The sequence below is a fragment of the Aquabacterium lacunae genome, assembly GCF_004310865.1.
Lineage (GTDB): Bacteria > Pseudomonadota > Gammaproteobacteria > Burkholderiales > Burkholderiaceae_C > Aquabacterium > Aquabacterium lacunae.
The window spans coordinates 1-55,324 of sequence record NZ_SIXI01000005.1 but is presented as its reverse complement, the minus strand read 5'-3'; the positions used below and the strand labels follow the sequence as shown (position 1 = coordinate 55,324).

At 66.9% G+C, this 55,324-nt stretch carries 57 protein-coding genes; 16 read left to right on the top strand and 41 right to left on the bottom strand.

All coding sequences use genetic code 11. The features are described from left to right. Window positions 1-249: 249 nt before the first annotated feature. From EYS42_RS12560 to argS, 7 genes are all read right to left on the bottom strand, one after another. Window positions 250-1,047, bottom strand: a complete 798-nt coding sequence (locus EYS42_RS12560; protein ID WP_130968536.1) for a DUF599 domain-containing protein — start codon at window positions 1,045-1,047, stop codon at window positions 250-252. Between the two features lies 1 nt (window position 1,048). Beyond that, on the bottom strand, window positions 1,049-2,611 hold the full coding sequence (locus EYS42_RS12555) for an RNA polymerase factor sigma-54 (RefSeq protein ID WP_130968535.1): 1,563 nt from the start codon (window positions 2,609-2,611) through the stop codon (window positions 1,049-1,051). A 28-nt stretch (window positions 2,612-2,639) separates the two neighbouring features. Further along, window positions 2,640-3,401: an LPS export ABC transporter ATP-binding protein gene (gene lptB, locus EYS42_RS12550; protein WP_245503634.1), complete on the bottom strand. Its 762-nt coding sequence runs from the start codon at window positions 3,399-3,401 to the stop codon at window positions 2,640-2,642. A 5-nt stretch (window positions 3,402-3,406) separates the two neighbouring features. Next, entirely contained in the window at window positions 3,407-4,135 is a 729-nt protein-coding gene (gene lptA, locus EYS42_RS12545; protein ID WP_245503633.1) for a lipopolysaccharide transport periplasmic protein LptA, read from the bottom strand. Window positions 4,136-4,294: 159 nt separating this feature from the next. Beyond that, window positions 4,295-4,954 carry a thiol:disulfide interchange protein DsbA/DsbL gene (locus EYS42_RS12540; RefSeq protein WP_130968532.1) on the bottom strand — a complete coding sequence of 220 codons (660 nt, stop codon included), beginning with the start codon at window positions 4,952-4,954 and terminating at the stop codon, window positions 4,295-4,297. Window positions 4,955-4,985: 31 nt separating this feature from the next. Continuing rightward, a complete protein-coding gene (locus EYS42_RS12535) occupies window positions 4,986-5,696 on the bottom strand; it encodes an SPOR domain-containing protein (protein WP_130968531.1) in 711 nt (236 codons plus the stop codon). Window positions 5,697-5,705: 9 nt separating this feature from the next. After that, the gene (gene argS, locus EYS42_RS12530; RefSeq protein WP_130968530.1) at window positions 5,706-7,397 is read right to left on the bottom strand and encodes an arginine--tRNA ligase; all 1,692 of its coding nucleotides are present in this window, start codon (window positions 7,395-7,397) and stop codon (window positions 5,706-5,708) included. A 111-nt stretch (window positions 7,398-7,508) separates the two neighbouring features. On the opposite strand from argS, the gene EYS42_RS12525 reads away from it, so the two are divergent. Together EYS42_RS12525 and EYS42_RS12520 are read left to right on the top strand one after the other, a co-directional pair. Beyond that, window positions 7,509-8,858, top strand: coding sequence for a protein kinase domain-containing protein (locus tag EYS42_RS12525; protein ID WP_130968529.1), 1,350 nt, complete (start codon window positions 7,509-7,511; stop codon window positions 8,856-8,858). 129 nt (window positions 8,859-8,987) lie between these two features. Further along, entirely contained in the window at window positions 8,988-9,251 is a 264-nt protein-coding gene (locus EYS42_RS12520; protein ID WP_130968528.1) for a hypothetical protein, read from the top strand. 6 nt (window positions 9,252-9,257) lie between these two features. Here EYS42_RS12520 and EYS42_RS12515 read toward each other — a convergent pair whose 3' ends face one another. Continuing rightward, complete coding sequence (locus EYS42_RS12515; RefSeq protein ID WP_130968527.1) at window positions 9,258-10,190, bottom strand: LysR family transcriptional regulator; 933 nt, start codon at window positions 10,188-10,190, stop codon at window positions 9,258-9,260. A gap of 40 nt (window positions 10,191-10,230) precedes the next feature. Further along, window positions 10,231-11,499 carry a hypothetical protein gene (locus EYS42_RS12510; protein ID WP_130968526.1) on the bottom strand — a complete coding sequence of 423 codons (1,269 nt, stop codon included), beginning with the start codon at window positions 11,497-11,499 and terminating at the stop codon, window positions 10,231-10,233. A gap of 273 nt (window positions 11,500-11,772) precedes the next feature. Here EYS42_RS12510 and EYS42_RS12505 point away from each other — a divergent pair, with 273 nt between their 5' ends. From EYS42_RS12505 to EYS42_RS12470, 8 genes are all read left to right on the top strand, one after another. Next, a complete protein-coding gene (locus tag EYS42_RS12505) occupies window positions 11,773-13,968 on the top strand; it encodes a malate synthase G (protein ID WP_130968525.1) in 2,196 nt (731 codons plus the stop codon). A gap of 292 nt (window positions 13,969-14,260) precedes the next feature. After that, complete coding sequence (locus tag EYS42_RS12500) at window positions 14,261-15,904, top strand: DUF4331 domain-containing protein (RefSeq protein WP_130968524.1); 1,644 nt, start codon at window positions 14,261-14,263, stop codon at window positions 15,902-15,904. Window positions 15,905-15,924: 20 nt separating this feature from the next. After that, window positions 15,925-16,230: a hypothetical protein gene (locus tag EYS42_RS12495; protein ID WP_130968523.1), complete on the top strand. Its 306-nt coding sequence runs from the start codon at window positions 15,925-15,927 to the stop codon at window positions 16,228-16,230. A gap of 90 nt (window positions 16,231-16,320) precedes the next feature. Beyond that, window positions 16,321-17,511, top strand: a complete 1,191-nt coding sequence (locus tag EYS42_RS12490; RefSeq protein ID WP_130968522.1) for a tetratricopeptide repeat protein — start codon at window positions 16,321-16,323, stop codon at window positions 17,509-17,511. Beyond that, a complete protein-coding gene (locus tag EYS42_RS12485) occupies window positions 17,508-18,128 on the top strand; it encodes a hypothetical protein (protein ID WP_130968521.1) in 621 nt (206 codons plus the stop codon). Before EYS42_RS12490 ends, EYS42_RS12485 begins: the two co-directional genes overlap by 4 nt. A gap of 99 nt (window positions 18,129-18,227) precedes the next feature. Further along, the gene (locus EYS42_RS12480; RefSeq protein ID WP_130968520.1) at window positions 18,228-19,103 is read left to right on the top strand and encodes a DUF6502 family protein; all 876 of its coding nucleotides are present in this window, start codon (window positions 18,228-18,230) and stop codon (window positions 19,101-19,103) included. 7 nt (window positions 19,104-19,110) lie between these two features. Beyond that, on the top strand, window positions 19,111-20,367 hold the full coding sequence (locus tag EYS42_RS12475) for a DUF5666 domain-containing protein (RefSeq protein ID WP_130968519.1): 1,257 nt from the start codon (window positions 19,111-19,113) through the stop codon (window positions 20,365-20,367). Then, entirely contained in the window at window positions 20,364-22,409 is a 2,046-nt protein-coding gene (locus tag EYS42_RS12470) for an NADPH-dependent 2,4-dienoyl-CoA reductase (protein WP_130968518.1), read from the top strand. The genes EYS42_RS12475 and EYS42_RS12470 overlap by 4 nt, the downstream gene beginning before the upstream one ends. Window positions 22,410-22,417: 8 nt before the next feature. Here the strand turns inward: EYS42_RS12470 and EYS42_RS12465 are convergent, their stop codons facing one another. The 4 genes from EYS42_RS12465 to EYS42_RS12450 are packed head-to-tail and all read right to left on the bottom strand — an operon-like array spanning window position 22,418 to window position 26,387. Then, window positions 22,418-23,422 carry an alpha/beta fold hydrolase gene (locus EYS42_RS12465; protein ID WP_130968517.1) on the bottom strand — a complete coding sequence of 335 codons (1,005 nt, stop codon included), beginning with the start codon at window positions 23,420-23,422 and terminating at the stop codon, window positions 22,418-22,420. A 13-nt stretch (window positions 23,423-23,435) separates the two neighbouring features. Then, on the bottom strand, window positions 23,436-24,389 hold the full coding sequence (locus EYS42_RS12460; protein WP_130968516.1) for an alpha/beta fold hydrolase: 954 nt from the start codon (window positions 24,387-24,389) through the stop codon (window positions 23,436-23,438). A 54-nt stretch (window positions 24,390-24,443) separates the two neighbouring features. Then, a complete protein-coding gene (locus EYS42_RS12455; RefSeq protein WP_130968515.1) occupies window positions 24,444-25,139 on the bottom strand; it encodes a histidine phosphatase family protein in 696 nt (231 codons plus the stop codon). An 18-nt stretch (window positions 25,140-25,157) separates the two neighbouring features. After that, window positions 25,158-26,387, bottom strand: a complete 1,230-nt coding sequence (locus tag EYS42_RS12450; protein WP_130968514.1) for an acyl-CoA dehydrogenase family protein — start codon at window positions 26,385-26,387, stop codon at window positions 25,158-25,160. A gap of 117 nt (window positions 26,388-26,504) precedes the next feature. Here EYS42_RS12450 and EYS42_RS12445 point away from each other — a divergent pair, with 117 nt between their 5' ends. The 3 genes from EYS42_RS12445 to EYS42_RS12435 all read left to right on the top strand — a co-directional run bounded on the left by EYS42_RS12445 (window position 26,505) and on the right by EYS42_RS12435 (window position 29,669). After that, the gene (locus EYS42_RS12445) at window positions 26,505-27,230 is read left to right on the top strand and encodes a glycosyltransferase family 2 protein (RefSeq protein ID WP_165456763.1); all 726 of its coding nucleotides are present in this window, start codon (window positions 26,505-26,507) and stop codon (window positions 27,228-27,230) included. Window positions 27,231-27,540: 310 nt separating this feature from the next. Then, a complete protein-coding gene (corA, locus tag EYS42_RS12440; protein WP_130968512.1) occupies window positions 27,541-28,500 on the top strand; it encodes a magnesium/cobalt transporter CorA in 960 nt (319 codons plus the stop codon). 50 nt (window positions 28,501-28,550) lie between these two features. Continuing rightward, on the top strand, window positions 28,551-29,669 hold the full coding sequence (locus tag EYS42_RS12435; protein WP_130968511.1) for an MFS transporter: 1,119 nt from the start codon (window positions 28,551-28,553) through the stop codon (window positions 29,667-29,669). On the opposite strand, the gene EYS42_RS12430 is transcribed toward EYS42_RS12435, so the two are convergent. From EYS42_RS12430 to EYS42_RS12380, 11 genes are all read right to left on the bottom strand, one after another. Continuing rightward, window positions 29,626-31,485, bottom strand: a complete 1,860-nt coding sequence (locus tag EYS42_RS12430; protein ID WP_130968510.1) for an ATP-binding response regulator — start codon at window positions 31,483-31,485, stop codon at window positions 29,626-29,628. The genes EYS42_RS12435 and EYS42_RS12430 overlap by 44 nt on opposite strands. Continuing rightward, entirely contained in the window at window positions 31,482-32,150 is a 669-nt protein-coding gene (locus EYS42_RS12425) for a response regulator (protein WP_130968509.1), read from the bottom strand. Before EYS42_RS12425 ends, EYS42_RS12430 begins: the two co-directional genes overlap by 4 nt. Window positions 32,151-32,218: 68 nt before the next feature. Then, window positions 32,219-33,424, bottom strand: coding sequence for an AbrB family transcriptional regulator (locus EYS42_RS12420; protein ID WP_130968508.1), 1,206 nt, complete (start codon window positions 33,422-33,424; stop codon window positions 32,219-32,221). Between the two features lie 41 nt (window positions 33,425-33,465). Beyond that, on the bottom strand, window positions 33,466-34,494 hold the full coding sequence (locus EYS42_RS12415; protein ID WP_130968507.1) for a porin: 1,029 nt from the start codon (window positions 34,492-34,494) through the stop codon (window positions 33,466-33,468). 166 nt (window positions 34,495-34,660) lie between these two features. After that, complete coding sequence (locus tag EYS42_RS12410; protein ID WP_130968506.1) at window positions 34,661-36,214, bottom strand: tripartite tricarboxylate transporter permease; 1,554 nt, start codon at window positions 36,212-36,214, stop codon at window positions 34,661-34,663. A gap of 19 nt (window positions 36,215-36,233) precedes the next feature. After that, complete coding sequence (locus EYS42_RS12405) at window positions 36,234-36,686, bottom strand: tripartite tricarboxylate transporter TctB family protein (protein ID WP_130968505.1); 453 nt, start codon at window positions 36,684-36,686, stop codon at window positions 36,234-36,236. Between the two features lie 13 nt (window positions 36,687-36,699). Then, on the bottom strand, window positions 36,700-37,695 hold the full coding sequence (locus EYS42_RS12400) for a Bug family tripartite tricarboxylate transporter substrate binding protein (protein ID WP_130968504.1): 996 nt from the start codon (window positions 37,693-37,695) through the stop codon (window positions 36,700-36,702). Window positions 37,696-37,875: 180 nt separating this feature from the next. Continuing rightward, the gene (locus EYS42_RS12395; protein ID WP_130968503.1) at window positions 37,876-39,324 is read right to left on the bottom strand and encodes a sensor histidine kinase; all 1,449 of its coding nucleotides are present in this window, start codon (window positions 39,322-39,324) and stop codon (window positions 37,876-37,878) included. A gap of 55 nt (window positions 39,325-39,379) precedes the next feature. Beyond that, a complete protein-coding gene (locus EYS42_RS12390) occupies window positions 39,380-40,048 on the bottom strand; it encodes a response regulator (RefSeq protein WP_130968502.1) in 669 nt (222 codons plus the stop codon). Window positions 40,049-40,081: 33 nt separating this feature from the next. Further along, window positions 40,082-41,197 (bottom strand): 3-deoxy-7-phosphoheptulonate synthase, encoded by a 1,116-nt coding sequence (locus EYS42_RS12385; RefSeq protein WP_130968501.1) that lies wholly within the window; start codon window positions 41,195-41,197, stop codon window positions 40,082-40,084. 241 nt (window positions 41,198-41,438) lie between these two features. Next, the gene (locus tag EYS42_RS12380; RefSeq protein ID WP_130968500.1) at window positions 41,439-41,630 is read right to left on the bottom strand and encodes a 2TM domain-containing protein; all 192 of its coding nucleotides are present in this window, start codon (window positions 41,628-41,630) and stop codon (window positions 41,439-41,441) included. A 274-nt stretch (window positions 41,631-41,904) separates the two neighbouring features. Here EYS42_RS12380 and EYS42_RS12375 point away from each other — a divergent pair, with 274 nt between their 5' ends. The 3 genes from EYS42_RS12375 (at window position 41,905) to EYS42_RS12365 (ending at window position 44,606) form a co-directional block, all read left to right on the top strand. Then, window positions 41,905-42,297 carry an HU family DNA-binding protein gene (locus EYS42_RS12375; protein WP_130968499.1) on the top strand — a complete coding sequence of 131 codons (393 nt, stop codon included), beginning with the start codon at window positions 41,905-41,907 and terminating at the stop codon, window positions 42,295-42,297. A 97-nt stretch (window positions 42,298-42,394) separates the two neighbouring features. Beyond that, window positions 42,395-43,918 carry a beta-Ala-His dipeptidase gene (pepD, locus tag EYS42_RS12370; RefSeq protein WP_130968498.1) on the top strand — a complete coding sequence of 508 codons (1,524 nt, stop codon included), beginning with the start codon at window positions 42,395-42,397 and terminating at the stop codon, window positions 43,916-43,918. A 4-nt stretch (window positions 43,919-43,922) separates the two neighbouring features. Next, a complete protein-coding gene (locus EYS42_RS12365) occupies window positions 43,923-44,606 on the top strand; it encodes a DUF1345 domain-containing protein (RefSeq protein ID WP_165456762.1) in 684 nt (227 codons plus the stop codon). A 13-nt stretch (window positions 44,607-44,619) separates the two neighbouring features. Here EYS42_RS12365 and EYS42_RS12360 read toward each other — a convergent pair whose 3' ends face one another. From EYS42_RS12360 to EYS42_RS12280, 17 genes are all read right to left on the bottom strand, one after another. Then, window positions 44,620-44,901, bottom strand: a complete 282-nt coding sequence (locus EYS42_RS12360) for a hypothetical protein (protein ID WP_130968496.1) — start codon at window positions 44,899-44,901, stop codon at window positions 44,620-44,622. 174 nt (window positions 44,902-45,075) lie between these two features. Continuing rightward, window positions 45,076-45,582, bottom strand: coding sequence for a peroxiredoxin (locus EYS42_RS12355; RefSeq protein WP_130968495.1), 507 nt, complete (start codon window positions 45,580-45,582; stop codon window positions 45,076-45,078). A 173-nt stretch (window positions 45,583-45,755) separates the two neighbouring features. Continuing rightward, window positions 45,756-46,031, bottom strand: coding sequence for a 30S ribosomal protein S17 (rpsQ, locus tag EYS42_RS12350; protein ID WP_130968494.1), 276 nt, complete (start codon window positions 46,029-46,031; stop codon window positions 45,756-45,758). Further along, window positions 46,028-46,237 (bottom strand): 50S ribosomal protein L29, encoded by a 210-nt coding sequence (rpmC, locus tag EYS42_RS12345; protein WP_130968493.1) that lies wholly within the window; start codon window positions 46,235-46,237, stop codon window positions 46,028-46,030. Before rpmC ends, rpsQ begins: the two co-directional genes overlap by 4 nt. Before the next feature lie 21 nt (window positions 46,238-46,258). Then, complete coding sequence (gene rplP / locus EYS42_RS12340) at window positions 46,259-46,675, bottom strand: 50S ribosomal protein L16 (protein WP_130968492.1); 417 nt, start codon at window positions 46,673-46,675, stop codon at window positions 46,259-46,261. A gap of 2 nt (window positions 46,676-46,677) precedes the next feature. Continuing rightward, on the bottom strand, window positions 46,678-47,538 hold the full coding sequence (gene rpsC / locus EYS42_RS12335; protein WP_130968491.1) for a 30S ribosomal protein S3: 861 nt from the start codon (window positions 47,536-47,538) through the stop codon (window positions 46,678-46,680). 14 nt (window positions 47,539-47,552) lie between these two features. Then, window positions 47,553-47,882 (bottom strand): 50S ribosomal protein L22, encoded by a 330-nt coding sequence (rplV, locus tag EYS42_RS12330; protein WP_130968490.1) that lies wholly within the window; start codon window positions 47,880-47,882, stop codon window positions 47,553-47,555. Window positions 47,883-47,894: 12 nt separating this feature from the next. Next, on the bottom strand, window positions 47,895-48,170 hold the full coding sequence (gene rpsS / locus EYS42_RS12325; RefSeq protein ID WP_130968489.1) for a 30S ribosomal protein S19: 276 nt from the start codon (window positions 48,168-48,170) through the stop codon (window positions 47,895-47,897). Window positions 48,171-48,183: 13 nt separating this feature from the next. Then, window positions 48,184-49,008 carry a 50S ribosomal protein L2 gene (gene rplB, locus EYS42_RS12320; RefSeq protein ID WP_130968488.1) on the bottom strand — a complete coding sequence of 275 codons (825 nt, stop codon included), beginning with the start codon at window positions 49,006-49,008 and terminating at the stop codon, window positions 48,184-48,186. 2 nt (window positions 49,009-49,010) lie between these two features. Next, the gene (rplW, locus tag EYS42_RS12315) at window positions 49,011-49,322 is read right to left on the bottom strand and encodes a 50S ribosomal protein L23 (protein WP_130968487.1); all 312 of its coding nucleotides are present in this window, start codon (window positions 49,320-49,322) and stop codon (window positions 49,011-49,013) included. Further along, a complete protein-coding gene (rplD, locus tag EYS42_RS12310) occupies window positions 49,319-49,942 on the bottom strand; it encodes a 50S ribosomal protein L4 (RefSeq protein ID WP_130968486.1) in 624 nt (207 codons plus the stop codon). The genes rplW and rplD overlap by 4 nt, the downstream gene beginning before the upstream one ends. Beyond that, a complete protein-coding gene (rplC, locus tag EYS42_RS12305) occupies window positions 49,942-50,616 on the bottom strand; it encodes a 50S ribosomal protein L3 (protein WP_130968485.1) in 675 nt (224 codons plus the stop codon). Before rplC ends, rplD begins: the two co-directional genes overlap by 1 nt. A gap of 319 nt (window positions 50,617-50,935) precedes the next feature. After that, a complete protein-coding gene (locus tag EYS42_RS12300; RefSeq protein ID WP_165456761.1) occupies window positions 50,936-51,877 on the bottom strand; it encodes a PEP-CTERM sorting domain-containing protein in 942 nt (313 codons plus the stop codon). Between the two features lie 220 nt (window positions 51,878-52,097). Next, on the bottom strand, window positions 52,098-53,030 hold the full coding sequence (locus EYS42_RS12295) for a PEP-CTERM sorting domain-containing protein (protein ID WP_165456760.1): 933 nt from the start codon (window positions 53,028-53,030) through the stop codon (window positions 52,098-52,100). A 274-nt stretch (window positions 53,031-53,304) separates the two neighbouring features. Further along, window positions 53,305-54,153 carry a hypothetical protein gene (locus EYS42_RS12290; RefSeq protein WP_130968482.1) on the bottom strand — a complete coding sequence of 283 codons (849 nt, stop codon included), beginning with the start codon at window positions 54,151-54,153 and terminating at the stop codon, window positions 53,305-53,307. A gap of 379 nt (window positions 54,154-54,532) precedes the next feature. Continuing rightward, on the bottom strand, window positions 54,533-54,844 hold the full coding sequence (gene rpsJ / locus EYS42_RS12285) for a 30S ribosomal protein S10 (protein WP_035037922.1): 312 nt from the start codon (window positions 54,842-54,844) through the stop codon (window positions 54,533-54,535). Between the two features lie 76 nt (window positions 54,845-54,920). Next, a partial coding sequence (locus EYS42_RS12280; RefSeq protein ID WP_483458047.1) for an EF-Tu C-terminal domain-related protein occupies window positions 54,921-55,324 on the bottom strand: 404 nt, incomplete at its 5' end.

Sequence of the window (55,324 nt, the reverse complement as noted above, 5' to 3'; positions counted from 1 at the left end):
TCACGGCGCACCGGCTGGATGGGCGCGCGGTCATCGTCAAAAGGGCGCGGGCGCCCGCCCTGCGAGGCGCGATCCGGGCCACGGTCGGGGCCGCGGGCAGGCCCCCGGTCAAAGCCCCGGTCGGGGCCACGCCCGCCGCGGTCATCGGGGCGGCGGGGTGCAGTGCCCATGGGGCGCGGAGGGCCCTTGCGGCGGGGAGCGTGGTCGTTCATGGGCGGTAGTGTCGCCGACGGCGCGGCGATGGGGGAATCAGGGTTGGGTGCGGGACGGGACCGAGGCCGGCGAAGCCGCTTGAGATGTAGCCTGTGACGCCGCGATGGTGGACGCCGAAATGGGCGCATCGGCCTTGAGCACCACCGACACGTCCGAGCGGAACTCGCGGCGGTACAGCACCGACAGCACAGCCAGTGTGCTGAGCGCGAAGAACTCGGGCGAGATGAACCACGCGATCACGGCAAAGGACATGTAGTACGCCCGCAGCCCGTCGGCAAAACTCTCGGCGGCCATGCCCATGAGCTGCCCGGCGCGGTTGGCGAACTCCTGTCGGTCGGCCAGGCCCTGGTCGAAGATTTCCTTGTTGGGCGCAGCGCCCACCATGATGGCGCCGAACGAGTACACCCGCATCGACCACGTGAAGCGGAAAAAGGCGTACACGAACACGGCCAGCATCACCACGACCTTGAGGTCGAACACCAGCATGGAGGTGCGGGCCGCAAACGGCAGGTCCCGCACGATCTCGGTGGCTTTTTCGCTGGCGCCCAGCACGGCCAGCAAACCGCCGAGGATCAGGATGGTGGTCGAGGCCCAGAACGAGGGGCTGGAGGCCAGGTTCTGCGTGATGGCGGCATCGACGATGCGCTGGTCGCGGTAGGTCACCTGGTACATCCACAGGCGACGGTAGTGGTTGGTGCTCGACAGCAGGGTGCGCTCGACCTTGGCGCGCCAGGCCGCAAAGGCGGCGTAGGCCACCCAGCCCACCACGAACAGCAACAGGGCCGTCCAGTCCTGCCAGGGCAGGGCCGCCCACACACGCAGCAACAGGTCCATCTCAGAGGGTCTTGCGCAGGTTGGCGGGCGCGATCTTGAGCGCCTCGCGGTACTTGGCCACCGTGCGGCGCGCCACCTGGATGCCCTGCTCTTCGAGCATCTGACTGAGCTGGCTGTCCGACAGCGGCTTCTTCGGGTCTTCGGCCGACACCAGCTGCTTGATCAAAGCCCGCACGGCCGTGCTCGACGCATTGCCACCGGCCTCGGTGTTCAGCGACGAGCCGAAGAAGTACTTGAGCTCGAAGGTGCCGAACTGCGTGGCCATGTACTTGGCCGTGGTCACGCGGGAAATGGTCGATTCGTGCAGGCCCAGTTCGTCGGCGATCTCGCGCAGCACCAGCGGCTTCATGGCGATTTCGCCATGGGTGAAGAAGTTCTTCTGCCGGTCGACGATGGCCTGCGACACGCGCAAGATGGTGTCAAAGCGCTGCTGGATGTTCTTGACGAACCAGCGGGCCTCCTGCAGCCGCGCGCTCATGTTGGCGTGGCCTTCGGTGGCGGCCGAGCCGCGTGGCGCACGGCTTTGCTTGAGCGCGCTGGCGTACAGATCGTTGATGCGCAGCTTGGGCATCACGTCGGGGTTGAGCATCACCTTGAAGCCGCGGCCGTTCTTGGTCACGATCACGTCGGGCACGATGATGTTGGCCTCGGCCCGCGTGAAGCGGCGGCCCGGCTTGGGCTCCAGCTGCACGATCAGGGCCTGGGCCTCTTTCAGCAAGGCCTCGTCGGCGCCCGTGGCCGACATCAGCTTCTTGTAGTCGCGCCGGGCCAGCAGCTCCAGGTGGCTCTTGCAGATCAGGATGGCGATCAGCTGGGCTTCGCTGCGCGGCAAGGTGCGCAGCTGGATCTCCAGGCATTCCGACAGGTTGGCCGCGCCCACGCCCACCGGGTCCATGTGCTGCAGCCACTTCAGCGCGCAACGCAGGCGGCTGAGCACCTCGTCACGCAGCTCTTCGGCCTCCATCGGGTCCATCTCGGCGATGTCGGGCGGCAGCAGCGATTCGGCGATCTCTTCCAGCGAATCGGCCAGGTAGCCGTCTTCGTTCAGCGATTCGATCAGCATCTCGACCGCGGCCATGTCGGCGGCGCCCAGGCGCGTGCCCAGCAGCTGCTCGCGCAGGTGGTCCTGCAGGCTCACGGCCGCGCTGTTGCGCGACATGGGGTCGAAGTCGTCGTCGCCATCGCCGCTCTGGCGCGAAGGCGCCTCGCTGATGCCGTCGAAGTCGTCGCGCTCGGTGCCGTTTTCCCAGTCGTCGCGCTCGGTGGTGCCCAGCTCGGCCGTGTCCAGGCTGTCGCCCTCGCTGCCGCCGCTGTCTTCACGCACTTCTTCGCGCGCTTCTTCGCGGGTGCCTTTCTCGGCCTGGGCGCGTTCGGCCTCCAGGCTGACCAGGCTGTTGTCGAAACCGTCTTCGCCTTCCGGCTCGAGGAAGGGGTTCATCTCGAGCATCTGCTCGATCTCCTGGTGCAGCTCCAGGGTGGACAGCTGCAACAGGCGGATCGACTGCTGCAGCTGGGGCGTGAGCGCCAGGTGCTGCGACAGACGGAACTGCAAGGACGGCTTCATGATCGCTCTCGTTGCGTGAGGCCAGGCCTCACATGCGGAAGTGCTCGCCCAGGTAGACCTTGCGGACATCGGCGTTGTGCACGATGTCGGAAGGCCGCCCTTCGGCCAGCACCCGCCCCTCGCTGATGATGTAGGCGCGGTCGCAGATGCCCAGCGTCTCGCGCACGTTGTGGTCGGTGATGAGCACGCCGATGCCGCGCTCCTTCAGGAATCCGATGATGCGCTGGATCTCGATCACGGCGATCGGGTCGACGCCCGCGAAGGGCTCGTCCAGCAGGATGAAGCGCGGCTGCGTGGCCAGGGCCCGCGCGATCTCGACGCGGCGTCGCTCCCCGCCTGACAGCGCCAGCGACGGGCTGGTGCGCAGGCGCTCGATGCTGAGGTCTTTCAGCAGGCCGTCGAGGCGCGATTCGATCTCGGCAGCCTTCAGGGGCTTGCCCGCCTCATCGACCTGCAGTTCGAGCACGGCACGGATGTTCTCTTCCACGTTCAGCTTGCGAAAGATGGAGGCCTCTTGCGGCAGGTAGCTCAGGCCCATGCGCGAACGCTGATGGATGGGCAGCGTCTCGACCCGCTGCCCGTCGATGTCGATCAGGCCGGCGTCGGCCCGCACCAGACCCACGATCATGTAGAAGCTGGTGGTCTTGCCGGCACCGTTGGGCCCCAGCAGGCCCACCACTTCGCCGGCACTCACGGCCACGTGCACATCGTGCACCACGGTGCGGGCGCCGTAGCGCTTTTTGAGGCCTTCGGCGCGCAGGCGGCTGGGTGTGGCTGCGGTGTGAGGCATGGCGCTCATGGCTGGCCCCGCTGGTTGTCTGTGGCCGACAGGCTGGTGGAGGCCGCCAGCGAAGCGCCGCCCTGAGGTGCCTGGCTTTGCTCACCGGGCCAAGGGGCCTCTGTGGCGCCGTCGGCCTTGCCCGGCGCCTCTTTGCGGGGGGCGATGGTGCCACGCACACGGCCCGAACTGGTGCCTGGCCCGCCTGTGGTGGTGGCGCCGGTGCGCCCGACCACCTGGAACACCTCGGTGCGGTTGTCGTACACGATGGTCTGGCCGGTCACCTCGTCGGCCACGGTGGCGCCTCGCAGACGGCGCATCACGGCCTTGCCGATGAAGCGCACCTGGTCGGCCTTGCCGTCGAATTCGATGCGCTCGCTCTGGCCCTCGATGAATTCGTCGAGGCCTTCGCGGCGCTGGCGGAAATAGGCGCGGCCGCCTTCGCCCCCGGTGGCCACGGCGCTCTGGGCACCTTCGGCCAGTTGACGCACCTCGACCTGATCGGCCTTGAGCACGATGGTGCCCTTGGTGAGCTCCACATTGCCCTTGAGCACGTTCAGGCGGCTGTTGTCATCGACCCGGGCGCTGTCGGCCGCGAAATTGATGGGCGCGAACCGATCGGCCTTGTCGGCATGGGCCAGGCCCCAGCCCAGGCCACTCCACAAGGCGCATGACAGCACGCCGGCCAGCAGGGGCTTGAGAGCCCTCGGGGCACACAGGTGAGACAGGACGACAGGGGTGGACACGCGCAAGGCTTTCAGAATGAGGCACGAAATTTGCATTCATTCTAGCCATGAAGCGCCTGTGCAGCACGGGATTTCACCCATCTCCGTGCTGCACAGTCAAAGAAATCCGGCGGGGCATGGGCTGCTGGAGGGCCCGGGGAGGGCCGGGCGGCCCAAGGCTCACTTGCCCTTGCGGACCTTGTCGACCAGGAAGTTCACCGTGGCCAGTGTCTTGTCCGGGGTGCCGTTCAATGACACCGACGTGAAGTACTGCCCCTGGATGCCCAGCGTGGGCACACCATCGATGCGGTAGGCCTCGGCCAGCGCACGCGCCTGCTTGACCTTGTTCTGCATGCCAAACGAGTTGAACATGGCCAGGAACTTGTCCTTGTCCACGCCTTGCTTGACCAGGTAGTCGGTGATGGCGTCGACCGTGTCCAGCTTCATCTGCTGCTCATGGATGGCGTTGAACACCTTCATGTGCAGGCTGCCCAGCAGGCCCATGCCTTCCAGGGTGAAGTACAGCTTCTGGTGGATCACGAAGGGGTTTTCGCGGAAGGCCACCGGCACGCGACGGAAAGCCACATCGGCGGGCAGCTTGGCGGCCCATGCGCTCAAAGCAGGGTCGAAGTGATGGCAATGCGGGCAGCCGTACCAGAAGAACTCGACGACCTCGATCTTGCCCGCAGGTGCCGACACCGGAGCGCGCTGCGACAGGCGAACGTAATTCGTGCCCTCCACCGGTGCCATGCCCTGGGCCTGCGCCAGGGGCGATGCGCCCAGCACCAGGCCTGCAGCCCCCATCAAGGTGGCGTGCTTGGAAAACTCGCGGCGGTTCATCACAGGGTGTCCTTTCAGGAAAACGAAACGGTCATTTCTGCACTCGCACCAGGGCCGACTCGACCCCATTGCCCGACAGGGTGACCCGCGTCTGGTCGGCGAGTTCCTTCTGCGAGAAGGGGCCCAGGCGAACCCGGTACATGGTGCGGCCGTTGACTTCGCGCTCGGAGACGCGGGCCTCCATGCCCATCATCGACAGCTTGGCGCGTTGCTGCTCGGCTTCTGCCGAGCTGGCATAGGCCCCAGCCTGCACATAGTAGGTCAACGCATCAGCCGCACCGCCGGACGACACGGGTTCTCCCGACAGGATGGCCGCAGGGTTGCGCGCGCCCGAGGCTGCACCGCTGGCTTTGTCCGCCGCTTTCTCGGCGGCCTTGGCCTTGTCAGCGGCTTTCTCGGCCTTGGGCGCCGCCGAAGCGGCCGACGCCGGCGCCGGCGCCGACGCCGCTTCAGGCGCCTGGGTGCTCACCGCTTCCGAAGCCGCGGGGGGCACGGGCTTGGGCTTGGCCGGGTTGTTGCCATACAGGGGGGCATTGGGGTCCCAGTTCTTGTTGTGCTCGGCCTCGGCCGCGTCCTGATCGGCCGTGCGCTGGGGCACCTTGTCGATGAAGGGCAGCGGCGCCTTCGTCACGTACAGCGCCACGGCCAGGGCCATGGCCAGCCCGATCAGCAGGCCCACGATCATGCCGAGGAAGAAGCCTCCGCGCTGCCTTTGCTGCCGTTGTCCCTGTTGCGTTTGCATGGGGTGTCCTTACATCTTCTCGGGGGCACTCACGCCCAGCAGGGCCAGGCCGTTGCGCAGCACCTGGGCCGTGGCCGACAGCAGGGCCACACGGGCGCGGCTGAGCTCGGCATCATCGACCAGGAATCGCTCGGCAGCGTAATAGCTGTGGAAGGCACTGGCCAGGTCGCGCAGGTAGAAGGCCACGTCGTGGGGGGCCAGACCTTGCGCCGCGGCACTCAGCATGGCCGGGTATTCGGCCAGCTTGCTCATCAGCGACAGCTCGGTCGGAGCCACCAGCAGGGCCAGCTTGGCCGTGTTCAGGGCCGCCAGATCAGCCCCCTTGTCAGCATATTGCGCACGCACCGAGCAGATGCGCGCATGCGCGTACTGCACGTAAAACACGGGGTTCTCGTCGTTCTGCTTGAGCGCCAGGTCAACGTCGAACACGAACTCCGTGTCGGCCTTGCGGCTGATCAGGAAGAAGCGCACGGCATCTTTGCTGGTCCACTCGATCAGGTCGCGCAGTGTGACGTAGCTGCCTGCGCGCTTGGAGATCTTGACCTCCTCACCGTTCTTCATCACGGTGACCATCTTGTGCAGCACGTAGTCGGGCCAGCCCTGGGGGATGCCCACGCCAGCCGCCTGCAGGCCGGCACGCACACGGGCGATGGTGCCGTGGTGGTCCGAGCCCTGGATGTTCACGCACTGCTGGAAGCCGCGCTCCCACTTGGCGATGTGATAGGCCACATCGGGCACGAAGTAGGTGTAGCCGCCGTCCGACTTCTTCATGACGCGGTCTTTGTCGTCACCATAGTCGGTGGAGCGCAGCCACAGGGCGCCGCCGTCTTCGAAGGTTTTGCCCGCGTCCTTCAGCTTTTGCACCGCCGCCTCGACCCGGCCCGAGGTGTACAGACTGGATTCGAGGTAGTAGTTGTCGAAGCGAACGCCAAAGGCCTTCAAGTCCAGGTCTTGCTCGTGGCGCAGGTAGGCCACGGCGAACTGGCGGATGCTGTCGAGGTCGTTCACGTCACCGCTGGCGGTGAACTCGCGATCGTCGGCCTTGACGGTGGCCTTGGCCAAGAAGGCCTCGGCGATGTCGGCGATGTAGTCGCCGTTGTAGGCCGATTCAGGCCACTCGGCATCACCAGGCTTGAGGCCCTTCAGGCGTGCCTGGGTGGAGGCCGCCAGCGTGGCGATCTGCACACCGGCGTCGTTGTAATAGAACTCGCGGGTGACCTGCTGGCCCTGCGTCTCGAACAGGTTGCACAGCGCATCGCCCAGCGCGCCCTGGCGGCCATGGCCCACGTGCAGCGGGCCGGTGGGGTTGGCCGACACGAACTCGACCAGCACCTTCTTGCCAGCTTCGGCCTGCCAGCCGAACTTGTCGCCAGCGGCCAGCACATCGGTGACGATGCCCTGCTTGGCTTCGGGCCTGAGGCGCAGGTTGATGAAACCGGGGCCGGCCACCTCGATGGGCAGCTGCACCCACTGCTGCACGGCGCTCTGGGCTTCCAGCGCCGCCACCAGGGCGGTTGCCAGCTCTCGCGGGTTCTTCTTCATGGGCTTGGCCAGCTGCATGGCGGCGGTCACGGCCAGGTCGCCGTGGGCGGCCTGCTTGGGCGCCTCGAACACAGGGCTGAACGACGCGGGGGCATCGGGCGCCACTTGGCGCAGGGCCTCGCCCAGGGCCACCAGGAGATCACGCTTGGCTTGAATCATCCCGGCATTTTAGGCCGGGGGCACCCGCGCGCACGCCCCCCGTGAAATAAGACGCTGCAAGGCGGCTTTTCGCCAGCTGCAAATTGGGTGGGCGTGGAATCATGGGCCCTCATGAGCGACATCGGGATCGACATCGAACTCGGGGGCGGGCTGGGCCAGATCGGCAAGTACCAGATCCTCCAGAAGCTGGGCGAAGGCGCCACCAGCGAGGTGTTCCTGTGTCGCGACGAGTTCTTTGACCGCACGGTGGCGCTCAAGCGGGTGCGCTCGAGCATGCTGAGCGACGCGATGGACGGGCCGATCTTTGCGCGCTTTTTCGCGGCCGAAGCCGCCCTGGTGGGCCGCCTGCACCACCCCAACGTGGTGCAGATCCACGATGCAGTGGCCGACCCGGTGGCCCCGTATGTGGTCATGGAGTACGTGCCCGGCACCACGCTCAAGCAGTTCTGCCGCCCCGATGCCCTGCTGCCGCTGGAGCTGATCGTGGAAATCGGCTTCAAGCTGGCCATGGCCCTGGGCTATGTGTACCGGCAAGGCCTGATCCACCGCGATGTGAAGCCCGCCAACATCCTGGCCGTGACCGACCCCAAAGGCCTGGTCACCGATGTGAAGATCACCGATTTCGGCAGCGTGCTCAACCTGGAGGCCGACGCCACCCAGGTGCACCAGGTGGGCTCGCTGGCCTACATGCCGCCCGAGCAGCTGGAAGGTGCCGTGCTCGACAGCCGCGCCGACATGTACGCGCTGGGCGCCGTGCTGTACCACCTGATCAGCGGCAAGCCGCCGTTCGAGGCCGGCTCGCAGGCCGTGCTGATGAACCAGATCTACAACGTGGTGCCGGTGGGCCCGTCCACCCTGCGCACCGGCGTGCCGCCGGCGGTGGACGAGGTGGTGCTCAAGGCCCTGGCCAAACGCCCGGAAGACCGCTACGCCAACTGGGACGCCTTCGGCCAGGCGCTGTCCGACCTGATCGCCAGCCACAAGGTGCCGCGCGGGCAGCTGCAGGGCGTGCTGGACTCCGAGCGCTTCAACCTGCTGCGCGCACTCGACTTCTTCAACAGCTTCGGTGACGTCGAGCTGTGGGAGGTGGTGCACCGCGCCAAGTGGCAGCGCTTCCCGTTTGGCCACGCGCTGTACAAGCGCGGCGAAGAAGGGCGCACCTTCCACATCATCGCCCAGGGCAATGTGGAGGTGTACCGCAACGGCAAGCGCGTGGCCCTGCTGGGCGCAGGCACCTCGGTGGGCGAGATGGCCTACCTGGCGCCCAACCCCGAACTGCGCCGCCACAGCACCGACGTGGTGGTGTCCGAACCGGCCACCACCATTTCGTTCACGCCCGACACCATGGCCGCACTGAGCCAGGGCTGCAGGCACCACTTCGACGAGGCCTTCATCCGGGTGCTGGTGCGCCGGCTGCACGCGGCCCACGAGCGCCTGGCCGACCCGCGCCGGATCATGTGAGGGGCTTGGCGGGGTGTGCGGCTGCGCCGGGTCAACCCCTGGCACTGCATTTGCGTTAAAAATGTCACGGCCACGGACCACCGCTGGCCGCGGTCACATTCCACGCACGTCCACCCACGGAGAACCTCCATGCGCCTGATCATCGCCACCCTCGCCCTGGCCTTCACCGCCGGCCTGGCCCACGCCGAAGCCACCTGCGAAGCCAAGGCCGCCGAGAAGAAACTGGCCGGCGCGGCCAAGACCAGCTTCATCAAGAAGTGCGAGAAGGACGCGCCCAAGGGCGCCTGCGCCACCGCCGCTGCCGACAAGAAACTGGCCGGTGCCGCCAAGAACAGCTTCATCAAGAAGTGCGAAAAGGACGGTGGCCCGGCCGCCGCTGCCGCCTCGAAGTGAGCCGGCTCAGGCCATGGGCTCGTGGCCCACGGCCTGTTGCGCCCAGTAGGCCGGGTCGGCGTACTGGGCCTTGACGAAGTCGATCCACAGCCTCAGCCGCACCGGCAGGTGTTTGCGCTGGGCATACACGGCATAAATGCCATTGGTCGGCGCGGCAAAGTCGTCCAGCACCGTCACCAGGCGGCCCGCCTTCAGGTCAGCGGCCACTTCCCACCACGAGCGCCAGGCCAACCCCAGGCCCTGCAGGCACCAGGCGTGCAGCACCTGTCCGTCGGTGCAGTCCAGTCGCGCACGCGGCCGCACGTGCTGCACCTGCCCCTCGACCGTGAAAGCCCACCCACGCGTCTGGCTGGCTTCCGAACTCAGGATCAGCCCCTCGTGCCGGGTGATGTCGGCAGGATGCCTGGGCGTGCCCGCCCGCGCCAGGTAGGCTGGGCTGGCCACCACCATGCGCCGGTTGTCGGCCAGGCGCTGGCTCACCAGACTGGAGTCGGGCAGGTCGCCCACCCGGATCGCGCAGTCGTAACCATCGTTGACCAGATCGACCAGGCGGTCCGACAGGTTCAATGACAGGCTCACATCGGGGTGCTCGGCCAGGAACTGCGGAACCAGGGGCGCCACATGCCGACGCCCGAACCCTGCGGGCGCTGTGATGCGCAAATGCCCACGGGCCTTGACTCCCCCTTCAGACACCTCGGCCTCGGCGGTGTTGAAGTCGGTGATCAGGCGCTGGCAGTTCTCCAGGAATGCCGCGCCTTCATGGGTCAGGGCCAGACGCCTCGTGGTGCGCACCAGCAGTTTCACACCCAGGCGCTCTTCCAGGGCGTCCATGCGCCGGCCGATCACGGCGGGGGCCACGCCCTCGGCTTGCGCCGCGGCAGTCAGGCTGCCCCGCGTGGCCACGGCCACGAAGGTTTCAATCTGTTTGAGTCGGTCCACCCAGGCCTCGACGGCTGCTTCTCCAGGCCGTCAGCATAGGTCAAGGGCGGGCGGTCAGGCGCACCATCTGGACGGCTCCGGTGCTCAGGCGCATTTGCGCGACGATGGAGCCCTTGTCATTGAGTGCCACGGCATGGGTCAGCACGGCACCGGCGGGCAGGCTCACACCACGGGCCTTCACCCAGTCGGTCAGGTCCGAAAACACGCCGCGCTGCCAGATGAAGGCCCGGCCGTCACCGCCAGCATCCGAGCTCGCGCCTGGCACGGTGTAGGTCTCGTCACGGGTGGGCCCCAGTTGCTGCGTGGGCAACACCGTCCCGGTCTGGTAACGTCCCACCACCACCCCTTGATTGTTCAAGCGGGCCGAGGCGATCCAGCGACGGGCGTCGGCCGGCAACAAGGCCGACTCCACGCCGTTGTCGTGCAGGTACACGGTGCCCGCGTTCACATGACAATTGAGCAGGACGGTGGGCCCGGTCGGACAAGACGCCACCGGCTCGCGCCGAACCAGCACCTGCCCCTTGTCGTTGATCTGGATGGCGGCACTGGCGGTCTGTGGCACCTGGGCCATGCGCTGCAAGGCCCCATTCACCCACAGCGCGGCCTGTTGCACGCGGGTGGCGTCGTCTGTGACGGCACCTGCCACGGTGCCGCTGGCATTGATGGCATACCCTTGAGACGAAGCCGCCGCGCCTTCGGGCAAGCGGGTCAGACCGGTCGCCGCGCGCCAGGTGGCTGCATGGGTGATCAGCCAGCTGAACTCGCCCGTGCTGGCGGGCGCCAGCGAAACAGTGCGGCTCGCCTCGATCCGGGCCAGCACCTGACCTGAGTTGTTGACGGCCACGCTCAAGGCCCGGGGGGCGAGCGTGGGCAAGGCCCCCACCACCTTTTTGCTGGCCACGTCGTACAAGGTCTCGTCATTGACCAGCATCAGCTGTTGCCCGTTGGGCGAGGCCGCCGACAACTGATTGGCGGCGCTGACCCACTTGCTGGGGCTCACGCTGGCGGAGGTGGAGGCAGGCCAGCGAGTCACAAACGGGGTGTACACCGGCCTGTACGCCAGGGCTGTGAACAACCAGGCGTAGCCCATGAAGTGCTCGGCAGTGCCCAGCACATGGTCATTGGCGTCGATGGCCCAGGTGCTCAACGGGGACACGCTCAACGGCACGGCGGTGGTGGCTGGCTTGAGCGTGCTGAGCGCATAGCTGCTTTGGGCCTGCACGGGTGCGGCACAGGCCAGCCCCACCGTCAGCCCGAGCGACCAGGCCAAGCCCGTCCAGCCCCCTGATCGATTCGTCACACCACGCATGCTGCCTCCATTGCTTCATTGGCGTTATATGCGCAGCGTAACCTCAGCGAGGTGCAGCGCCCACCCCGGCTTTCCCGCGCAGCCCTTCACTTTTGCAAAAAAGTCATGAATCAAACAATATTCGAGCCATTAATCATTCATTCAGTATCGAATAAACTGCGCAGCCTTGGGGCCATGCTTGCCTTGCGCGGCGCAGACGCTACGCTGGCAGGTTGACTGCGCGCCCCCGACGTTTTCTTTGTGTTTTCTCTCTTTCATTGACGAGGTTCCCCCATGACCGATCGCACCAAGGTTCACAGCCTGCAAGTGGCCACCGAGCTCTTCCGCTTCGTCGAAGACAAGGTGCTGCCTGGCACCGGCATCGACAGCGCCAAGTTCTGGGCGGGCTTTGACGCCATCGTCAATGAGCTGGCCCCCAAGAACGCCGCCCTGCTGGCCGAGCGTGACCGCATCCAGACCGAGATGGACGCCTGGCACACCGCCAACCCCGGCCCCATCGCCGACATGGCCGCCTACAAGGCCCACCTGGAAAAGATCGGCTACCTGGTGCCCGTGCCCGCTGACGTGAAGGCCACCACCGCCAACGTCGATGCCGAGCTGGCCCTGCAGGCCGGCCCGCAGCTGGTCGTGCCCATCCTGAACGCCCGCTACGCCCTGAACGCGGCCAACGCCCGCTGGGGCAGCCTGTACGACGCCCTGTACGGCACCGACGCCATCCCTGAAACCGACGGCGCCGACAAGGGCAAGGGCTACAACCCCGTGCGTGGCGCCAAGGTGATCGCCTGGGCCCGCAACTTCCTGGACCAGGCCGTGCCCCTGGAAGGCGCTTCGCACAAGGAAAGCACCGGCTACAGCATCGCCAATGGCCAGCTGGTCGTGGCCCTGACCAATGGCAAGACCACCGGCCTGCAGAACCCCGAGCAGCTGGTGGGCTTCCAGGGTGACGCCGCCAAGCCCACCAGCGTGCTGCTGGTCAACAACGGCATGCACATCGACATCCAGATCAACGCTGAAACCGCCATCGGCAAGACCGATGCCGCCGGTGTGGCCGACGTGATCCTGGAATCGGCCGTGTCCACCATCCTGGACCTGGAAGACTCGGTGGCCGCCGTGGACGCCCAAGACAAGGTGCTGGGCTACACCAACTGGCTGGGCATTCAGCTGGGCACCCTGACCGAAGAAGTGGCCAAGGGCGGCAAGAGCTTCACCCGCAAGCTCAACGGCGACCGCGTGTACACCGGCGCCAAGGGTGGCGAAGTCAAGCTGCACGGCCGTTCGCTGATGTTCGTGCGCAATGTGGGCCACCTGATGACCAACCCGGCCATCCTGTGGGGTGCCGAAGGCAAGGAAATCCCCGAAGGCATCATGGACGCCGTGGTCACCACCACCATCGCCCTGCATGACCTGCAAGGCCGTGGCCAGATCAACGGCCAGGCCATCCGCAACTCGCGCACCGGCTCGGTCTACATCGTCAAGCCCAAGATGCACGGCCCCGCTGAAGTGGCCTTCGCCGCCGAGCTGTTCGGTCGCGTCGAGCAGCTGCTGGGCCTGGCCGACAGCACCGTCAAGCTGGGCATCATGGACGAAGAGCGCCGCACCTCGGCCAACCTGAAGGCCTGCATTGCCGCGGCTTCCACCCGCGTGGCCTTCATCAACACCGGCTTCCTGGACCGCACTGGCGACGAAATGCACACCGCCATGCTGGCCGGCCCCATGATGCGCAAGGGCGACATCAAGGGCAGCGACTGGATCGCCGCCTACGAGCGCCGCAACGTGCTGATCGGCCTGCAGATGGGCCTGCGCGGTCGCGCCCAGATCGGCAAGGGCATGTGGGCCATGCCCGACCTGATGGCCGAGATGCTCAAGCAGAAGATCGGTCACCCCAAGGCCGGTGCCAACACCGCCTGGACCCCGTCGCCCACCGCCGCCACCCTGCACGCCACCCACTACCACCAGGTCAGCGTGGCCGCCATCCAGCAGGACATCGAGAAGTCGGGCGAAGACGCTCAGGCCCTGATGGACAAGCTGCTGACCATCCCGGTGGTGGCCCAGGCCAACTGGTCGGACGCCGAGAAGCAGCAAGAGCTGGACAACAACATCCAGGGCATCCTGGGTTACGTGGTGCGCTGGATCGACCAGGGCGTGGGCTGCTCGAAGGTGCCCGACATCCACAACATCGGCCTGATGGAAGACCGCGCCACCCTGCGCATCTCCAGCCAGCACGTGGCCAACTGGCTGCACCATGGCGTGATCACCGAAGCCCAGGTGCGTGACAGCTTTGCCCGCATGGCCGCCGTGGTCGACGGCCAGAACGCTGGCGACGCTGCCTACGAAAGCCTGGTGGCCAACCCCAACGGCGCCGCCTTCCAGGCCGCCCTGGACCTGGTCTTCAAGGGCAAGGAACAGCCCTCGGGTTACACCGAGCCGCTGCTGCACGCCTGGCGTCTGAAGAAGAAGGCGCAGGCCTGAAGTCCTGCGGCCCTTTGTGGCCAAACTCACGCATTCCCCGAGGGACGCCCTCGGGGCTTGTGTTAACTTTGCATCAACACGACTGACCTCCCGTCAGCATGCTGTGGGCCCCGCGAGGCCCTTGATCCAAGCACCCTCCGGGGTGCTTTTTTTTCGCCTGTGCACTTTCTCACGACAAGGTTCACTGTTTCAAGGCAGATGCCGATCCTGCGCACTCTGCTGCATCCAACCAGAAAACTTCTCCGTATAACCCTGAACTTGCCAGTCTCCCCAACCAACACCGGAGTCACTCATGCGTTCTGCGATCAAGTTCAGCACCCTGCGCCATGGCCTCGTGGCCGCTGCCGCCCTGGCCGCCTGCGCCACGGCCGTGCAGGCCTCCAGCCACCGCGAAGCGCCGTTCATCACCACGGCGCCGAAGGTCGATGCGTCCGACTTCTACATGTTCAACAGCTATGAGGGCGTTCAAGCCAATGGCACGGGTGGCCGCTCGGGTTACGTCACCCTGATCGCCAACTATCAGCCCCTGCAAGACGCCTACGGCGGCCCCAACTACTTCAAGATGGACCCCAACGCGCTGTACGAGATCCACATCGACAGCAACGGCGACGCCAAGGAAGACCTGACCTTCCAGTTCCGCTTCAAGAACAAGCTCAAGAACTTCAAGGGCGTGGACGCAGCCAGCAACGGCGTGTCGATCCCGCTGACCGCCATCGGCAAGATCGTTGACGTGAACGACGCACGTTCGAACGTGCGTGAAACCTACGAGCTGGCCCTGGTGCGCGGTGACCGCCGCAGTGGCAAGCGCACCGTGGTGGACACCTTCGACAAGCCGGTGGACTACATCGGCCTGAAGACCAACGGCACCCCCAGCGAATACGAGACCTACGCGCAAAAGCACATCTTCAGCTTCCAGGTGCCCGGCTGCACCACCAGCAAGATGGCCAAGGTTTTCGCCGGCCAACGCCGTGACGGATTTGCCGTGAACCTGGGCACCATTTTCGACCTGGTCAATGCGCCGCTGAGCGCGCTGATTTCGGCTCGCGGCGACGGCACTGCCAACATCATCGAAGACAAGAACGTGACGTCGCTGGCCATCGAAGTGCCCGCAGAGTGCGTGACCGCCGGTGGCAACGGCGTGATCGGTGGCTGGACCACCGCCAGCCTGCCTCAGGCCCCTCTGCTGAGCGCCTCGCCGCGAAGCGGTCATCAGACCACCATGGCCGGTGGCGGCGCCTGGGTGCAGGTGTCTCGCCTGGGCAACCCGCTGGTCAATGAAGTGGTGATCGGCCTGAAGGACAAGGACCGCTTCAACGGCTCACAACCCGGCAAGGACGGTCAGTTCCTGAGCTACGTGACCAACCCCACGCTGCCCGCGCTGATCGGCGCCGTGGTCGAAGACGACGTGCCCACGGGCGTGAACGGAACGGCCAAAGCCCCCAGCTTCAGCCGCAGTGACCTGGTCACCGTGTTCCTGACCGGCATCCCCACCGTGAACCAGCTGGCCACGGTGACACCGTCGGAAATCCTTCGCCTGAACACAGGCCTGAAGGCAGTGCCTTACGCAGACCAAAGCCCTCTGGGCCTGGTGGGCGGCATCATCAAGGCCGGTGGTGTGAGCGCCGCAGTGGCCGGTCAAAGCACCCTGGACAGCAACGGCAAGGTGTCTGACCTGGCCGGATTCCCGAACGGCCGTCGCCCGAAGGACGACGTGGTCGACATTGCCCTGGTCGCTGCCATGGGTGGCCTGTGCACACAAGCTGCCACCGACCTGGGCCTGGGCGCGCCGGTGTTTGGCAACAGCTGCACGCCCGCCAATGTGCCCCTGGGCAACGCCGTGCTGCAGATCACCGACAAGGCTGACCAGGAGCTGGTGCCCCTGCTCAACCGCTTCCCCTACCTCAACACTCCGCTGGGCGGCACCCGCGCCCAATGAGCCCGAAAGGACGGTCTGACATGAACAAGCAACGACACGCCCTGATGGCCTTGTTGGTGGGCAGCGCCTTGCTGAGCGCCTGCGGTGGTGGCGGCGACGACCCCACCCCGGTGACGGCAGCACCCGCCCCAGCCCCCACGGTGGCCGAGCTGAACGCCAGCGCCCAGACGGTGAACGAAAACGGTGCGGCCATTGCCAGCCCCGCCGATGCGTCAGCGCCGGACGACAACGCCAGCGCCTTCGAGCCCGAGGTGATCGCCACCGACAGCACCGCCTCCCCGGCGGCCACCGCCAACGACGCCGACATGCCCTCTGACGAGGTCTGACGAGGCGTTGCGCCCCGCACCTGAGCTGGCCTGTGCCAGCGGGTGCGGGGCACCCACTGCCCCCCCAGGGGCCGCTTTCTGGAGACCCGCATGCGCTTGCGTTCTCTGTTCACGATGCACCCGGCCACCACCGCCCACCTGAGCGCTGTGGCCGTGTCGATGGCGCTGAGCCTGGGCACGCCCCTGGCCCAAGCCGCCGCGGTGACCTGGCCCAGCCAGCCTCAAGCCCACCTCGACACCCTGCACGACCGACCGCTCACTGACGCCCAGCGCCAGTTGCGCCAGGCGCGTCGCGCCTTGACCGAACAACCCACGCACCTGCCACAGGCTCTGCAGGTGGCCGCCCAGGCCCTGAGCCTGGCCCGCGAAGAGGGTGACACCCGTTACCTGGCCCAGGCCCAGGCCGCGCTGGCCCCCTGGTGGCTGCAGGCCGACGCCCCGCCCGAAGTGCGCCTGGTGCGTGCCACGGTGCGCCAGGCCCTGCACGATTTTGATGCTGCACATGCCGAGCTGCACGCCCTCACGCAACAACACCCCGAACACACCCAGGCCTGGTGGACGCTGGCCACCGTGCGCCAGCTGACCGGCCGTTACGCAGAGGCCCGTCAAGCCTGCGACGGCATGCAGCGCAACGGCGCCACCTGGCAGGCCACCTTGTGTCAGGCCGATCTGGACAGCTTCCAAGGCCGCGCCCAGGAAGCGCGCCAAAGCCTGTCTCGGCTGATGTGGCGCGCGCCCAAGGCGCTGCTGCCGCACCTGGTGCTGGTGCGAGCCGAACTGGCCGAGCGCCTGGGCGAACAGCAGGAAGCCGCCCAGCTCTACGACACACTGGCCAGCATCGCCCGGGACCCCTACAGCGAAGGCGCCCTGGCCGATTGGTTGCTGGACCAGGGCCAGGCCCAGACCGTGTGGGCGCGCCTGCAAGGCCGCACCCGGCACGACGGCCTGCTGCTGCGACTGGCCGAAGCCGCCACCGTGCTCAAGCACCCGCAAGCCCCAGCATTGGCACGCCAGATGGGCGAGCGCCTGGCCGCTGCTCGCCACCGCGGAGACAGCATCCACTGGCGCGAAGAAGCTCGCTTCGAGTTGCGCGTGCGCAAGCGCCCGCAGGAAGCCCTGCGTCTGGCGCTGGTCAACTGGGGCATTCAGAAAGAACCCATCGACGCACGCCTGGTGCTCGAAGCCGCCCGGGCCGCCGGGCGCCCTGACGCGGCCCGGGCCGTGATCGATTTCTGTCGCCAGGCCGGTTGGACCGATGTGCGACTGGGAGTGCGCACATGACCCCCTGGCCCTTCACCGCCACACACATCCGCTCGCGTGCACGCGCCCGCCGCGCCCTGCAACGGCAGCCGGCCCGGCTGCTCGGCCTGATGGCACTGAGCTGCCTTCTGCTGGCCCTGATGCCGCTGCCCAGCCTGGCCCATCCGACGGGCGACAGCCACCTGAGGCTGCAAGTGCTGCCAGGACAGCAGCTGACCGTGCAATGGGACCTCGCGCTGCGCGACCTCGACGACGAACTGCTGCTGGACAGCAACGAAGACGGGCAACTCAGCGCCGAAGAAGTTCGCCCACGCTGGGCCGAGCTGCTGAGCTGGGCCCAGTCGCAGCTGGCGGTGCGCAGTGCGGCAGGCGCATGCACCGCGACCCCACAGCCCACGCAGACGGCCAGGGATGCGCCCGAGCTGTGGCGGCATGACGATGGCGTGCACGCCCGGCTGCGCTGGCACCTCCAGTGCCCCAGCCTGAATGCCCTGACGGTGCACTACCAGGCCTTGAGCCCCACGCCTGACAGCCCACACCGCGCTGTGGTGCGCCTGATGGGCCAAGGCCCGATGCAGCGGGTGTTGATGGGTGGCCCTCGCACCCAGCACACCTTCCGCACCCACGACGGCGCCTGAGCAGCACCCTGTCGCGTGGGTGTTCGTGGGCCACCCCACCCAGGGTGGGGTGGCTTGAACTGTGCCAATTCCCCATTTAACATGGGCGTGCAGTTCATCATGGCTTCCAACCCTTCCCCACCCTCCGAACCTGAACAGGCGCCAGACAAAGCCCTGGAGCAGGCCCTGGCCTCCGTGCTCGCCCCCATGGCGCGCCTGGCCGTGGCCCACGGGCTGCGCCATGGGATGGTGGAAGAGTTGCTGCGGCGCAGCCTGGTCGACGCCGCACGCGACAGCATCCGCTCGCAGCACCCCGAGATCCTGCCGCACCGCATGGTCAGCCGGATCAGCACGGTCACGGGTCTGAACCGGCGCGAGGTCACGCGCATCACGCAGGAGGCTGCACCGGCCGCGCGCACACGCCCCTCAGTGGCCTCCGAGGTGTTCACCCGCTGGCTGAGCGATCGCCAGTACCGCCACCGCAATGGCACGCTCAAGGCCCTGCCGCGCCAGGGCGATGCCCCCAGCTTCGAAACACTCGCGCAATCGGTCACGCGCGATGTGCACCCCCGCTCCATCCTCGACGAACTGCTTCGACTTGACCTGGCCCGGCTCGACCTGCCCACCGACACCGTGCACATCACACGCGAAGCCTTCGTGCCCAAGGGGGACCGCGCGCGCATGCTGGGCTTTCTTGGCGAGAATGTGGGCGACCACTTTGATGCCGCCGTGGACAACGTGCTGCACCAGGAAGACACCCCGCATTTCGAGCAGGCCCTGTGGGCGCATGAGCTGTCGGCCGAATCGGCCGCGCGCATCAAGCCCATGCTGCGTCAGCAGTGGCAAGCCTTGCTCAAGCTGATCACCCCGGAGCTGCAAGCCCTGATCGACGAAGACCAGGCCGAAGGCCGTGCGCTCAGCGAGCGCCTGCGCATTGGCCTGTACAGCTACACCACCCGCGCCGACCCAGCCGCCGGCGACGACCCGTTGCCCTGAGGTGCCCATGCCTGCTCCAATCTTTCGCCGCCTGTTGGCGGCCACCGCCCTGGCTTGCGCCACCTGGCTCACGGCCTGTGGCGGTGGCAGCACCACCGCCAGCAATGGCAGCGGCATCGGCAGCGGCGGCACCGGTTCGTACACCACCGGCTCGATCTCAGGTTTCGGCTCGATCATCGTCAATGGCGTGCGCTACGACAACAGCAGCGTGGGCACCGTTTCGCTCGATGGCGACAGCAGCCCCGCCCTGGCATTGGGCATGGTGGTCACCGTCAGTGGTGGCGACACCAGCACCAGCAGCGCCGGGCAGACGGTGGCCCGCGCCGAGAGCGTGCAGGTGGGCTACGAGCTGCTGGGGCCCTTGCCTCAGGCCAATGTGAACGTCAGCAGCAGCACGATCACCTTGCTGGGGCAGACCGTCAAGGTCACGGCCGACACCTTCTACGACGACAGCAACACCCAGGGCCTGAGCGGCCTGGGCGGCAATGGCTGTGAACTGGTCAAGGTGTACGGATTCCCCGCCGACAGCGGGTACACCGCCACGCGCGTGGAGTGCCTGGCGCAGAGCACCTTCAACGCTTACAACGACGAACGCGAAACCTATCGCGTGCGGGGCAAGGTCACGGCAGTCAGCGGGTCGTCGGTGACGATCAACAGCCAGGCTTACACGCTCGGCGTGGGCGTCAACGCACCCACTGTGGGCAGCTTCGTGCGCCTTCGCCTGGCCCCCACAGGCGCCACCAGCCCCTGGACCGTGCAGCGCCTGAGCAGCGAAACCCGCAGCTTCGGCGAGCGCCGAGAGGGCCGCGCCGAAGGCCTGATCGCCCACCTCGGCGGCAACAGCACCGCGGGCAGCTTCGACATCAACGGCGTGCCCGTGCAGTTCACCAGCAGCACACGCCGCGCCCCCAGCAACCTGAACCTGGCCAATGGCACCCGCGTCGAGGTCGAGGGCAGCCTGCAGAACGGCGTGCTGGTGGCCAGCAAGATCAGCCTGGAAAGCGACAGCGACGACCACGGCGGCGGGGTCGAAGGCACGCGAGAGATCGAGTTGCATGGCACGGTGCAAAGCCTGAACACCGGCACCGATCAGCTGCGGCTTCAGGTCTCGGGTGGCACCCTGACGGTGGCCTGGGACAACCGCACCGACTTCAAGAACCTGGGCAGCGAGAGCGGCCTGGCCATCGGCCAGTTCCTTGAGGTCAAGGGCGTGCGAGACCCCCGCGGCTCGCTGGTGCTGGCCCGCCAGATCGAACGGGAATGAGCGCGGCCTACCCCCACCTGCTCAGCCCCCTGCACCTCGGCCACACCACGCTGCGCAACCGCGTGCTGATGGGCTCGATGCACACGGGCCTGGAAGACGCCCGGGACCTGAGCCGCCTGGCTGCCTACTTCCGCGAACGCGCCAAAGGCGGCGTGGGCCTGATCGTGACCGGCGGCTTTGCGCCCAACATGGCCGGATGGGTCAAGCCCTTTGCCGGCATGCTGGCCAGCGACCGCGCCGTGCAGCGCCACCGCACCGTCACGCAAGCGGTGCACGAAGCCGGTGGCCGCATCGCGCTGCAGATCCTGCACACGGGTCGCTACGCCTACCACCCGCTGGCCGTGGCGCCGTCGGCCATCCAGTCGCCCATCTCGATGTTCAAGCCCTGGGCCCTGTCGGCCCGGGGTGTGCAGCGGCAGGTCCAGGCCTTTGTCGATTGCGCCCGCCGCGCGCGTGACGCGGGCTACGACGGCGTCGAGATCATGGGCTCCGAGGGCTACCTGATCAACCAGTTCCTGGCGCGGCACACCAACCAGCGCCACGACGAATGGGGCGGCGACGCCAGCCAGCGCATGCGCCTGCCGCTGGAGATCATGGCCCGCACCCGCGAGGCCGTGGGCCCTGATTTCATCGTCATCTACCGCCTGTCGATGATCGACCTGGTGCCCGAGGGCAGCACCTGGGCCGAGGCCGTGCAGCTGGGCGAAGGCATTGCCCGCGCCGGCGCCAGCCTGATCAACACCGGCATCGGCTGGCACGAGGCCCGCATCCCCACCATCGCCACCAGCGTGCCCCGCGCGGCCTTTGCCTGGGTCACGCAGAAAATGCGGGCCGAGCTGCGCGCCCGGGGCATCGACACGCCGCTGGTCACCTCCAACCGCATCAACACGCCCGAAGTGGCCGAGCAGGTGCTGGCCGACGGCTGCGCCGACATGGTCTCGATGGCGCGCCCGCTGCTGGCCGACCCGCACTTCGTCAAGAAGGCGGCCGAAGGGCGTGCGCAGGACATCAACACCTGCATCGCCTGCAACCAGGCCTGCCTGGACCACGTCTTTTTGAACAAAAAGGCCAGCTGCCTGGTCAACCCGCGCGCCTGCCGCGAAACCGAGCTGAACTTCCGCCGCGCCCCACAGCGCAAACAGATCGCGGTGGTGGGCGCGGGCCCGGCCGGCCTGACCGCCGCCACGCTGCTGGCCGAACGTGGCCACACGGTGCACCTGTTCGAGCAGCAAGCCGACCTGGGCGGCCAGCTCAACATGGCACGCCAGGTGCCGGGCAAGGAAGAGTTCGACGAGATGCTGCGCTACTTCCGGCGTCGCGTGGCGCAGACGGGCGTGCAGCTGCACCTGGGCGTGCAGGCCGATGCCGACCTGCTGGCCCCATACGACGAGGTGGTGCTGGCCACCGGCGTGGTGCCACGCAACCCGCGCATTCCGGGGCAAGACCACCCCAAGGTGCTGAACTACCTCGACGTGCTGCTGCACCGCCGGGTGGTGGGGCACAAGGTGGCCGTGATCGGTGCCGGCGGCATCGGCTTTGACGTGGCGCACTGCCTCACGCAGGCAGGCCCCTCCACCGCGCTCGATGTGGCCGCCTGGCAGGCCGAATGGGGCGTGACCGACCCGGCCCTGGCGCCCGGTGGCCTGGCCCCGCAGGGCCCTCGGCCCCATGCCCCGGCACGCGAAGTGACCCTGCTGCAGCGCAGCCCTGGCAAGCCCGGTGCGCGCCTGGGCAAGACCACCGGCTGGATCCACCGCGCCGAGATGAAGATGCGGCAGGTGCAGATGCTCTCGGGCGTGAACTACGAGCAGATCAGTGACCAGGGCCTGTTGATCAGCTTTGGCAAAGACCGCCGCAGTCCTGCCTGGCTGGATGTGGACCACATCGTGCTGTGCGCCGGGCAGGAGCCCCACCGGCCGCTGGCGCAGGTGCTGGAGGCGCGCGGCTTCAGCGTGCACCTGATCGGCGGTGCGCACACGGCCTCCGAGCTCGATGCCAAACGGGCCATCGCCCAGGCAGCGGAACTGGCCGCCCGGCTCTGAGGCCCTGTTCAGGGCGCCGGTGCTGCGGTGTCGGCAGGGTCGGTGTCGGCCGGGCTCACCACCGGCGTGCTCAGCAGGAACTGCTGGAAGGGCCGCACCGTGCGCACCGGGTCTTCTTCCTGGGGCACATGGCCCAGGCCATCAAAAGTCACGATCTGCGCGCCTTCGATGTCGCGCATGAACTGCTGCGCCACCGTGGTCGGGATCAGGCGGTCTTCGCTGCCCCACAGGATCAGGGTGGGCTGCTTGACGCGCCGGATGTGGGCCGACAGCTCGCCGCCTTTCATCTGCGCGAAACGGTCGCGCAGCGCCTGCCGGTTGCCCTCGCGGCGGGTCAGTTCGAAGTAACGATCGACCAGCTCGGGCGTGACCTTGGCCGGGTCACCATAGACATTGCGCACGCTCGATTCCACCGTGGCACGCGGCAGCACACGGTCCATCAGCCAGGCCAGGTCGGGGTTGGCTGCCAACCGGAAGCCGATCGGCACCGAGGTGGCCTGGCTGGGGTAGCCGCCCGCGTCGACCAGCACCAGGCGCGACACCTTCTCGGGGAAATCCACCGCGGTTTTCCAGGCCACGGCGCCGCCCAGCGAATTGCCCACCAGGGTCACGTGCTGCAGCCTCAGGGCCTCGAACACCGCGTTCATGAACTGCGAGTAGCGGGGCAGGGTGTAGCGGCCATCGGGGTTGGGGCCGGTCAGGCCAAAGCCGGGCAAGTCGATGCGCACCACACGGTGCTCGCTGGCCAGCTCGGCCACCCAGCCGTCCCAGGTGTGCAGGCTGGCGCCCGTGCCGTGCAGCAGCACGATGGGCGCCGGGTCGTCGCGCGGGCCTTCGTCGCGCACGTGCACGGGCATGCCTTCGATGCGCACGAACTGCGAAGGGGGCGTGCCCCAGCGGGCGGTGAGCGCATCGACCGGCAGGTCAGGTGCCCAGGAGTTGGCCACGCCCACCCCCACCAGGGCCGCAGCCCCCAACAGCACGGCCAAGGTCAGGCGGGTCCAGGTTGTCATGGTCTGCAGGATGTCAGAGGGGGCGCGCCAGGAAGGCCTTCACCGCCGCCAGCGTGGCCTGCGGGTCTTCTTCCTGGGGCACATGGCCCAGCCCGTCGAAGCGCACCGCCTGGCTGCCAGGAATGTCGGCCAGGAACCGGTCCACATGGGCCGGGGGGATGAGTTTGTCCTTCAGGCCCCACAAGATCAACGTGGGCTGTGTCACCTGCTTGACCTCATCGGCCAGCGCACCGATCGGCGACTGCTCGAAGCGCTCGAACAGGGCCTCGCGGTTGCCGGCGCGCAGGGCCATCGCGCGGTAGCGCTCGACCAGCTCGGGCGTGACCTTGCTCGGGTCACCGTACACGTCGCGCACGCTGTTTTCGATGGTGCCAGGCGGCATCAGCCAGCGCACCGTGGGCTTGAGGGCGGGCACCGTGGCCATCCGAAAGCCAATGGGCATGGTGTCCAGCGGGAAGGGGTAGGCACCGGCATCGACCAGCACCAGGCGGCTCACGCGCTCGGGGTGGCGCACGCCAAACACCCAGGCGATCTCGCCGCCCAGCGAATTGCCGCCCACCACCGCGCGCTGCACGCCCAGCTGGTCCAGCACCGCCTTGACGAACTCCGCATAGGCCGGCACCGACAGGTCCTGCCCTGGCTCGCGGCCCGTCAGGCCAAAGCCCGGGATGTCGAAGCGGATCACGCGGCGCTCGGCCTTCAGGCCATCGGCCCAGCCGTCCCAGGTGTGCAGGCTCGACGAGGTGCCATGGATCAGCACGATGGGCTCGGCATCGGTGCGCGGGCCTTCGTCGCGCAGGTGCACGCGCTGGCCATTCACCGTGATGAACTGCGAGGGCGGCGGCGCCCAGCGCGCTTCCAGCTGGGCCACGGGCACGTCAGGGGCCCAGCTCACGGCCACGCCCACGGCAGTCAGGGCCAGGGCGGCCACGGCGGCCCAGCGCAGGGTCTTGGCAAAGTTGCTCATCTCGGGTCTCGGGGGTTCAGGTCAAGCCCGAGAGAATAAACGAAACACTTTTGTTCACCGATACGTGAGCATCGGGCTGGGCGTGCCCTCCAGGTGCGCGTGCTCGTTCACCGAGATCAGGTGCAGCCCGTCACGGCCCGCCAGCAGCTTGGTGATGCCGGCATTGGCCAGCGTCCAGTTGATGGTGAAGGCCTGCAGGTCGTTCAGGCCCAGCAGGTGCGCGCACACCACGCTGATGGTGCCCCCCGAGGTGAACACCAGGGTGTTGCCCTTGGGGCTGGTGCGCGCCACCACATCGCCCAGGGCGGTCACGGCCCGCAGCTTGAACACCGACCAGGGCTCTTTGTACTCGCCGTCGTGGTGACCATTCACCCAGCGTGCCACGGCCTCGCGGAAGAAGGTCTGGAAGGCGCGGCGCGGGTCACCCGTGGCGGCCATCTCGGCCATCATGGCCACCTTGTCCACATAGCGCGGCTCGGCCACTTCGATCACGTTCTCGTGGTCGAACTCGTTGACACCGGCGTGTTCTTCAATGGGCACGTTCAGGCCCTCAAACGCTTCCAACGCGGCCACGGCCGTTTCGCGGTGGCGCTGCATGGTGCCGCACAAGATGCGGTCGGGCACCACGCCTCGCGCCTTCAGGGCGCGGCCCAGCACGCGGCCCTGCTCATGGCCCAGCGGCGACAGCTGGTCGTAGTTGTGGCTGCCAAACGAGGCCTGGCCGTGGCGCAGCAGGTAGATGGCTCCCATGGTGTGCTGAACCCCGCCTCACTTCAGGCCGTACTTCATCAGCTCCAGGCGGGCGATCATGCCCTTGTGCACCTCGTCCGGGCCGTCGGCCAGACGCAGGCTGCGCGCCTGGTTGAAGAAGGCCGTGAGCGGGGTGTCGTGCGACACGCCCATGCCCCCGTGCATCTGGATGGCGAAATCGACCACGTTCTGCAGCATGCTGGGTGCCACCACCTTGATGGCCGACACGTCGGTCAGGGCGCTCATCACACCGTGGGTGTCGATCTTCCAGGCCGCTTGCAGGGTCAGCAGGCGGGCCTGGTCGATGGCCACGCGGGCCTCGGCAATGCGCTCGCGGTTGCCCCCCAGGTTCACCAGCTGCTTCTTGAACGCCACGCGGTCGATGCCGCGCTGGATGGCCAGCTCCAGCGATTTTTCTGCCGCGCCGATGCAGCGCATGCAGTGGTGGATGCGGCCCGGGCCCAGGCGCCCTTGCGCGATCTCGAAGCCACGCCCCGGCCCGGCGATCACGTTGCTCAGCGGCAGTCGCACGTTGGTGAAGTGCACCTCGCCGTGGCCGTGCGGCTCGTCGTATTCACCGAACACGGGCAGCATGCGCTTGATCTCGACGCCGGGGCTGTCGAGCGGCACCAGCACCATCGAGTGTTGGCCATGGCGGCCGGCCTCGGGGTTGGGCGTCAGGGCCATGAAGATGCCGATCTTGCAGCGCGGGTCGCCCACGCCCGACGACCACCACTTCTTGCCGTTGAGCACGATCTCGTCGCCCTCGACCACGGCCGTGGCGGCCATGTTGGTGGCGTCTGACGAGGCCACATCGGGCTCGGTCATGAAAAACACCGAACGGATCTCGCCGGCCAGCAGCGGCGTCAGCCACTGGGCCTTCTGCTCGGCGCTGCCGTACTTCCACAGCACTTCCATGTTGCCGGTGTCGGGCGCGTTGCAGTTGAAGATCTCGGGCGCCATCAGGCTGCGGCCGGTCTGCTCGGCGCTGAAGGCGTACTCCAGCACGCTCAGGCCAGCCCCCAACTCGGGGTCGGGCAGGAACAGGTTCCACAGCCCTTCGGCGCGGGCCTTGGCCTTGAGTGCTTCCACGCGGGCCGGGATCTTCCACTCGTTCCAGTGGCCGCCATGGCGCGCTTCGTGAATCTCCTGCCAGTGCTGCGATTCGACCGGTGCGATGTGTTCGTCGATGAAGGCGCGAACCTTGGCGGCGGTCTCGCGGGCGCGGGCGCTGGGCTGGAAGTCCATGGGTGTCCTCGTGGGATGATGGCGTGTTCTGAAAGGGGTCGAGCGGCATCGTACGCGCGGCGCCCCATGCACACCAATGATATTTGTGCATCCCCCACCATTCACCCAGCGAATGCCATGACCCCTGCGGTGCCTGACCTGTCGGTGGCCATCCCGGCCCACAACGAAGCCAAGTACATCGGCCGCGCCATCGAGAGCGTGCTGGCCTCGGCCCAGCGCTCGGGCCACACGGCCGAGGTGTGCGTGGCCCTGAACCGCTGCACCGACGCCACCCAGGCCATCGCCGAATCGCTGGGCGCCCGCTGCGTGGACGAGCCGCGCAAGTGCATCGCCGCCGTGCGCAATGCGGCCGTGCGAGCCGGGCGCTCGCCCGTGGTGGTCACGCTCGACGCCGACAGCTGGATGCGCCCCGGCACCGTGGCCGCCGTGCTGCGCAAGGTGCATGACCCACGCTGGGTGGGCGGTGGCGCCTGGATGACGCCCGAGCGCTGGTCGCTGGGCATCGTGGCCACTGGCTTCGTGGTGGCCCGCCATGTGCCCGACTTCCGCATCTCGGCCGGCATGTTCTGGTGCCAGCGCGAGGTGTTCGACACCCTGGGCGGCTTCGACGAAAGCCTGGTCAGCGTGGAAGACCTGCACTTCGCCTACCGCATGAAGGCCCTGGGCCTGCAACGCGGGCAGCGCTACGGCACGGTCTGGCGCGACGGCATCATCACCTCGTGCCGCAAGTTCGACACCTTCGGCGACTGGTACCTGGTGCGCCACCCCGACCTGGTGCGCCGCATCTTCGAGGGCCATGACCAGGCGGCCACCAACCTGTACTACTACGACGTTGACCGCTGACCCCGCACCCACAAATTTGCGGGCATCCACACGGCCTGATCGGCCAATGGCCATGGGCAATCGGGCCATAATGCGAATGCACTCGTTTGAGTGCGCACTTGGAGCCATCACCTTGGACAGTCACCCTCGGTGACCGCCCACTCCAGCCACCGAGCCACCCCGCCTCATGCCTGATCGAGGTGCGGAGCCCGGTGACACAAGCCTGAAGGCTTGTTGCGGGAGGAGGGCGGTACACACACCACATCACCCCTTCCCTCGCCCCTGGGCGTGCGCCATGGCTGCATGGCGCGGCCCACACGCCGGAGTTCCCATGCTCAACGTGTTCACGCTGGCCAATGGCCGCCTGTTCCAGGAAGAAATCGAAAACCTGGAAGCGCTCTCGCCGGTCACCCCGATCTGGGTCGACCTGGAAGACCCCACGCCTGAAGAAAAGGGCTGGATTGCCCTGAAGTTCGGCCTGGTCATCCCGCAGGACATCATCGACGACGACCTGGAAGAATCGGCCCGCTTCTACGAGGAAGAGGGCAACATCCACATCCGCTCCGACTTCCTGATCGACGACGACGAAACCCCGCGCAACGTGCGCGTGGCCTTCATCCTGCACCACAACATCCTGTTTTCGATCCACAAGGAAGACCTGCCGGTGTTCCGCCTGCTGCGCATGCGCGCGCGGCGCATCCCGGCCCTGATCGAAGACGCCAAGGACGTGCTGCTCAAGCTCTATGACGCCGACGCCGAGTACTCGGCCGACACGCTCGAGCAGATCTACGACGAGCTGGAAAAGGTCAGCAAGCGCGTGCTGCACAACGAGGTGAACGACCAGGCCGCCGCCGAAGCCCTGGCCGCCATCGCCCGTCATGAAGACCTGAACGGCCGCATCCGCCGCAACGTGATGGACACGCGCCGCGCCGTGAGCTTCATGATGCGCGCCCGCATGCTCAGCCCCGACCAGTTCGAAGAGGCCCGCCAGATCCTGCGCGACATCGACTCGCTCGACAGCCACACGGCCTTCCTGTTCGACAAGATCAACTTCCTGATGGACGCCACCGTGGGCTTCATCAACATCAACCAGAACAAGATCATCAAGATCTTCTCGGTGGCCTCGGTGGCCTTCCTGCCGCCCACCCTGATCGCCAGCATCTACGGCATGAACTTCAACGCCATGCCCGAGCTGAACTGGCAATTCGGCTACCCCTTTGCCGTGGCCCTGATGATCGCCTCGGCCATCACGCCGTTCTGGTACTTCCGACGCAAGGGCTGGCTCAACTGACCGCTGCTGCCCCCGCCCCCCTGCACCTGCCCCCTGGTTTGTGGCGCGTGATGCTGGGCACCGCCCTGGTGGTGCTGAGCTTCAGCCTGCTCAACCCGGTGCTGGCCGTGCGCCTGCAGCAAATGGGCGCCAGCAGCACGGCCATCGGCTGGTTCGCCACCCTGCCGTTCATCGCCGTGGCCGCGCTGGTGCCCTGGGTGCCGCGCCTGTTCGCCCGCATCGGCGTGGGGCGTGCCTACCGCCTCGGGCTGCTGCTGGAACTGCTGGCCAGCCTGGGTTACCTCCTGACCGACCACTACGGGCTGTGGTGCGCCCTGAGCCTGCTGTCGGGGCTGGGCGCTGCCGCCGCCTGGAACGCCACAGAGGCCCTGATCGCGCACAACGTGCCGGTGAGCCACCGCGGGCGCCTGACCGGCCTGTACCAGGCCCTGCTGGGTGCGGCCATGATGCTGGGGCCCTTCCTACCCAGCCTGCTGGGACTGGACAGCGCGCAGGCCAATGGCCTGGCCTCGGCCGGCCTGGCCGCCGGGCTGGTGCTCACGCTGGCGCCCTCGGTGCTGCGCCTGCAGGCCATGCACGAAGGGCAGGCCCACATGGGCCTGTGGCAGGCGGCGCGCTTTCGGCCGGCCCTGCTGCTGGCAGCCATCGTCGGCGGGGTTTTCGAAGTGGGTCTGGGCTCGGTCACCACGGCCTATGGCGCCGAAACCGGCCTCGACCTGGGCCGCGCCACCACCATCGCCGGGGTGCTGGGGGTGGGCAGCTTCCTGCTGCAGTACCCGGTGGGCTGGCTGGCCGACCGCTGGCCCGCACAGCGCCTCTTCCTGGGAGCTGGCGCCCTGCTGGCCGCCTCTGGCGTGTGCTTCATGGCGGCCGGGCAATGGCCTGTCTTGCTGTGGGTGTGTGCCGGCCTGTGGGGCGGCCTGGGCGGCGCGCTGTACACGCTCAGCATGATCCGGGTGGCGCACGACTTCGCCGACACCTCGGCGCTGGCCGGCACCTCGGCCATGATCGCCGGCTACACCGCGGGCGGCGCCCTGGGGCCCACCGTCAGCGGCTGGATGTTCGATCAGTTCGGTGTGCCTGGGCAGGGGCTGTGGCTGGCCCTGCTGGCGCTGACCCTGTGCCTCATGCTGAGGCGGCCCCCGGCGCCTGCCAGCGCTGCGCCATGAGCGCATGGTCCAGCAGCGCCTGCTGAAGCGCCTGCTTGAACACCGGCGTGGCCACCGGCTTGTGCAGCAGCACCGCCCCCACGGCCCGGGCTTCGAGTTCTCGCTCGGGGCCGGTGTCGCCGGTCACCATCAAGGCAGGCAGGGCCTGCCCCAGCCGCGCCCGCACCCGCTGAATGGCTTCACGGCCTGTCTGGTGGCCCCGCAGGCGGTAATCGACCACGAGCACCTCTGGCGTGAAGTGCGACAGCACGGCCATGGCCTGGTCCATCGATTCAGCGGTTTCGATCTGTGCGCCCCAGCTCAGCAACAGCTCGCGCATGGCCACGCGCACGTTCTCGTCGTCGTCGATCAGCAGCACGCGGGCACCCTGCAGGTCAGAGGCATCGTGCTCGGGCAGGCTGGGCAGTGCCACCGATTCTGGCGACAGTGGCAGGCTCAACCTGAACACCGAGCCGCGCCCGGGGCGTGACGACACCGACACCTCGGCCCCCATCACACGCGCCAGGCCATCGACAATGGCCAGCCCCAGGCCAAGGCCCTTGCGGCGGTCACGCTCGGGGTTGCCCAGCTGGTGGAACTCGCGGAAGATGGCCTGCAGCTCGTGCTGCGGGATGCCCAGGCCCGAATCCCAGACCTCGATCACGGCCCGATCACCCCGGCGGCGTACCCCCACCAGCACACCGCCGCGCTCGGTGTAGCGCAAGGCGTTGGTGATCAGGTTGCGCAGGATGCGCTCGACCAGGGCCGGGTCGGCATGCACCGCCCAGGCACAGTCGCGGCTGCGGTAATGCAGCTGCTGCGCATCGGCCTGGGGGGCGAACTCGGATTCCAGGCGGCGCAGCAGCGGCTGCAGCGCGAACACCTCGGCCGACGACTTCACCACCCCCGTGTCCACCTGAGAAAAATCGAGCAGGGTGCTGAGCAACTCGCGGGCCGCCTGCCCCGACTGCTCGATCTGGTTGAGCAGGTGGCGCTGGTGTGCCGACATGGGCGTGCGCGCCAGGGTGCTGGCAAACAGCCCCAAGGCATGCAGGGGCTGGCGCAGGTCATGGCTGGCCGCGGCCATGAAGACCACCTTGGCCCGGTTGGCCTCTTCGGCCTCGTGCAGGGCCGACTCGGTCTGTTCCCGGGCCTCCAGGGCACGCTGGGTCTGGTCGCGCAGGCGGCTGACCAGCTGGTCATTGGCAAACCGCAAGGCCAGGGCTTCTCGCACCGTCTGGGCCGTGCGGTGCGACACCGGCAGCATGGTGGCCAGGTAAATGCAGGTGCCCACGCCGATGCCCATGGCCGCCGGATCGCCCTGCAACAACACCCACACCGGCGGCAGGCACACGGGCAACAGGTGCGCCAGGCTGACGGGCCAGGCCGGGGCGAACACGATCATGCCGCTGGACGAGATCCCGGCCAGCATGGCCAGCACCAGCATGATGGAATGCGGCTGATCGGGCTGGATGAAGAACAGGGCCAGTGCGCCCCACATGCCACCGATGAACAGGGCAATGACGCGCAACACCTGGGCCATGACCAGGGCCTCTTGTGGCGTGACCGGGTCGCGGGTGTAGCGCACCAGGCCGATGCACATGAGGTCGATCACGCAACTGATGAAGGCCCAGTTCCAGATGCTGGTGTCGGCATACAGGTGCTGGTAGACCAGTGCCACCATCAGGGCGGCCGGGATGGAGGCCGCCTGCCCCACCACCACGTTCTGGCGGATCAGGGTGCACTGGGCGGCCAGCAAAGGGGTGGCCTCGAAACGCCAGGCCTGCTGCCACAAGGGCTGCGGGGGAGACGCCAGCAAAGGCTGGCGGGTGTTCATGAGGCCACGGGCGTGCCGACGACCTCGGTGTCGCTCACCCATCCTTGCTGACGCGCGGCCACCAGGGCGTCGGCGCGGCTGAGCACGCCCATGCGCTCCATCAGCATGGAGAGTTCAGCCCGCACGATGTGCTCGGGCAGCTCCAGGGCCTTGGACAACGCCTTGTTCGACTTGTACAGAGCCAGGGCCTGCAGGATGCGCTGCTGCAGGGCCGTGGGCCGCCAGCCCGAGGGCTCGGCCAGGGGTTCACGCGCCGACAGCACGGTGGGCTGAGGTGGTGCGGGCCAGACGTCGTGGCCCTGGCGCGCCTGCTTGAGGGCCTGCAGCAGGGCCTGAGGGGGCGCCGATTTCGACACAAAACCGTTGGCCCCCAGGCGCAAGGCCTCACTGACGACGGCTTCGTCGTCACGCGCCGACAGCATCAACACCGGCACGGCGCCGAAGTGCTGGCGCAGCCAGGCGAGTCCGGCCAGGCCGTGGATGCCCGGCAAGGTCACGTCCAGCAGGATGAGTTCAGGCGTGAAAGCGGGCGGGGCCGCCATCAGGGCTTCCATCGAGTCGACCTCGACCAGCCGGGCGTCTGGGGCCGCATCGGCCAGCAGCATGCGCAGCCCGGTGCGAAACAGGGCGTGGTCATCGATCAGCAGGAAGGCTGGCTGCGACACGTTTAGAAATGTTACTGAGGGGCAATTGCCGCTAGCGTAAGCCACCCGCCATCAAACCCTCACCCCTCCTATGGGGGTGAAGTCACATCAGATGACAGCCGGGCGTGACGCTGTTGCACCCACCCGACCCACCAGGGCGCCATCCAGAGCACCAGACCCAGGCGCACCACGTGGGTGGCGATCACCTCGGGCAGCCAGGCGCCGCTTTGCCTGGCCAGCAAGGCCATCTCGGCCATGCCCCCGGGGGCCAGCGACAGGCTGTGGGTCAGCCAGGCCTGGGGCACCCCTGGCAGGGCCCAGGCCGCCACACCGGCCAGGCCCAGGCACATCAGCAGACTGGCCAGCACCACACCCAGGGCGACCGCCGTGAGACGGGGCGCCGCCTGCCAGGCCGCACGGTCCAGCCGGCCGCCCAGGGTCATGCCCAGGCACAGCTGGGCGGCCTCCAAGGCACCCGGGGGCCACATCAGCATCGGCCTGTGGGCCCAGGGGGGCAGCCAGCCGGTCAGCCCCCCGGTGGGCAGGGCCTCCCAGACCACCATGAGCGCGGCCGTGGCCAGCAGAGGCACCATCATCCACACGTTCGACCACCGCCTGCGGTGCAGCCAGGCCGTGGGCAGGCTGATCAGGGCGGCCCAGGCCAAGGTGAAGGCCCAGGCCGGCCCACCGGCATGCCAGGCCGCAGGCAAGGCCGCCCACCCGGCAGGTGTGCCAGCAGGCACCACCGACGCCACCGCCACACCCGGGTGCAGGCTGCCCGAGGCCATCAGCGCCCAAGGCACCACCGACACCACCAGCGTCACACGCAGGCCCTGCGTCAGGGCGACGGCGGAGGCACTGGCCCCATGGCGATCGGCCAGCACGGCCATTTCAGAAGCGCCGCCCGGCAGGGCACACAGGCAGGCGCTCACGGGTGACACACGGCCCCAGCGCCGGTAGGCCTGGTAGCCGATCCAGGTGGGCAGCAAGGCCAGCACGGCCATGCCCACGATCAGGGGCCAGCGGTCCAGCAGGCCCGCCACCACCTCGTCGGTGAAGCGCAGGCCCAGGCCCACACCCAGCACGCACTGACCCAGCGCCCGGCCGTGGCGCCATTCGGCCAGGGGCCACCCCAGCCCGCGGGCCAGTGCAAAGGCCAGCATGGGGGCCAGCAAAAATGGCAAAGGCCCGCCAAAGCGGGCCCAGCCCCAGGCGGCCAGCACGCACACGCACCACCCGCACCCCACGCGCCAACCCAGCGGCTGGACATGGTCTGGCGGGTGGGGCGTGCTCATGCGCGGTCAAGCCGGGGCAAGGGGCGTTTCAGCACGGTGGCTCAGAAGGCCACGCGCAGGCCCACCTCAAAGCCCGGGCCCGAGCGGTCGGTGGCGGTGGCGCCAGCGGCCGTGTAGGTCTTTCGGTTGTCGTACGACACGGTGGCGTTGATGCTGGTGCGCTTGCTCAAGGGGTGGTGGTAGCCCACGCCCAGGTGACGCACATCGACATCGCTGCTGCGGTCGGCCACGGCCTTGATCTGGTCGTCTTCGGTCAGGCGGTAGGACACGCGCACTTCACCCGAACCCGTCGGCACGCGGGCCCCCACGGTGTAGGTGCTGCGCTCGCCGCTGTCGGCGGTGCCCACATCGGTCGAACGGGCATAGGTGGCCAGCAGCAGGGCCACGGGCAGCTTGTAGGTGCCGGCCAGGGTCACGGTGCTCTTCTGGTTGCTCAGGCTTTCACCGTCGCGCTGCCAGGCCAGGGCCACATCCAGCGGGCCGTTGGTGTATTCCACGTGCGCACCCGACGACGACTTCACGGTGCCTTCGCCAGCCGAGAAGCCGGCACCCACCATCAGGCCGTTCCACGCGGGGCTGATGTAGTACACGCCGTTGTTCCAGGCGTCGGTGCTGGAGGCCGCGCGGCCACCGCTGGCGCCCAGGGTGTGGCCCATGAAGGCTTCGAAGCGGGTGCCGTTGGTGTATTCGTCGGTGGGCGAGCGCAAGCGGCCCAGCATCACCTGACCGAACTGCTGGCTGTCCAGGCCCACCCAGGCCTTGTCGTCCCAGAACACGCTGTCGCGCTGGGCGCCAGTGTCCATGCGCAGGCTGTGCTCCAGGCGGAAGAAGGCCTTCAGGCCGGGGGCCAGGTCTTCGGTGCCGCGAAAGCCGATGCGGCTGCGCATGCCGTCGTCCACCTTGGTGATGGCGTCTTCGCTGACCGACAGGTTGGGCGCGTGGCGCAGGCCCACGTCCAGGATGCCGTAGATCTTCACATCGCTGGCCTGTGCAGCCGGCACAGCAGCCATCAGGGCCAGGGTGGCGCCCAGGCCACGGGCCAGAACGCGGTTCAAGCGGGTCGTCTTCATGGGGGTCTCCGGAAAGAATGGGCGCACGCGGCAGGCTCGGCGCGCCTGTTGTGGGCATCAGGGCAAGGCTTCGCCCCGACAGGGCCCTTGCGGGCCCTGACCTGTGTGTGTCAGTGGGGAAAACAGGGGGACCGGGCGGGCCTGCCTCAGGCCCTGCCCACGGCGATCAGGCCTGGGGCGCCGTCTCGTCAGGGCCCACGGCAGCCGGGGCGCTCTTCTGGCCGGCGCGGCGGCGAGACAGGTAGGCGCGCACCGCGAAGGGCACCACCAGCATCAGCACGGTGCACACCCAGAAGCCACGCGAGATGCCGCTTTCGACCAGGATGTGCCAGTCGCCGTTGGTCATCGACAGGGCACGGCGCAGGTTCTGCTCGATCAGCTCGCCCAGCACGAAACCCAGGATCAGCGGGGCCATGGGCATGTGCAGCTTGCGCAGCACGTAGCCCACCACACCCAGCAGGGTCATCAGCACCAGGTCGAAGGTGGTGGCGTGGATGGCGTACACCCCCACGGCACTGACAGCCACGATGCCCGGCACCAGGGCCCAGTTCGGCACCGCCAGGATGCGGGTGAACAGGCGGATCATGGGGATGTTCATGGCCAGCAGCATGAAGTTGCCGATGAACATCGAGGCGATCAGGCCCCACACCAGGGTCGGACGCTGCTCGAACAGGGCCGGGCCCGGCGTGATGTTGTAGAGCGCCAGCGCGCCCACCATCACGGCGGTGGTGCCCGAACCCGGCACGCCCAGGGTCAGCATGGGCACGAAGGAGCCGGCAGCCGCCGAGTTGTTGGCCGCTTCTGGCGCCGCCACCCCGCGGATGTCGCCCTTGCCGAACGTGCCTTCGGTGTCGGTCAGGCGCTTTTCCATCGAGTAGGTCATGGCGCTGGCGATGGTGGCGCCGGCACCGGGCAGCACGCCCACGAAGAAGCCCACGATGGACGAGCGCACCGTGGTCCACCAAGTCTGCGCCATCTCCTTGAGGTTGAACATGTTGCGACCGGTCTGCGTGATCATGGTGTTGCCCGCCACCACCTGTTCGACCATCAGCAAGATCTCGCTGAGCGAGAACACGCCCACCACCACGGCCACGAACTGGATGCCGTCGGCCAGGTGGATGGAGTCGAAGGTGAATCGGTACACACCCGAGTTGGCGTCGATGCCCACGGTGGCCAGGGCCAGGCCCAGCACGGCGGCCAGGCCGGCCTTGACAGGCTGGTCACCCATCAGGCCGGTCAGGCAGGCGAAGGCAAACACCATCAGCGCGAAGTACTCGGCCGGGCCGAAGGCCAGCGCCCAGTTGGCCAGCAGCGGCGCGGCGATCACCAGGCCCACGATCGCGATCATCGAGCCCACGAACGAGCTCCAGGCCGAGATCGACAGCGCCACACCACCGAAGCCCTTGCGGGCCATGGGGTAGCCGTCCACCGCCGTCATGATGGCCGCGGCATCGCCGGGCACGTTCAGCAGGATCGACGAGATGCGCCCGCCGTATTCACAGCCCAGGTACACCGCCACCAGCAGGATCAGCGCCGACTCGGGCGGCAGGTTCAATGCAAAAGCCAGCGGCATCAGGATGGCCACGCCGTTGATCGGGCCCAGGCCCGGCAGCATGCCCACGATGGTGCCAATGAAGCCGCCCACGGCGGCCAGCATCAGGTTGATCGGCGTGAGGGCCACGCCGAACCCCGTCATCAGGTGTTCAAAGGTTGAACTCATGGAAAACTCCTTGCCGGGCTCAGCCCAGGAAACTCAGCAGGCCGGCCGGCAGGATCACGTCGAACACGCGATCGAAGATCAGGAAGAAGCTCACGCCCAGGGCGACGCCCGCGATCACGCTCTGGCGCCAGGTGCCACCGAACACGCGCGCCACCGGCACGGTCATCAGGGCCGTGGCCACGATGAAGCCCAGCCACTGGAACAGCACGGCGTACACCAGCATCACGCCCACCAGGGCCAGCACCTTGGCCGTGGCCGGCCCGATCAGGGGCTCGCCTTCGGCCTCGGCACCCTGGGGCGCCGGGCGAACGATCAGCCACAGGCTGAGGGCGGCCATCAGGCCCGCCAGCAGCAGCGGGAAGGCCGCAGGGCCCACCGGCTCGTAGGAAATCGGGGCCTCATAGCCCCGGGCCAGCCAGGCCATGCCGGCGGCCAGGATCAGGCACACCAGGCCCAATGCACGATCAGCCATGTGGCACCCCCGGTCACTTGCTGACGACCAGGCCCAGCTCGGCAGCGAGCTTGCCGTACTGGTGCGTGTGGCGCTTGACATACACGTCCAGCTCGGTGCCGGTCAGGCTGAGCGGGAACAGGCCGCGCTCTTCACGCAGCTTGGCGTAGCTGGGGTTGGCCATGGCCTTCTGGAAGGCGGCGCTCCAGGCGTTGAAATCGGCGTCAGAGACCTTGGGGCCCATGTAGAAGCCACGGATGATGGGCCAGCTGATGTCGAAACCCTGCTCTTTGGCGGTGGGCACATCTTTCAGCATGCCGGGCAGGCGCTGGTCGGCGAACACGGCCAGCACACGGATCGGGGTGCCCGCCTGGATCTGCTGGGCCGCTTCGGCCGCGTCACCCGAGTACACGTGGATGTGGCCGCCTTGCAGGGCAGTGACCGATTCACCGCCACCTTCGAAGGCCACAAAGCGCATGGCACGGGGGTTCACGCCGGCGGCGCGGGCGGTCAGGGCCGCCTTCATCCAGTCCTGGCTGCCCACGGTGCCACCGGCGCCGAAGATCACCTTGGTGGGGTCTTGCTTGAGGGCGGCTGCCACGTCCTTCAGGGTCTTGAAGGGCGAATCCTTGCGCACGATCACGGCGCCGTAGTCGGCACCCAGGGCGGCCAGCCAGCGCACATCGCTCACGGTGTACTTGCCGAACTTGCCTTGCGACAGGTTGAGCAGGGACCCACTGGAGAAAGCCACAATCGTGTTGGGCTCTCCCGGGCGCTGGGCCACCACGGCGTTGTACGCCACGGCACCGATGCCACCCGGCATGTAGGTCACCCGCATCGGGTCGCTGCTCAACTTGTTCTCCGACAGCATGGTCTGCGCCATCTTGCAGGTCAGGTCAAAGCCACCACCCGGCTTGGCAGGGGCGATGCATTCAGATTTGTCCAGCGGGCCGGCCACGGCCAGGGTGGCGGCCATGGGCAGCAGGGCCACAGCGGTCAGGACTGCGCGCAAGGTCTGGGGGCTTTTCATCGACGGGCTCCTCGGCTCTCGGAAAGTGTGGGGGATCCAGGTGCGGCGGGCCATGTGGTTGGCCACACCTGCTGAGCACGGACTGTAGAAATCCCTGCCTTTCAACTGGCTTTCAATTCCGCCGGGGACAAACCCCAGGTGATGCGAGAAGGCTGCGCCAGACCTGCGCAGGCGCTGTGCTCAGCGCGGGCTGCCCGAGCCCGCCGGACCGCCATGCCAATGCAGCGTCGCCTCGAACGCGCCAGACGCGCGGGCATCGATCTGCAGGCTGCCACCATGGCGCTGGGCAATGCGGCGCGCAATGGCCAGGCCCAGCCCGGCCCCCCCCTGGCGGCTGCCCTGCCCCCGCACAAAACGCCCTTCGTCAGGCGAGGTGGCCTGCTCGGCCTGGGCCAGTTGCAGGCGCAGGCTTTCGGGCAGGGGCTCGCTTTCGCTGATCACGGTGATGACCCAGCCCAGACGCCCCTGGGCGTCGGCTTGGGCCCGCGCCATGGCGGTCACGGGCGTGCCCCGCCGGGCGTAGCGCAAGGCGTTGTCCAGCAGGTTGGCCAGGGCCTCGCGCCACAGCGTTTCGTCGCCCTGCGCCGGCAATTCGTCGGGCACTTCCACGCCCAGGTCCAGCCCCCGCTGGCGGGCCCGGCGCAACAGGGGGCGCACGGCCTGCCGCAAGGTTTCGGCCAGGTCGAAAGGCTGCCACTGGGGCTCGGCCGCGTCGGATCGGGCCAGGCTGAGCATCTGGTTGGTGCTGCGCGTCGCCGCGTCGATCTGCTCGACGATGGCCTGCAGGCTGTCGCGCACCTCGGCCTGGGCTGGCGCCTCCTGCCAGCGCCTCAGCGCATAGGCCGCCTGCGTGCGCAGGGTGGTCAAGGGGGTGCGCAACTGGTGCGAGGCGTCGTCCAGGAACTGCCGTTGCTGGTCGGCCAGCGCCTGCCGCCTGGCCATCTGTGTGTTCACCGCCTGCACCAGCGGACGCACGTCGCGCGGCAGGCCTGCGGTGTCCAGTGGCGAGACGTCAGAAGGGCCACGCTGGCGCACCTCGGCCTCCAGGCGGCGCAGGGGCCGCAGGCCCCAGCTCACCACCACCACGCCCGAGCCGATCAGCACCAGCAGCACCACGCCCGCCCGCAACAGGCTGGTGCGCACGAACTGCTCGGCGAACTGCTCGCGCGAGCGGGCCTGTTCGGCCACCTGGATCACCACCGGGGTGTCGGGTCCGCGCTCACCCAGCAGCTTCACGTGCGTGAGCAATGAGCCCATGCGCACGCGCTCGCCCAGGTACTCGGCGTCGGCAAACACCGGCACATGCGGCTTGAGCGTGCCCTCGGGGGGCTGAGGCAGGTCCAGGTTGCCCACGGTGACCAGGCCGTCGCGCGAAGCCACCCGAAAGTACACATGGCCCGAGGCGGTCAGCTCCAGCAGCTCGAACAAGCGGTAGGGCAACTCCACCGCCAGCCCGCCCGAGGCGGTCGAGATGTTGGCCTCGATGGCCTTGAGAGCACCGCTGATGGAGCGGTCATAGGCGCTGTTGGCCGCCGCCAGCGCCTCGCGCTGGGTGGACCACAGTTCGGCCACCGTGATCAGCAGCGTCAGCGGCAGCAGGCAGAGCAGCAATCGGCGGCGCAGGCTCATGCCCCGAGCGCCGGAGCCCCCGGGCCCCGCAGCGGGTGCACCGGCCCCGCGGGCCTCAGGCCGCCATTTCCAGGGCATAGCCCAGCCCGCGGTAGGTCACGATGGCCAGGCCCGTGCCTTCCAGGCGCTTGCGCAGCCGGTGCACCAGCACCTCGATCACATCGGGCAGCACGTCGTCCTGGTCGGAAAACACGCGGGCAATGATCTGGGCCTTGCTCATGGGCTCGCCCGTGCGCTGGATCAGGGCACGCAGCACCGCGTGCTCACGCGGTGACAGGTGCAGCATCTGGTCGGCCAGCGTGAACTGTTTGGTGGCCGTGTCGTACTGCAAGGGCCCGCAGGCCAGGCGCGGGTTGTCGGCCCCGCGGGCGCGGCGCACCAGGGCCATCAGGCGCGCTTCCAGCTCTTCCAGGGCGAAGGGCTTGGCGAGGAAATCGTCGGCGCCCTGGTTCAGCGCCTGCACCCGCTCGGCCAGCGAGTCACGCGCCGTCAGGATCAGCACCGGCAGGCGCCGGTCGCGGGCACGCAGCCGCTGCAGCAGCTGCCGTCCCGTCAGGCCGGGCAGGCCCAGGTCGAGGATGAGCGCATCGTAATCGCTGTCGTCCAGCGCACGCTCGGCCAGCTGGCCGTCATCCACCCAGTCCACCTGGATGTCCGACTGCGCCAGCGCCTTCGAGAGCCATTCGCCCAGGGCGTGCTCGTCTTCGGCCAGCAGAACCCTCACACCCGACCTTTCCTGCGCCTGAAGGGCCGCGCCTCAGCGGGCGCGGCGAGCGGCCACAGCGTCCGACAGGATCTGCAGCACCTTCTCGGAGTCGTCCCAGCCGATGCAGGCGTCGGTGATCGACTGACCGTAGGCCAGCTTGGCCGGATCGTCCTTGCCCGGGGTGAACTTCTGGGCGCCCGCGCACAGGTGGCTTTCCACCATCACGCCGAACACCTGCTTCGAACCACCGCGCAGCTGCTGCGCGATGTCTTCGGCCACCACCACCTGACGCTCGTGCTGCTTGGAGCTGTTGGCGTGGCTGAAGTCCACCATCAGCGAGGCGGGCAGGCCGGCCTTGGCCAGGTCTTCACAGGCCGCCGACACGCTGGCGGCGTCGTAGTTGGGCGCCTTGCCGCCGCGCAGGATCACGTGGCAGTCGGGGTTGCCCGCCGTTTCCACGATGGCCACCTGGCCGTTCTTGTGCACCGACAGGAAGTGGTGCGGGCGCGAGGCCGACTGGATGGCATCGGTGGCGATCTTGATGTTGCCGTCGGTGCCGTTCTTGAAGCCGATGGGCGCCGAGATGCCAGAGGCCAGTTCGCGGTGCACCTGGCTTTCGGTGGTGCGCGCGCCGATGGCGCCCCAGCTGATCAGGTCGCCGATGTACTGCGGGCTGATGGTGTCCAGGAACTCGCTGGCCGCGGGCATGCCCAGGCGGTTGATCTCCAGCAGCAGATGACGGGCCATGCGCAGGCCTTCGTCGATCTTGTAGCTCTCGTCGAGGTAGGGGTCGTTGATCAGGCCCTTCCAGCCCACGGTGGTGCGCGGCTTTTCGAAGTACACGCGCATGACCACTTCGAGCGTGTCCTTGAACTTCTCGCGCTGCACCATCAGCTTGCGCGCGTACTCGATGGCCGCAGACGGGTCGTGGATCGAGCATGGGCCAATGATGACCAGCATGCGGTCGTCCTTGCCGTTGATGATCTTGCGGATGGTCTTGCGGGTGTCGGCCACCAGCGACTCGGTCGCGGTGCCACGGATCGGGAAGAAGCGGATCAGGCTTTCGGGCGGGGGCAGAGGGGTCACGTTGCGAATCCGTTGGTCGTCAGTGCGGGAGGTCTTGTCAACGGGCGGTTCGTAACCATGGGGGGCGCTGGACTTGCTCATCGGGTGCTCGCTACGTGTTCAGTGGGGGTTTGTGTTCAGTCGAAAAAAAACCGCCGGGGGTTCCGGCGGTCTTCAGGGATCTGTGTGGCCGCTTCAGGCGTTGGCCACTCCTGCGCCGGTGTTCAGCGGGAGTTGAAAGTGCCAAAAGTAAAAGCGTGCCTTGCTCATGCGCACCAATGTAGCACGAGTGCCCCGGGTGTGTGCAAGGGGTTATTGCGCAGAATCGCTCAGCGCCTGCGGCTCACTTGCGCCGGCCCCAGATCGCCCACACCGCACCGTGGGCCGCCAGGCCGATGCCCCAGCCCCAGGCCACGATGGGGGCCCAGTCGGTGCCTGGAGAATACTTCTGGTTCAGGGCCATCAGGCCGGCATTGACCGCCGTGAACACCACGGCGTGGATGACGAAACTGGTCTGCAGCAGGGATCCGGACATGTTGTGTACTCCTCGGTTGGCAACAGTGGGCGCAGTCTAGGCACCACGGCTCGGAACCGGGGCGCCACTTGATTGTGAGAGTCCGGCTCAGTGTGTCCAGGCCCCACACCCCTCGGCTCGGGGGAGCCCAGAACCCGGACAATCGGCCACAGCCCCGATGAACACTGGTGTTGCGCGCATGCGCCTTCCCCACAAAGACACTGTTTTTGCCCTGGGCAATCGGTGCACAATCAAGGGCCCACGCTTGGTGGGTGTTTCGACACATGACGCCATCATGAACAAGACCGATCTCATCGAACGCCTGGCCGAGAAGCACTCGCTGTCCAAGGCCGAAGCCGGCCGAGTCCTGGAGACCCTGCTGGACACCATCGTTGCCTCCGTCAAGAAGGGCGACGCCGTCACCATCCCCGGCTTTGGCTCGTTCAAGCTGCACGCCCGTGCCGCCCGCAACGGCGTGAACCCCAGCAACGGCGAAAAGATCAAGATCGCTGCCGCCAAGCTGCCCAAGTTCACCCCGGGTGCCACCTTCAAGGCCGCCGTCGACCCCAAGGGCGCTGCCAAGAAGGCCGCCAAGGCTGCCGCAGCCCCCAAGGCCGCCGCCAAGCCCGCCAAGAAGGCCGCAGCCAAACCCGCTGCCAAGCCTGCCGCCAAGAAGGCCAAGAAGTGATCCTGGGGTTCGCCCCGGTCTGATCTGTCAGGGCCCCTTGCCGGGGCCCTTTCGCTTTCTGTCGTCCTCTCGCACAGCCTGCGCGGCACGTCTTGCCATGGCCCACACCGCCTCGCCCACCGACACATCGCCTGATGCCGCTTCGGTCAATGCACTCAACGCTGAGTTGCTGGCCTTGCACCCGCAGGCCGTGTGGTCGCACTTCGCCCACTTCTGCCGCATCCCCAGGCCGTCGAAACACGAAGGCGCCATCCGGCAGCACCTGCTCGACTGGGCCGCATCCCAAGGCCTGGCCACCGAGGTGGACGCCGCCGGCAACCTGCTGATCCGCAAGCCGGCCCAGCACCGCCCCGCCAGCACCGCACCCCTGGCCCTGCAGGCCCACCTCGACATGGTGTGTCAGAAGCAGGCCCACAGCGCCCATGATTTCGAGCGAGACCCGATCCACGCGGTGGTCGATGGCGACTGGGTGCGTGCGCCCGACACCACCCTGGGTGCCGACAACGGCATCGGCGCGGCGCTGATGCTGGCGCTGCTGGCATGCCGCGACACCCCCCACCCGCCGCTGGAGGCGCTGTTCACGGTCGACGAAGAAGCCGGCATGGGGGGCGCCCACGGCCTGCAACCCGGCTGGCTGCAGGCGCGACGCATGCTCAACCTCGACACCGAAGCCTGGGGCGAGTTCTACCTGGGGTGTGCCGGTGGGCTCGACGTGGACGTTCGCGAGGCCTGGCAGCCCGAGCCCCTGCCCACAGGACATCACGCCTTGCAGATCAGCCTGCAGGGCTTGCGCGGCGGGCACTCCGGCGTCGACATCCATGAGCAGCGCGGCAATGCGATTGCCCTGCTGGTGCAGGTGCTGCATGACCTGCAGGCACGCTGCCGCCTGCGCATTGTGGAGCTGGTCGGCGGCAACGCCCGCAACGCCATCCCCCGAGAGGCCCAAGCCCTGGTGCTGGTGCCTCAGGCCCATGCCGAGGCACTGCCCGATGCCCTGGCGCTCTGGTCTCAGTGGCTGCAGCAAAGCCAGCACGGGCAGGAACCCGGGCTCACGCTGCACGCCAGCGCGGTGCCCTCTGCGCACCTGGCCCACCGGCCCGGCCTCGCGCCCTGGCCGGCCCAGCAGCGCTGGCTGCAGGCCCTTCGCGCATCGCCCCACGGTGTGCACCGCATGAGCCAGGCCGTGCCCGGTGTGGTCGACACCTCCAACAACCTGGGCATCGTGGCCTGGGGCCCTCAGGGTGCGCACGTGAATTTCATGGTGCGCTCGCTGCGCGAGGCGGGCAACCGCGAACTGGCCGCCCAGCTGTCGGCCCTGTGGATGCTGGCTGGCACCACGCCAGAAATCAGCGGGGCCTATCCCGGCTGGACACCTGCGCCCCAGTCGCCCCTGCTTCAGCATTGCGAGCAGGTGTTCCTGCGCACCTTCGGCTGCGCCAGCCAGCGGCAGGTCATCCACGCCGGCCTCGAATGCGGCCTGATCGCCGCGGTGTACCCAGGCATGGACATCGTCTCCTTCGGGCCCACCATCACCGGCGCACATGCACCCGGCGAAGCCGTGCACATCCCCGCGGTGGCCCAGTGCTGGCAGCTGCTTCAGGCCATCGTGCGCGAGGCCTGAAGCCATGCAACGCCCCGCCCCACATGCCCCGTCACGCCTGTGGGTGCAGGTGCAAGGGCGCCCGATGCTCTTCGGTGCGCTGCTGCTGGGGCTGGTGCTCGGGCTGCTGCTGTCGCGCGCCTGGCCAGGCCATGGCATGGCCGCCGCCCTGGTGGCCTGGGACGTGGGCGTGCTGGGCTACATGGTGGCCGCCACCCTGCTGGTGCTCCGCGAGCGCCCTCAGGACAGCCTGGCACGCGCACAGCGTCTGGACGCCGGACAGGCCCTGGTGCTGAGCAGCTCGGTGCTGGCCGCCGTGGCCAGCATGGCCGCGATCGGCGCCGAGGTGCTGCGGGCCAAAGGCCTGCATGGCAGCGAAAGGCTGCTGCACCTGGGTCTGGCAGGGGCCACGATTGCGGTGTCGTGGGCCTTCATCCACTTCGTGTTCGCCTTGCACTACGCCCACGGCTACCACCTGGGCACCCACCACCGTGGGGAGGGCGGGCTCGACTTTCCCGGCAGCGACGCGCCCGATTTCGTCGATTTCCTGTATTTGTCGTTCGTGATCGGCACCTCGGCCCAGACCGCCGACGTGGCGTTCACCAGCCGGCGCATGCGGAGGCTGGCCCTGGTGCACTGTGTGCTGGCCTTCCTCTTCAACACCACGGTGCTGGCCCTGACCATCAACCTGGTGGCCAGCTTGTGGTGAACCGCCCCGGAGGTCAGCGGCAGGTGATCACCAGCTGAGCCCGGCGGTCGTCACCATCCAGGCGCTGCATGGCCAGGTTCCACCACCTCGGCAACGCCCAATCTGGCGTCAGCCCTGCAGCCTTGTCGGCCTGCCGATGCACCTCATGGCCCTGGGCGCACCGCCTACTGGCTTCGGCCTGCAAGGCGTCGCCGTTCGGACCGTACAAAGCGTAGCTGGCAGGCCCGCCACTGTTCAGCCGCTCCACGGCCACCTGGGCGCAACCACCCAGCAAGCCCAAGCTTGCAGCCAGCACCGCACGCGTCAAGCAGCGGCGTGTCGCACTGGCCCATGGCCGCCAACGGTACGGGTGGTGAGCTGTGGAAGAAGCAAAAAGGGGGCACATGGCCCCCATTGGATCGTTTCGGCTGCACAGCCCAACGCCTGAACAAAGGGCCGAGAGCCCGGCTGTTCGGCATGCAGGCTCGACTCAGCCGCGCACCTGCTTGAGCAAGGTGTCGGCGTCGCTGACGGCATAGCCGCCGCCCTTCTCATCGTTCAGCTGGGTCACGACACCGTCTTTCACCAGCATCGAGAAACGGCCGGCACGCAAACCCAGCCCCCTGGCGCTCAGGTCCAGCGTGAGGCCCAGGGCCTTGGCGAACTCGGCGCTGCCATCGGCCATCATGCGCACCTTGCCTTGCGCACCCAGCTCACGGCCCCAGGCGCCCATCACGAAGGCATCGTTCACCGACACGCACCAGATCTCGTCGACACCGGCCGCCTTGAAGGCCTCAGCCTGGGCGATGTAACCGGGGGCGTGCTGGGCCGAACAGGTGGGCGTGAAGGCGCCGGGCAGACCAAAGATGGCGATGGTCTTGCCTGCGACGCTCTGGGCCACATCGAAGGCATTGGGCCCCAGGCTGCAGCCGTTGCCTTCCACTTCGATGTACTCGAACAGCTTGCCGCCAGGCAGCTTGTCACCCACTTGGATCATTCCCGTCTCCGAAAAAAAGAAAAACCGGCCACCAGTATCGCTGGAGAGCCGGTTCTCAAATGACAAAGGCCGCAGGAACCCCCGCGGCCTTCAGGGCCAGCCCTTGCACCGTTCAGCAAAAAATGCTGCCGGCGCCGGGCCAACCTGGGGTGCCCGCCAAGGCACCCCGTGCATCACACTGCAGCAGCCTTTTCAACCAGGCGGGAGACCACCCAGTTCTTGGTCTTCGACAGCGGACGGCTTTCGGTGATTTCGACCACGTCACCCTTGTGGAACTCGTTGTTCTCATCATGGGCGTGGTACTTGGCCGACTTCATCACGATCTTGCCGTACAGGGCGTGCTTCACACGACGCTCGACCAGCACGGTCACGGTCTTGGCGCGGGCGTCAGAGACGACCTTGCCAACCAGGGTGCGGACGACCTTGGCCTTGGTTTGAGCTTCCGTCATTGAGCGGCTCCTTGCTTCTTCTTCTCGGCCAGGATGGTCTTGGCGCGAGCGATGTCACGACGGGTCTTGCCCAGGGCAGACGTGTCGTTCAGCTGCTGGGTGGCACGCTGCATGCGCATGTTGAAGTGCGACTTCAGCAGGGCCTTGATTTCCGATTCCAGTGCGGCCACATCTTTGGCGCGCAGTTCAGAGGCTTTGTTAGCCATTTCTTTCTCCTTGCGCGTCAATCAGATGCCGAACTGACGGCCCACGAACGTGGTCATCAGAGGCAGTTTGGCAGCGGCCAGCTTGAAGGCCTCGCGAGCGAGTTCTTCAGGCACGCCCTGGATTTCGTACAGCACCTTGCCGGGGGTGATTTCGGCGACGTAGTATTCGACCGAACCCTTGCCGTTGCCCATACGCACTTCAGCCGGTTTGTTGGTGATCGGCTTGTCGGGGAAGATGCGGATGAAGATGCGGCCGCCACGCTTGACGTGACGCGAGATGGCACGACGAGCAGCTTCGATCTGACGGGCGGTCAGACGACCACGCTCGGTGGCCTTCAGGCCGAAATCGCCGAAGGACACGTCGGCGCCACGGGTGGCGACACCCGTGTTACGGCCTTTGTGCTCCTTGCGGAACTTGCGACGATTAGGTTGCAGCATGTTTATTCTCCTTTGGCTTCGGCGGCAGGCGCGGCCTTGCGGACACGCTTGGCGCCAGCGGCGTCAGCAGCGGCGGCAGGCTTGTCGCTGCCATCGCTGGGGGCGCCGTCAGCGCGCGGGCCACCACGGCCGCCACGGGGACCGCGACGGTCGTTCGGACGGTCGCCACGGGGGCCACGACGGTTGCGACGATCGTCTTCACGGTCTTCGCCCTTCAGCACGGGAGCCTCGCCGTTGGCCAGGCGGTCACCGCGGTAGACCCAGACCTTCACACCGATCACACCGTAGGTGGTGTGGGCTTCGGAGAAGCCGTAATCGATGTCAGCCTTCAGGGTGTGCAGGGGCACACGGCCTTCACGGTACCACTCGGTGCGAGCGATTTCGATGCCGTTCAGACGGCCACCGGACATGATCTTGATGCCTTGGGCACCCAGACGCATGGCGTTCTGCATCGCACGCTTCATGGCGCGACGGAACATGATGCGCTTTTCCAGCTGCTGCGTGATCGAGTCGGCGATCAGTTGAGCATCGACTTCAGGCTTGCGCACTTCTTCGATGTTCACCGAGACCGGCACGTTCAGGCGCTTGGCCAGTTCAGCCTTCAGGTTCTCGATGTCCTCACCCTTCTTGCCGATCACCACGCCCGGACGAGCCGAGAAAATGGTGATGCGGGCGCTCTTGGCAGGACGCTCGATCAGAATGCGCGACACGGCGGCATTCTTCAGCTTCTTCTTCAGGAATTCGCGGACTTCCAGGTCTTCAGCCAGCATCGAGGCGAAGTTGCGGTTGGTGGCGTACCAACGCGAAGCCCAGTTGCGGGTGACGGCCAAACGGAAGCCGGTTGGGTGGATTTTCTGTCCCATGGTTCAGCCTCTGCTTAGTTGCCCACGGTCACATAGATGTGGCAAGTCGGCTTGCTGATGCGGTTGCCACGGCCCTTTGCACGGGCGGTGAAACGCTTCAGCGTGGTGCCTTGCTCCACATAGATGCTGGTGACCTTCAGTTCGTCGATGTCAGCGCCGTCATTGTGTTCGGCGTTGGCGATCGCAGATTCCAGTGCCTTCTTGACAATGCCGGCAGCCTTCTTCTGGGTGAACGTCAGGATGTTGAGGGCCTGATCGACCTTCTTGCCGCGGATCAGGTCAGCCACGAGGCGGCCCTTGTCCACAGAGAGGCGAACGCCGCGAACGATTGCTTTGGTTTCCATCGTCGCTGCTCCTTACTTTTTGGCCTTCTTGTCGCCAGGGTGACCCTTGAACGTACGGGTCAGGGCGAACTCGCCAAGCTTGTGGCCAACCATCTGGTCGGTCACGTACACGGGCACATGCTGCTTGCCGTTGTGCACGGCAATGGTCAGGCCGATGAATTCGGGCAGGATGGTCGAACGACGCGACCAGGTCTTGACCGGCTTCTTGTCCTTGTTCGCGTTGGCCTTTTCAACCTTGGCGATCAAGTGGTGGTCCACGAAAGGACCTTTCTTCAGAGAACGAGCCATATCAGCCTACCTCTTACTTCTTGCGACGCGAGACAATGAATGCCTGCGTGCGCTTGTTGTTGCGGGTGCGGTAGCCCTTGGCCGGGGTGTTCCACGGCGACACAGGGACCTGACCTTCACCAGTACGGCCCTCACCACCACCGTGCGGGTGGTCGATCGGGTTCATGGCGGTACCACGGACGGTCGGGCGGATGCCCTTCCAGCGGATGGCGCCGGCCTTGCCGTATTGACGCAGGCTGTGCTCTTCGTTGCTCACTTCACCCAGGGTGGCGCGGCATTCGATGTGGATCTTGCGAACTTCACCCGAGCGCAGGCGGACCTGAGCGTAAGTACCTTCACGAGCCATCAGAACAGCCGAGGTGCCAGCCGAACGAGCGATCTGACCGCCCTTGCCAGGCTTCAGTTCGATGTTGTGGATGGTCGAGCCCACGGGGATGTTGCGGATCGGCAGGGTGTTGCCAGCCTTGATCGGAGCTTCAGAGCCCGACAGGATGGTGGCGCCCACTTCCAGACCACGCGGAGCGATCACGTAACGACGTTCGCCGTCGGCGTAGCACACCAGAGCGATGTGGGCCGTGCGGTTCGGGTCGTACTCGATGCGTTCAACCTTGGCGGGGATGCCGTCCTTGTTGCGCACGAAGTCCACCACGCGGTAGTGGTGCTTGTGACCGCCGCCCTTGTGGCGAACGGTGATGTGACCGTTGTTGTTACGGCCAGAGTTTTGCTTTTGCGGCTCAAGCAGCGAAGCCTCAGGCTTGCCCTTGTGCAGGTGCTTGTGCACCACCTTCACCACGGCACGGCGGCCAGGCGAGGTCGGTTTGACTTTCACGACAGCCATGATTACGCGGCCTCCCCGGAGAAGTTCAGCTCTTGACCGTCCTTCAGGCTCACAAAAGCCTTCTTGGCGTGGTCACGACGGCCGATGCGGCCACCAAAGCGCTTGACTTTGCCCTTTTGGTTCAGGACTTGCACCGACTTCACTTCGACCTTGAACAGCAGCTCAACAGCGGCCTTGATCTCGGGCTTGGTGGCATCGCGCAGCACCTTGAACACCACTTGACCGCGCTCGGCAGCAGCGGTGGCCTTTTCCGAAATGATCGGAGCGACCAGCACTTGCATCAGGCGGTTTTCATCGAATTTCAGAGTGCTCATGCGAACATCTCCTGCAGCTGGGCGATCGCAGCCTTGGTCACCACAACCTTCTTGTAGAAGACCAGAGACACGGGATCGGCGTAACGGGGCTCAACGACCAGCACGTTGGGCAGGTTGCGCGAGGCCAGGAACAGGTTGTCGTCGACGTTGTCGGCGATGACCAGCACGTGTTCCAGATTCATGGCCTTCAGCTTGGCAGCCAGCAGCTTGGTCTTGGGGGCTTCGACGGTCAGCGAATCGACCACAGCCAGACGGCCTTCACGAGCCAGTTGCGAGAAGATGGCGGCCATGCCGGCGCGGTACATCTTCTTGTTCACTTTCTGGGTGAAGTTTTCGTCGGGGCTGTTCGGGAAGATGCGACCACCGCCACGCCACAGAGGCGACGACGACATACCAGCACGAGCGCGGCCGGTGCCCTTTTGGCGCCAGGGCTTCTTGGTGGTGTGCTTGACCTGTTCGCGGTCTTTCTGAGCGCGGGTGCCTTGACGGGCATTGGCCTTGTAAGCAACGACGATCTGGTGAATCAGAGCTTCGTTGTACTCACGGCCGAACACGGTGTCGGAAGCTTCAACCTTGGAAGCAGCCTGACCCTGTTCGTTCAGGAGTTCGAGCTGTGCCATCAGTTGGCTCCTTTCTTGACCTTGACCTTCACGGCCGGGCGCACGGTGACGAAGCCACCCTTGGCACCGGGGACGGCACCCTTGACCAGCAGCAGTTGACGGGCTTCGTCAACGCGCACGACGTCGAGGTTTTGCGTGGTCACGGTGTCATTGCCCATCTGGCCGGACATGCGCTTGCCAGGGAACACGCGGCCGGGATCCTGGGCCATCGAGATGGAGCCGGGAACGTTGTGCGAGCGCGAGTTACCGTGCGATGCACGTTGCGAACCGAAGTTGTGGCGCTTGATGGTGCCAGTGAAGCCCTTACCGATCGAGGTGCCTTGCACGTCAACCAGCTGACCGGCCTGGAACAGGGCGGCGGGGGCGATGGTGGTACCGGCCTTGTATTCGGCAGCGACTTCGGCGGGAACGCGGAATTCCTTGACGAATTCACCGGCTTCCACGCCAGCCTTGGCCATGTGACCAGCTTCAGGCTTGGTCACGCGCGATGCCTTGCGGGCACCAAACACCACCTGCAGGGCGGTGTAGCCGTCGGTCTCAACGGTTTTGACCTGAGCCACGCGGTTGTTCGACACGTCGAGCACCGTCACAGGCACGGCATCGCCGTCGTCTGTGTAGATGCGCATCATGCCCACCTTGCGACCCAGCAATCCGAGGCGATTGCTAAGACTCATATTTTTCTCCAACCCCTTGATCCTGCAACGGATTTGTGGGGCCTGTTCACACACCCGACAACGATTGGCCGGGGCGACTTGGGTTGCTTGGAACACACCGGTTGCCCAGCGCGCTTTTGGCTTTCTTCCCTGCGCCACACGGGCCGCCAACACCTTTTGGAAAAGGCATGAGCAACCCGTCCTTTGCGGGAAAGCCTGCGATGCTATCAAATGCCCGCACATTTGGCAAGCGCAAGGCCCGCTCAGACGCAAAAGGGGCGCCGAAGGGCGCCCCTTTGTGTGCTGCGCAGCCAGGCGGCTTTCGCAGTGGTGCTTCCCGTCAGGCTGCCTGCAGTTGACGACGACGGCGGGCCGCCACACCGGCCACGATCACACCGACCAGGGCCAGGCCCACAGTTTCGGGCTCAGGCACTGCAGCGGCGGCCGTAGCGCGGAAGTTCAGGGTGGAGTTCACCACGCCGTAGTCGGTGACGGCAGTCAAGGCGCTGATCCCGGCATTGGTCAGACCCAAGCTGTTCCTGAAGAAGTTGAAGCCTTCGGTGGTGACCTTCAGGCCGCTGATCGTGTTGCGCGCAGTGATCAGGACGTCGACGCCATTGGCGCCGGGCACCGGCGTGACCGTGAAGCCCTTGGCGGCCAGGGCCGCCAGCGGATCGGCGCCCGCCAGATCGGCGGGGCTGATGGCGGTGGGGCCCGAAATGCTGTCGTAGGTCCACAACGCCTGATTGGGCAGGTTGATCGACAAGGAGGGCCGGAACGATGCGCTCGTGGGGGAGCCCACGGCATTGCGGAAACCATCCAGGTCGGCGTAGATGGTCTTGTTGGTCAGGTCGAAACGCAGGTTCGTGACCTTGGCCGAGCCGCCCGACAGGGTCGAGTTGCGCGTGGCGAACAATTCCACGCCACCCTCGGATTGCACGCCCAGCACCTCGCCCGATGCGGACAAGGTGGCGCCTGTGACGTTGGCACGGGCCGACGCGGTGTAACGGCTCAGCGGATCTTCTGGGTCCAGCATGCCCTGGCTGACAACCGCACCACCCACGCCATTGATGTTCACCTGACCTGCGTTGAGCGCAGAGATCAAGCCGCCGGCGGTGGCAGGGTCACTGCCGTCATAGCAGAACTGGGCATCGCAGTTGCTGAAGGTCAGCACACCGCTGCCGCCAGTGAAGCTGATGTCGTATGCAGCAGCCTGCACCAGGGGTGCTGCGGCCATCACTGCGGTGGCGGCCAGCGTCTTTTTCCACGCCTGATTGATCATTGTGTTCTCCTGTTGGATTCGGTTCATGAACCCAGCACGGCCCAATACCGTGATGGAATGCTCATGCTGGATCGCTTTTGCGCCAAACGCACCAGGGTTTGCCCGATTTTCTTACCATTGGTGGCAACTGAGATGTCTCAGCACAATGCGAAAGGGCGCCCGCGGCGCCCCTTCCCTCGTTCGCAGCGCAAGCCATTGGCCTTTGCTGCGGTGCGGACCGTCAGGCCGCTTGCACCTGGCTGCGTCGGCGTGCGGCCGCGGCGAACCCGATCAAGCCCAACAAGGACAGGCTCATGGTGGTGGGTTCCGGCACGGGTGACGGCGTGAACAAGGGCGGCGTCCGGAAGTTCAACGTGGCATTCACCACGCCGTAGTCGGTGACCGCAGTCAGGGCCGAGATGCCTGCGTTGGTCAGCCCCAAACTGTTCTTGAAGAAATCAAAGCCTTCGGGGGTCACCTTCAGGCCGCTGATGGTGTTGTTCGCTGTGTACTGCACGTGAGGATCAACACCGTCGAAGCGTTTAGTGACCGTGAAGCCCGCGGCAGTCATGGCCGCAACGGAATCGGCCGCGCCCAAGGCAGCGGGGGGGAGGACCGTGGGGCCTGAAATGCGGTCAAAGGTCCACAAAGCCTGTCCAACCAAGGTGAACGACGCCGCGGGGCGGGTGCCCACGGCACTGCGCAGCCCATCCAAGTTGGCGTAGATGGTCTTGTTGGTCAGGTCGAAGCGCAGGTTGGTGACCTTGGCCGAACCTCCGGTCAGGGTCGAGTTCCGCGCGGCGAACAGCTCTACGCCGCCCGCTGACTGCACGCTGAGGACCTCACCCGCATCAGACAACGTGGCGCCCGTGACTTGGGCGGCGGCCGAGGCGGCGTAACGCGTGAGGATGTCAGCCGGGTCAAGCGCCCCTTGGGTGACCAGCGCGCCGCCAACGCCGCGGATGTTCACCTGGCCTGCGTTGAGCGCAGAGATCAGTCCGCCAGCCGTGGAGGGGTCTGAACCGTCATAACAAAATGAGGCGTCGCAATTGCTGAAGCTCAGCACGCCCGCCCCCCCCGCGAACACGGCGTTTGGCGCGGCATGTGCCAGAGGCATTGCGGCCAGCACGACTGCGACGGCAGCCAGGGTCTTTTTCAAAACAAAGTGGGTCATCAAGTCCTCCTGTTGATTGGAATGCGCAAGCCTGCCACAGTGCGTTGCCGTGACAGGCTGGTCATTTTGCCGACTCGTTGTTCTCAAGGCAAAAGGGTTTCCCTGTCCTTGTTGCCCATGACCCACCCACGAGGGAACTGGGCACGCCCTGAACACACAGGCCGGCCAGGCCGCACAGCCCCCCCCAAGGTCCGGGCGAAAAAAAACCGCCCCGTGGTGCGGTTTGCTGGCGGGTTGGTCCTTTCTGTTTCCGCTGCTCACACTTGAAGGCGGCTCAGCAGGGCGACACTGCATCCAGCGGGGCCGCACGCAGTGACCAGGGTGCTCGCTGGCGCACGACCTTCACAAACAGGCCCGCCAGCCCACACAGCGCCAGGGCCCAGCCCTCGGGCTCTGGCACAGGCAGCCCCACCGCCACCACTTGTGCAGTCAGAACCGAGGGCACGGCAAAGTCGCCCGCTGGCAGCATGGCTCCCAAGCTCCTGTCGCTGCTCAAAGTGGCACTCAAGATGCGCATGCCTTCCGACGACAAGGCCAGGTTCGAGAGCCCGAACGTAAGCCCGTAGGTGTAATGCCCTAGGCCCCCGCGAGATTGGATGTCGATCACCCGATACCCCCCTTGGGCCAACACCGCAGGCAGGTTGTCGCTTTGACGTGTGTCGGCCCATGCAGGTGCAGGCGCGGTCAGGCTGAAGGTCATGACAGGCACCCGACCGACATCGAATGACTGATGTGCGTTCGATGGCGACGTCCAGGCAGTTCCTGACACAGACGCCACAACCACGCCTTGCGCCAAGTCGAAGGTCAGGTCGCGCAGAGCCAGGCGCCCGCCGCGCCACTGCCCCGGTTGGTCTGGCGCATGCAGCTCAAGCCCGCCTTGGGCCTGGAGCGAAAGCACCCGACCATCTCGTTGGTCGATGGTGACGGACTGCCACGCACTGCGCCATTCGACACCTGTGCGCGAGGCAGGTGTCTGGGCGTCGAGAAAGCGCTCTGTCACGGTGGCGCCGTCCAGGCCCTGCAACTGCACGCCAAATGTGTTGAATGCCAGGATGCTGCCGCCCAGCGTGCCCAGGTCGACGCCATCGAAACAGCTGTTTGCGTCACAGGTCGACAGTGACATCTGGACCTGGCCGCCCAGAAAGTGATCATCAATCGGACGTCGCTCGGGTTCCGCTGGCGCCACTGGCAGCGTAACTGAGCTTGCCTGCACAACGCCTGCAACTGACAAAACGAAGGCCGCCCATGTGGCCCGCCACATGCTTCTCACGCTTGCGGGGCGATTCGCCATCTGTTCCTCCAATGGATGAATTGGTGCGCAGCAGCTTTGTGCCACTGTCGTCCGTCTTTTTTCAGACCTCTTATTTTGCAAACGGGCTTCTCGATACGACTCAGCGTTTTCCCTTTCGCGCCCTGCCCACCCATGGGGGAACCCAGGCGAAAAAAAACCGCCCCGTGGGGCGGTTTGCTGGCGGGTGTGGGCCGGATGAACCGGCCGCACATCACTGCAGCTTGATTTCGACGTCCACGCCGGCAGGCAGGTCGAGCTTCATCAGAGCGTCAACCGTCTTGTCGGTGGGATCGACGATGTCCATCAGGCGCTGATGGGTGCGGATTTCGAACTGGTCGCGCGAGGTCTTGTTGACGTGCGGCGAACGCAGGATGTCGAAACGTTGCAGGCGGGTCGGCAGAGGCACGGGGCCCTTGACGATGGCGCCGGTGCGCTTGGCGGTTTCAACGATTTCAGCCGACGACTGGTCGATCAGCTTGTAATCGAAGGCCTTCAGGCGGATGCGGATCTTCTGTTGTGCCATGACACACTTCCTTTAATCAAAGAGCGATGAAGAAGCCCGTGCGGCAAGACACCGCGACGGGCCAGTGTCATGCGAATCAGTCGAGGATCTTGGCCACCACGCCGGCGCCGACGGTACGACCGCCTTCACGGATGGCGAAGCGCAGGCCTTCTTCCATGGCGATCGGGGCGATCAGCTTGACGGTGATCGACACGTTGTCGCCAGGCATCACCATTTCCTTGTCGGCCGGCAGCTCGATCGAGCCGGTCACGTCGGTGGTGCGGAAGTAGAACTGAGGACGGTAGTTGTTGAAGAACGGGGTGTGACGGCCGCCTTCGTCCTTGCTCAGCACGTAGATTTCGCCGGTGAAGTGGGTGTGCGGCTTGATCGAACCGGGCTTGCACAGCACTTGGCCGCGCTGCACGTCTTCACGCTTGGTGCCGCGCAGCAGGATGCCCACGTTGTCGCCAGCTTGACCTTGGTCCAGCAGCTTGCGGAACA

Excerpts from the sequence above, each read along its gene's own strand:
- EYS42_RS12560 (WP_130968536.1), bottom strand. The coding sequence starts at position 1,047 with ATGGACCTGTTGCTGCGTGTGTGGGCGGCCCTGCCCTGGCAGGACTGG.
- EYS42_RS12555 (WP_130968535.1), bottom strand. The coding sequence starts at position 2,611 with ATGAAGCCGTCCTTGCAGTTCCGTCTGTCGCAGCACCTGGCGCTCACG.
- lptB (WP_245503634.1), bottom strand. The coding sequence starts at position 3,401 with ATGCCTCACACCGCAGCCACACCCAGCCGCCTGCGCGCCGAAGGCCTC.
- EYS42_RS12540 (WP_130968532.1), bottom strand. The coding sequence starts at position 4,954 with ATGAACCGCCGCGAGTTTTCCAAGCACGCCACCTTGATGGGGGCTGCA.
- EYS42_RS12535 (WP_130968531.1), bottom strand. The coding sequence starts at position 5,696 with ATGCAAACGCAACAGGGACAACGGCAGCAAAGGCAGCGCGGAGGCTTC.
- argS (WP_130968530.1), bottom strand. The coding sequence starts at position 7,397 with ATGATTCAAGCCAAGCGTGATCTCCTGGTGGCCCTGGGCGAGGCCCTG.
- EYS42_RS12525 (WP_130968529.1), top strand. The coding sequence starts at position 7,509 with ATGAGCGACATCGGGATCGACATCGAACTCGGGGGCGGGCTGGGCCAG.
- EYS42_RS12520 (WP_130968528.1), top strand. The coding sequence starts at position 8,988 with ATGCGCCTGATCATCGCCACCCTCGCCCTGGCCTTCACCGCCGGCCTG.
- EYS42_RS12510 (WP_130968526.1), bottom strand. The coding sequence starts at position 11,499 with ATGCGTGGTGTGACGAATCGATCAGGGGGCTGGACGGGCTTGGCCTGG.
- EYS42_RS12505 (WP_130968525.1), top strand. The coding sequence starts at position 11,773 with ATGACCGATCGCACCAAGGTTCACAGCCTGCAAGTGGCCACCGAGCTC.
- EYS42_RS12500 (WP_130968524.1), top strand. The coding sequence starts at position 14,261 with ATGCGTTCTGCGATCAAGTTCAGCACCCTGCGCCATGGCCTCGTGGCC.
- EYS42_RS12495 (WP_130968523.1), top strand. The coding sequence starts at position 15,925 with ATGAACAAGCAACGACACGCCCTGATGGCCTTGTTGGTGGGCAGCGCC.
- EYS42_RS12490 (WP_130968522.1), top strand. The coding sequence starts at position 16,321 with ATGCGCTTGCGTTCTCTGTTCACGATGCACCCGGCCACCACCGCCCAC.
- EYS42_RS12485 (WP_130968521.1), top strand. The coding sequence starts at position 17,508 with ATGACCCCCTGGCCCTTCACCGCCACACACATCCGCTCGCGTGCACGC.
- EYS42_RS12480 (WP_130968520.1), top strand. The coding sequence starts at position 18,228 with ATGGCTTCCAACCCTTCCCCACCCTCCGAACCTGAACAGGCGCCAGAC.
- EYS42_RS12475 (WP_130968519.1), top strand. The coding sequence starts at position 19,111 with ATGCCTGCTCCAATCTTTCGCCGCCTGTTGGCGGCCACCGCCCTGGCT.
- EYS42_RS12470 (WP_130968518.1), top strand. The coding sequence starts at position 20,364 with ATGAGCGCGGCCTACCCCCACCTGCTCAGCCCCCTGCACCTCGGCCAC.
- EYS42_RS12465 (WP_130968517.1), bottom strand. The coding sequence starts at position 23,422 with ATGACAACCTGGACCCGCCTGACCTTGGCCGTGCTGTTGGGGGCTGCG.
- EYS42_RS12460 (WP_130968516.1), bottom strand. The coding sequence starts at position 24,389 with ATGAGCAACTTTGCCAAGACCCTGCGCTGGGCCGCCGTGGCCGCCCTG.
- EYS42_RS12455 (WP_130968515.1), bottom strand. The coding sequence starts at position 25,139 with ATGGGAGCCATCTACCTGCTGCGCCACGGCCAGGCCTCGTTTGGCAGC.
- EYS42_RS12450 (WP_130968514.1), bottom strand. The coding sequence starts at position 26,387 with ATGGACTTCCAGCCCAGCGCCCGCGCCCGCGAGACCGCCGCCAAGGTT.
- EYS42_RS12445 (WP_165456763.1), top strand. The coding sequence starts at position 26,505 with ATGACCCCTGCGGTGCCTGACCTGTCGGTGGCCATCCCGGCCCACAAC.
- corA (WP_130968512.1), top strand. The coding sequence starts at position 27,541 with ATGCTCAACGTGTTCACGCTGGCCAATGGCCGCCTGTTCCAGGAAGAA.
- EYS42_RS12435 (WP_130968511.1), top strand. The coding sequence starts at position 28,551 with ATGCTGGGCACCGCCCTGGTGGTGCTGAGCTTCAGCCTGCTCAACCCG.
- EYS42_RS12430 (WP_130968510.1), bottom strand. The coding sequence starts at position 31,485 with ATGAACACCCGCCAGCCTTTGCTGGCGTCTCCCCCGCAGCCCTTGTGG.
- EYS42_RS12420 (WP_130968508.1), bottom strand. The coding sequence starts at position 33,424 with ATGAGCACGCCCCACCCGCCAGACCATGTCCAGCCGCTGGGTTGGCGC.
- EYS42_RS12415 (WP_130968507.1), bottom strand. The coding sequence starts at position 34,494 with ATGAAGACGACCCGCTTGAACCGCGTTCTGGCCCGTGGCCTGGGCGCC.
- EYS42_RS12410 (WP_130968506.1), bottom strand. The coding sequence starts at position 36,214 with ATGAGTTCAACCTTTGAACACCTGATGACGGGGTTCGGCGTGGCCCTC.
- EYS42_RS12405 (WP_130968505.1), bottom strand. The coding sequence starts at position 36,686 with ATGGCTGATCGTGCATTGGGCCTGGTGTGCCTGATCCTGGCCGCCGGC.
- EYS42_RS12400 (WP_130968504.1), bottom strand. The coding sequence starts at position 37,695 with ATGAAAAGCCCCCAGACCTTGCGCGCAGTCCTGACCGCTGTGGCCCTG.
- EYS42_RS12395 (WP_130968503.1), bottom strand. The coding sequence starts at position 39,324 with ATGAGCCTGCGCCGCCGATTGCTGCTCTGCCTGCTGCCGCTGACGCTG.
- EYS42_RS12385 (WP_130968501.1), bottom strand. The coding sequence starts at position 41,197 with ATGAGCAAGTCCAGCGCCCCCCATGGTTACGAACCGCCCGTTGACAAG.
- EYS42_RS12380 (WP_130968500.1), bottom strand. The coding sequence starts at position 41,630 with ATGTCCGGATCCCTGCTGCAGACCAGTTTCGTCATCCACGCCGTGGTG.
- EYS42_RS12375 (WP_130968499.1), top strand. The coding sequence starts at position 41,905 with ATGAACAAGACCGATCTCATCGAACGCCTGGCCGAGAAGCACTCGCTG.
- pepD (WP_130968498.1), top strand. The coding sequence starts at position 42,395 with ATGGCCCACACCGCCTCGCCCACCGACACATCGCCTGATGCCGCTTCG.
- EYS42_RS12365 (WP_165456762.1), top strand. The coding sequence starts at position 43,923 with ATGCAACGCCCCGCCCCACATGCCCCGTCACGCCTGTGGGTGCAGGTG.
- EYS42_RS12355 (WP_130968495.1), bottom strand. The coding sequence starts at position 45,582 with ATGATCCAAGTGGGTGACAAGCTGCCTGGCGGCAAGCTGTTCGAGTAC.
- rpsQ (WP_130968494.1), bottom strand. The coding sequence starts at position 46,031 with ATGACGGAAGCTCAAACCAAGGCCAAGGTCGTCCGCACCCTGGTTGGC.
- rpmC (WP_130968493.1), bottom strand. The coding sequence starts at position 46,237 with ATGGCTAACAAAGCCTCTGAACTGCGCGCCAAAGATGTGGCCGCACTG.
- rplP (WP_130968492.1), bottom strand. The coding sequence starts at position 46,675 with ATGCTGCAACCTAATCGTCGCAAGTTCCGCAAGGAGCACAAAGGCCGT.
- rpsC (WP_130968491.1), bottom strand. The coding sequence starts at position 47,538 with ATGGGACAGAAAATCCACCCAACCGGCTTCCGTTTGGCCGTCACCCGC.
- rplV (WP_130968490.1), bottom strand. The coding sequence starts at position 47,882 with ATGGAAACCAAAGCAATCGTTCGCGGCGTTCGCCTCTCTGTGGACAAG.
- rpsS (WP_130968489.1), bottom strand. The coding sequence starts at position 48,170 with ATGGCTCGTTCTCTGAAGAAAGGTCCTTTCGTGGACCACCACTTGATC.
- rplB (WP_130968488.1), bottom strand. The coding sequence starts at position 49,008 with ATGGCTGTCGTGAAAGTCAAACCGACCTCGCCTGGCCGCCGTGCCGTG.
- rplW (WP_130968487.1), bottom strand. The coding sequence starts at position 49,322 with ATGAGCACTCTGAAATTCGATGAAAACCGCCTGATGCAAGTGCTGGTC.
- rplD (WP_130968486.1), bottom strand. The coding sequence starts at position 49,942 with ATGGCACAGCTCGAACTCCTGAACGAACAGGGTCAGGCTGCTTCCAAG.
- rplC (WP_130968485.1), bottom strand. The coding sequence starts at position 50,616 with ATGAGTCTTAGCAATCGCCTCGGATTGCTGGGTCGCAAGGTGGGCATG.
- EYS42_RS12300 (WP_165456761.1), bottom strand. The coding sequence starts at position 51,877 with ATGATCAATCAGGCGTGGAAAAAGACGCTGGCCGCCACCGCAGTGATG.
- EYS42_RS12295 (WP_165456760.1), bottom strand. The coding sequence starts at position 53,030 with ATGACCCACTTTGTTTTGAAAAAGACCCTGGCTGCCGTCGCAGTCGTG.
- EYS42_RS12290 (WP_130968482.1), bottom strand. The coding sequence starts at position 54,153 with ATGTCACTGTCGACCTGTGACGCAAACAGCTGTTTCGATGGCGTCGAC.
- rpsJ (WP_035037922.1), bottom strand. The coding sequence starts at position 54,844 with ATGGCACAACAGAAGATCCGCATCCGCCTGAAGGCCTTCGATTACAAG.